This is a genomic window from uncultured Tenacibaculum sp., assembly GCF_947495995.1.
Lineage (GTDB): Bacteria > Bacteroidota > Bacteroidia > Flavobacteriales > Flavobacteriaceae > Polaribacter.
Genome location: NZ_CANMAX010000001.1, coordinates 173,014 through 230,684 on the forward strand (window position 1 = coordinate 173,014; position 57,671 = coordinate 230,684).

40 protein-coding genes (2 of these 40 only partly in view) are annotated in these 57,671 nt (G+C 32.3%); 10 read left to right on the top strand and 30 right to left on the bottom strand.

What is annotated here, in order from left to right; translation table 11 throughout:
* The 5 genes from Q1A15_RS00760 to rlmN all read right to left on the bottom strand — a co-directional run.
* Positions 1-1,326, bottom strand: the 5' portion of a protein-coding gene (locus tag Q1A15_RS00760) for a hypothetical protein (RefSeq protein ID WP_299617370.1). 1,023 nt of this gene lie to the left of the window's left edge; 1,326 of the gene's 2,349 nt are visible here — the first part of the coding sequence; its start codon is at positions 1,324-1,326; its stop codon lies off the left edge, out of view.
* 76 nt (positions 1,327-1,402) lie between these two features.
* Entirely contained in the window at positions 1,403-3,430 is a 2,028-nt protein-coding gene (locus tag Q1A15_RS00765) for a hypothetical protein (protein WP_299617372.1), read from the bottom strand.
* Positions 3,431-3,631: 201 nt separating this feature from the next.
* Positions 3,632-3,799: a hypothetical protein gene (locus Q1A15_RS00770; RefSeq protein WP_299617374.1), complete on the bottom strand. Its 168-nt coding sequence runs from the start codon at positions 3,797-3,799 to the stop codon at positions 3,632-3,634.
* Between the two features lie 57 nt (positions 3,800-3,856).
* Positions 3,857-4,600, bottom strand: coding sequence for a hypothetical protein (locus Q1A15_RS00775; RefSeq protein ID WP_299617376.1), 744 nt, complete (start codon positions 4,598-4,600; stop codon positions 3,857-3,859).
* Positions 4,600-5,640 carry a 23S rRNA (adenine(2503)-C(2))-methyltransferase RlmN gene (gene rlmN, locus Q1A15_RS00780; protein ID WP_299617379.1) on the bottom strand — a complete coding sequence of 347 codons (1,041 nt, stop codon included), beginning with the start codon at positions 5,638-5,640 and terminating at the stop codon, positions 4,600-4,602. The genes Q1A15_RS00775 and rlmN overlap by 1 nt, the downstream gene beginning before the upstream one ends.
* 609 nt (positions 5,641-6,249) lie before the next feature.
* Between rlmN and Q1A15_RS00785 the strand changes: the two genes are divergently transcribed.
* Positions 6,250-6,771 (top strand): glutathione peroxidase, encoded by a 522-nt coding sequence (locus Q1A15_RS00785; protein ID WP_299617381.1) that lies wholly within the window; start codon positions 6,250-6,252, stop codon positions 6,769-6,771.
* Between the two features lie 5 nt (positions 6,772-6,776).
* Here Q1A15_RS00785 and Q1A15_RS00790 read toward each other — a convergent pair whose 3' ends face one another.
* From Q1A15_RS00790 to Q1A15_RS00805, 4 genes are all read right to left on the bottom strand, one after another.
* A complete protein-coding gene (locus tag Q1A15_RS00790) occupies positions 6,777-7,352 on the bottom strand; it encodes an NAD(P)H-dependent oxidoreductase (RefSeq protein ID WP_299617383.1) in 576 nt (191 codons plus the stop codon).
* A 56-nt stretch (positions 7,353-7,408) separates the two neighbouring features.
* Entirely contained in the window at positions 7,409-7,972 is a 564-nt protein-coding gene (locus Q1A15_RS00795; protein WP_299617385.1) for a Crp/Fnr family transcriptional regulator, read from the bottom strand.
* An 82-nt stretch (positions 7,973-8,054) separates the two neighbouring features.
* A complete protein-coding gene (queA, locus tag Q1A15_RS00800; RefSeq protein ID WP_299617387.1) occupies positions 8,055-9,104 on the bottom strand; it encodes a tRNA preQ1(34) S-adenosylmethionine ribosyltransferase-isomerase QueA in 1,050 nt (349 codons plus the stop codon).
* A gap of 67 nt (positions 9,105-9,171) precedes the next feature.
* A complete protein-coding gene (locus Q1A15_RS00805) occupies positions 9,172-10,404 on the bottom strand; it encodes a 3-phosphoshikimate 1-carboxyvinyltransferase (protein ID WP_299617389.1) in 1,233 nt (410 codons plus the stop codon).
* 41 nt (positions 10,405-10,445) lie between these two features.
* Here Q1A15_RS00805 and Q1A15_RS00810 point away from each other — a divergent pair, with 41 nt between their 5' ends.
* Entirely contained in the window at positions 10,446-13,553 is a 3,108-nt protein-coding gene (locus tag Q1A15_RS00810) for a glycosyl hydrolase (protein ID WP_299617391.1), read from the top strand.
* Positions 13,554-13,643: 90 nt separating this feature from the next.
* Here Q1A15_RS00810 and Q1A15_RS00815 read toward each other — a convergent pair whose 3' ends face one another.
* The 5 genes from Q1A15_RS00815 to Q1A15_RS00835 all read right to left on the bottom strand — a co-directional run bounded on the left by Q1A15_RS00815 (position 13,644) and on the right by Q1A15_RS00835 (position 21,621).
* Positions 13,644-17,777 carry a fibronectin type III domain-containing protein gene (locus Q1A15_RS00815; protein WP_299617393.1) on the bottom strand — a complete coding sequence of 1,378 codons (4,134 nt, stop codon included), beginning with the start codon at positions 17,775-17,777 and terminating at the stop codon, positions 13,644-13,646.
* Between the two features lie 434 nt (positions 17,778-18,211).
* On the bottom strand, positions 18,212-18,460 hold the full coding sequence (locus tag Q1A15_RS00820) for a hypothetical protein (protein WP_299617396.1): 249 nt from the start codon (positions 18,458-18,460) through the stop codon (positions 18,212-18,214).
* A complete protein-coding gene (locus Q1A15_RS00825) occupies positions 18,461-18,787 on the bottom strand; it encodes a nucleotide pyrophosphohydrolase (RefSeq protein ID WP_299109156.1) in 327 nt (108 codons plus the stop codon).
* A gap of 146 nt (positions 18,788-18,933) precedes the next feature.
* Positions 18,934-20,313: a glycosyl hydrolase family 8 gene (locus Q1A15_RS00830; protein ID WP_299617398.1), complete on the bottom strand. Its 1,380-nt coding sequence runs from the start codon at positions 20,311-20,313 to the stop codon at positions 18,934-18,936.
* A 90-nt stretch (positions 20,314-20,403) separates the two neighbouring features.
* Positions 20,404-21,621, bottom strand: a complete 1,218-nt coding sequence (locus Q1A15_RS00835; protein ID WP_299617400.1) for an MFS transporter — start codon at positions 21,619-21,621, stop codon at positions 20,404-20,406.
* A gap of 309 nt (positions 21,622-21,930) precedes the next feature.
* Between Q1A15_RS00835 and Q1A15_RS00840 the strand changes: the two genes are divergently transcribed.
* From Q1A15_RS00840 to Q1A15_RS00855, 4 genes are all read left to right on the top strand, one after another.
* The gene (locus tag Q1A15_RS00840) at positions 21,931-22,341 is read left to right on the top strand and encodes a hypothetical protein (protein ID WP_299617403.1); all 411 of its coding nucleotides are present in this window, start codon (positions 21,931-21,933) and stop codon (positions 22,339-22,341) included.
* A 27-nt stretch (positions 22,342-22,368) separates the two neighbouring features.
* Positions 22,369-22,971 carry a DUF1684 domain-containing protein gene (locus tag Q1A15_RS00845; protein ID WP_299617405.1) on the top strand — a complete coding sequence of 201 codons (603 nt, stop codon included), beginning with the start codon at positions 22,369-22,371 and terminating at the stop codon, positions 22,969-22,971.
* Positions 22,972-22,974: 3 nt separating this feature from the next.
* Positions 22,975-23,700 (top strand): hypothetical protein, encoded by a 726-nt coding sequence (locus tag Q1A15_RS00850; protein ID WP_299617407.1) that lies wholly within the window; start codon positions 22,975-22,977, stop codon positions 23,698-23,700.
* A gap of 213 nt (positions 23,701-23,913) precedes the next feature.
* Complete coding sequence (locus Q1A15_RS00855; protein ID WP_299617409.1) at positions 23,914-24,711, top strand: hypothetical protein; 798 nt, start codon at positions 23,914-23,916, stop codon at positions 24,709-24,711.
* 47 nt (positions 24,712-24,758) lie between these two features.
* On the opposite strand, the gene Q1A15_RS00860 is transcribed toward Q1A15_RS00855, so the two are convergent.
* From Q1A15_RS00860 to Q1A15_RS00880, 5 genes are all read right to left on the bottom strand, one after another.
* Positions 24,759-25,460, bottom strand: coding sequence for a crotonase/enoyl-CoA hydratase family protein (locus Q1A15_RS00860; RefSeq protein WP_299617411.1), 702 nt, complete (start codon positions 25,458-25,460; stop codon positions 24,759-24,761).
* Positions 25,457-25,831: a fluoride efflux transporter CrcB gene (gene crcB, locus Q1A15_RS00865; RefSeq protein ID WP_299617413.1), complete on the bottom strand. Its 375-nt coding sequence runs from the start codon at positions 25,829-25,831 to the stop codon at positions 25,457-25,459. The genes Q1A15_RS00860 and crcB overlap by 4 nt, the downstream gene beginning before the upstream one ends.
* A 64-nt stretch (positions 25,832-25,895) precedes the next feature.
* On the bottom strand, positions 25,896-26,912 hold the full coding sequence (locus Q1A15_RS00870) for a GyrI-like domain-containing protein (RefSeq protein WP_299617415.1): 1,017 nt from the start codon (positions 26,910-26,912) through the stop codon (positions 25,896-25,898).
* Between the two features lie 51 nt (positions 26,913-26,963).
* Positions 26,964-27,959, bottom strand: coding sequence for a DoxX family protein (locus Q1A15_RS00875; RefSeq protein WP_299617417.1), 996 nt, complete (start codon positions 27,957-27,959; stop codon positions 26,964-26,966).
* A 13-nt stretch (positions 27,960-27,972) separates the two neighbouring features.
* Positions 27,973-28,518, bottom strand: a complete 546-nt coding sequence (locus tag Q1A15_RS00880) for a DUF1599 domain-containing protein (protein ID WP_299617419.1) — start codon at positions 28,516-28,518, stop codon at positions 27,973-27,975.
* Positions 28,519-28,618: 100 nt separating this feature from the next.
* On the opposite strand from Q1A15_RS00880, the gene folP reads away from it, so the two are divergent.
* Positions 28,619-29,440, top strand: coding sequence for a dihydropteroate synthase (folP, locus tag Q1A15_RS00885; RefSeq protein ID WP_299617421.1), 822 nt, complete (start codon positions 28,619-28,621; stop codon positions 29,438-29,440).
* Between the two features lie 125 nt (positions 29,441-29,565).
* Entirely contained in the window at positions 29,566-30,174 is a 609-nt protein-coding gene (locus tag Q1A15_RS00890) for a biopolymer transporter ExbD (protein WP_299617423.1), read from the top strand.
* 77 nt (positions 30,175-30,251) lie between these two features.
* Here Q1A15_RS00890 and Q1A15_RS00895 read toward each other — a convergent pair whose 3' ends face one another.
* Positions 30,252-30,434: a hypothetical protein gene (locus tag Q1A15_RS00895; protein ID WP_299617425.1), complete on the bottom strand. Its 183-nt coding sequence runs from the start codon at positions 30,432-30,434 to the stop codon at positions 30,252-30,254.
* Positions 30,435-30,635: 201 nt separating this feature from the next.
* Here Q1A15_RS00895 and cdaA point away from each other — a divergent pair, with 201 nt between their 5' ends.
* On the top strand, positions 30,636-31,415 hold the full coding sequence (cdaA, locus tag Q1A15_RS00900) for a diadenylate cyclase CdaA (protein ID WP_299617427.1): 780 nt from the start codon (positions 30,636-30,638) through the stop codon (positions 31,413-31,415).
* Here cdaA and Q1A15_RS00905 read toward each other — a convergent pair.
* The 10 genes from Q1A15_RS00905 to truA all read right to left on the bottom strand — a co-directional run bounded on the left by Q1A15_RS00905 (position 31,408) and on the right by truA (position 57,107).
* Complete coding sequence (locus Q1A15_RS00905; RefSeq protein ID WP_299617429.1) at positions 31,408-31,893, bottom strand: hypothetical protein; 486 nt, start codon at positions 31,891-31,893, stop codon at positions 31,408-31,410. The genes cdaA and Q1A15_RS00905 overlap by 8 nt on opposite strands.
* 11 nt (positions 31,894-31,904) lie before the next feature.
* Entirely contained in the window at positions 31,905-32,378 is a 474-nt protein-coding gene (locus Q1A15_RS00910; RefSeq protein WP_299617431.1) for a hypothetical protein, read from the bottom strand.
* Positions 32,379-32,557: 179 nt separating this feature from the next.
* Entirely contained in the window at positions 32,558-39,262 is a 6,705-nt protein-coding gene (locus Q1A15_RS00915; protein ID WP_299617433.1) for a PKD domain-containing protein, read from the bottom strand.
* A gap of 143 nt (positions 39,263-39,405) precedes the next feature.
* The gene (locus Q1A15_RS00920; protein ID WP_299617435.1) at positions 39,406-42,102 is read right to left on the bottom strand and encodes a cellulase family glycosylhydrolase; all 2,697 of its coding nucleotides are present in this window, start codon (positions 42,100-42,102) and stop codon (positions 39,406-39,408) included.
* Between the two features lie 9 nt (positions 42,103-42,111).
* Positions 42,112-44,205 carry a cellulase family glycosylhydrolase gene (locus Q1A15_RS00925; RefSeq protein WP_299617437.1) on the bottom strand — a complete coding sequence of 698 codons (2,094 nt, stop codon included), beginning with the start codon at positions 44,203-44,205 and terminating at the stop codon, positions 42,112-42,114.
* A gap of 79 nt (positions 44,206-44,284) precedes the next feature.
* Positions 44,285-47,425, bottom strand: a complete 3,141-nt coding sequence (locus Q1A15_RS00930) for a cellulose binding domain-containing protein (RefSeq protein ID WP_299617439.1) — start codon at positions 47,423-47,425, stop codon at positions 44,285-44,287.
* Between the two features lie 78 nt (positions 47,426-47,503).
* Positions 47,504-53,422 (bottom strand): glycoside hydrolase family 48 protein, encoded by a 5,919-nt coding sequence (locus Q1A15_RS00935; protein ID WP_299617441.1) that lies wholly within the window; start codon positions 53,420-53,422, stop codon positions 47,504-47,506.
* 638 nt (positions 53,423-54,060) lie between these two features.
* Positions 54,061-54,528 carry a hypothetical protein gene (locus Q1A15_RS00940; protein WP_299617443.1) on the bottom strand — a complete coding sequence of 156 codons (468 nt, stop codon included), beginning with the start codon at positions 54,526-54,528 and terminating at the stop codon, positions 54,061-54,063.
* 77 nt (positions 54,529-54,605) lie between these two features.
* Positions 54,606-56,315: an ABC transporter ATP-binding protein gene (locus Q1A15_RS00945; protein WP_299619757.1), complete on the bottom strand. Its 1,710-nt coding sequence runs from the start codon at positions 56,313-56,315 to the stop codon at positions 54,606-54,608.
* A 57-nt stretch (positions 56,316-56,372) separates the two neighbouring features.
* Positions 56,373-57,107 (bottom strand): tRNA pseudouridine(38-40) synthase TruA, encoded by a 735-nt coding sequence (gene truA / locus Q1A15_RS00950; protein WP_299617446.1) that lies wholly within the window; start codon positions 57,105-57,107, stop codon positions 56,373-56,375.
* Positions 57,108-57,309: 202 nt separating this feature from the next.
* Between truA and Q1A15_RS00955 the strand changes: the two genes are divergently transcribed.
* Positions 57,310-57,671 carry the 5' portion of a metallophosphoesterase family protein gene (locus tag Q1A15_RS00955; protein ID WP_299617448.1) on the top strand. It continues 133 nt past the right edge of the window, so only the first 362 of its 495 coding nucleotides appear in the window; it begins with the start codon at positions 57,310-57,312; the stop codon falls past the right edge of the window.

Genomic DNA, 57,671 nt, shown 5'->3' on the forward strand with positions numbered 1-57,671 from the left:
AAAAATATTGAACCATTTGTATTTAGACCAACCTTGAGTTAACAAAACTAAATCTAGTTCCTGTAATTTTTTTCGATTAACATTTTTGAAAAAATAATCACTGTTTTTTACTGGTCCCTTTATATAAGGTTGAAGTAAAAATTTTGAATAAATAGTTTGATCTGGCTTATAAGCTTTAGTTCTATATGGTAAAATAGAAGCACTTAAAAAATAATACTGTGTACTGTCTACTTTTTTATGAAAACTCACTGTAAGAGAATCTTCATCAACATCTTTTAGATCAACATTTATATCTTCTATTAAAGACGGTTTGAAATTAAAGAAAACTCTTTCTGCCAATGGTTTATTTTCTTCATTAAATAGCGTTGCAATATTTGCTCCTGGTTTAAATAGTTTCTTACTTAAAAAGAGCGAGTATGATAATGAGTTTGCTTTAAACTTTATCTTGCGTTTTAAGTAAGAGTTTGTATTGTGAATTAATAAATGATATGATTTACCTTGAAGACTTTCGATTGTTTCTTGATTCGTGTTTACTATAAACTTCATCATATTATCACTAATATCTTCCACTGCTAATGTTACACCTCTCAGTGCTTTTCCAGGTAAAACTTTAGTAACGATTTCATCGTTTGGCAATGTTACTCTAGCTGTGTATTCTTCACCTTTTTCAACATAGAACAACACTTTTGCTTGTCCGAAACGATTCAATGTAAAACGTTCTATAACATTTCCATTTTGGTTTATAAGTTCTCCTACAGTATTCTTTGGAGCATCTCCTTTTTTATCTCTTAAAATAATTCCGACAGCGTTTAATGAATTCGATAGCAAATGACCACCTTCAGGTAAAACCTGTAAATCGTAATTATTTTCTTCTACTATTGCATTAGTAGTATTCTCTCTATTGTTAACTATTGTAATTTTTTGAAGAAAAGATTCATCTTCTTTGAAGTTTTTCATATAGTTCGTCTCAACCTTTAAATAATAATCACGATTAGTAAAAGTTGAATCTAACTTGAAATTACCACTTGCTATTCCGTTTTTAATGAAAAGTAACTTACGGTCTTTATACACTCCTTTATCGTCGTAAATAGTACAATACAAATTGGTTGTACTCTTGTGAAGTTTCTGCGTATTTAAATTAAGTACATAAGCTTTAAACCAAACTTCTTCCCCTTTTAAATAACTGGTTTTATTAAGATGTAAATAAGGAATTTCTCTTTCGTTATTAAAATAGTTTGCATAGACGGTATCTAAAGACTTTGTTTGAGAAATTACTGTAATTGTAGTGAGTAGTGTAAGTATACACCATAGGTTTTTAATCTTCATAGTAACTTAATTAAGTGACACATAAAGATAAGAAAAAAACGCAACATCATCTCTTATCTTTATGTATCACAAATAGTTACTCTAAATTACTGTTTAAATTTGTGTAGGTTTTAGTTTTATAAATTAAACTTCCATCAGTTCCAATACCTTCAATAAATATCTTTATACTGTTTTGATTTAACCTCGGAATTTTAAACTGAATTTTACTAGAAGCAGGAGATAATTCTATATTTGGATTCCAGAACATTGCTCCATATTTCTCAAAAATTTCATGGCTCGTAGTTACATACTTTGGCTGGTAATATTCTTTACTTACTGCATAAGCTGTTTCTATTTTAACTCTATTGAAAGGATCATCTGCTTTCCCAATAGATATCGCAGGAAATAAATAAATTTCTCCATTTCTTCTTTTTGAGATATAAATCTCATCAAAATCAATAATTCTACCTGTAGTTACTAAAGCATTTAGTTGATTAACATCATTCGTTATATCTACATTGTTTAAATAAACTCTAGTTCTATCCAACGCAAAAGGAGATCTGAAATTACCTCTACAACCATTAGATCCTTGACATCTAAAGAAAGCCATATCTCTTGCAATATCACCTGTTCCAGGATATAATCTCGTTGGTCTAGAAATTCTAAAACCTTGTGCTCTTATAAAACCTTCAAATGTTTGTAACCCTTCTAAATTAAGTCCTTTCTTATATTTTAACAATCTTGCTCCGCCGATATTAAATGGTTTGTTTTTAAAGATTAATCTTCCTTTTACTTCAACTTCATTTAATTCTTCAAATTCTTCTAACACAAAAGTATCTACAATATCTACGTTCTCTTCTTTGGTAAACAATCTACTTTCAGAAACTTTTAGCGGACTTGTATCTAACATGGATTTCGCTCTAAAGTATCCTTTCGGACTTCTTAACTTTCCTTTTTTGGTATTGTATGATAAATTAACAGTAGTTGTATCTGTTATATATAGATTTTTAAACTCTACTTGGTTATTCTTTACTTTTTTTGAAACGAATAGTTTGTTTGCATTCGATAACAAATAGATATCTGTATCATTGTTAACATTATTCATGTTCAACGATCCTTTTATTGTGATTCCTTTTTCAAACTCATAATGTTTCCTTGGAGATAAATTAAATATGTTATACCATTTGTATTTTGACCAACCTTGCGTTAACAATACTAAATCTAACTCTTGTAGTTTCTTTCGATTCACATCTTTGAAAAAATAATCACTTTTCTTTACTTCTCCATTTATGTAAGGCTGTAATAAAAACTTTGAATATATGTTTTGTGTCGTATTTTCTGAAGCAGTGCTACTTGGTAAAACTGAAGCACTTAAATAATATTGATTATAATCGTTTTTCGAATTATTAAGCGTTACTGTAATTGAATCTGTACTTACATCATCTATATTAACATCTACTGAACCTAATAACGATTTTTTGTGATTGAAGAAAACTCGCTCTGCAATTGGTTTATCTTCTTCATTGAATAATGTCGCGATGTTTGTACCAGGTTTAAACATATCTTGACTTAAATATAATGAGTAAGAAACCTTGTTTGGTTTAAAAACAAACTCTCTTTTTAAGTATGAATTTGTATTATGAATTAACAGATAATATTTCTTTCCTGTAAGATCATTAATTGTTTCTGCATTAGTATTCACCATAAACTTCGTCATGTTCGTACTAATGTTATCTACATTTAACGTTACACCTTTCAGTTCTTTAGACGGTAATTTACTTGTTATAGTTTCTCCATCTTCTAAAGTAACTTTAGCAACATATTCTTTTCCTTTTTCAACTTCAACAATAGTTTTAGCTAAACCAAACTCATTTAATTTAAATTCTTCTATTAAAATTCCTGAACTATCTAATATTTCTCCTTTAATTGTTTTAGGTATATCTCCATTTTTATCCTTAAAAATTATTCCCACAGCGTTTAAAGAATTCGCTAATAAATGTCCGCCTTCTGGTAACACTTGTAAATCGTAGGCCATTTTACTTGATACTTTTTCTGAAGTGATTTCAGCATTATCAACCAAAGTAATTTTTTGAAGAAAAGATTGATCCTCTTCAAAGTTCCTCATGTAGTTTGTTGAAGCTTTTACGTAGTAATTCTTACCAGTAAAAGTAGAATCTAATTTAAAGTTTCCGCTAGCAATTCCGTTTTTAACATATAGTAACTTTTGCTCTTTAAACTCACCTTTATCATCATAAATTGCACAATACAGATTACTAGTTTTATCGTGTAATTTTTGTGTATTTAAATTTAAAACATAGGCTTTAAACTATACTGATTCTCCTTTTAAAAAACGTGTTTTGTTTAAATGTAAATACGGAACTTCCCGTTCGTTATCGAAATAATCTGTATAATTTTTCTCAACATTACCTATTTGGGAAAAGAGCATAGCAAATTGAAAAACTGCTAATAGCAGTAGTAGTTTTTGGTATTTCATAGTAATTAATTTTTAAGAATAATTAACGAAATTTTACCAAAAATTATGCCAAATTATTTAGGATCTCTTATTGATTCTCTTGAATCTTTGCCAAACTTCTTTATTCTTTCTTTTATAAATTGAAAGCGTTCCTCTATCTAATCCATAATAGAAAAAACATATTCCTGAAGGAGGATTTGCACTTGGTAGAAATTCAAATTTCCCATAAGCTATACTTGGCCAGATCCAACAGTCTAGTGATGTTCCTACGATCTCTACTACAGCAACGATAAAATACATACTCAAATAAAACAATCGTTCTTTTGGATATTTACGTAAAGAATAAAAAACTAAAATTGTAAGTATAAATCCAAAAATATCTTTTCGAAAAATTAAAAATAGCACAGCATAAATCACGATACAAATTGAGATAAATATCTCTATTTGTTTTCGATATGATTTTACTTTCGGTTTTCTTGAAAAGAAATAAATACCTAGAAAAATTACTGCGTGACCAAAAGGTACATAATGAGGAATATTATGTAATCTATAAGCATACATTCCTAAAACTAGGGAAAAAAGATATTCCCCTATTATTCCTATAATTAGAGCGTAAATTAATTGTTCTCTAACTCTTGATGTTCCTTTAATGAAAAAATAAACGTAGACAAAAATGACTAATATATTATTCAACCATTGCCCGTGTTCGAAATAGTTTTCAGCAAAAAACTTACTATCTAAAAATAATCCTAGAAAAATGATAAAAATTAACCAACCAATAGATTGAAGAGTTTGCCCGAATAATGTTTTAGAAAGATTCATTAAGATTTGTTAGCTAATTGTCCACATGCAGCATCAATATCTTTACCTCTAGACCTTCGAACATTTACTACAATATCGTGCATTTCTAAGTTAGAAATATAATTGTTTAATGCATTTTGAGAAGCCTGTTGAAATTCACCATCATCAATTGGGTTATATTCAATCAGATTCACTTTTGCAGGTACGTATTTACAAAACTTCACTAAAGCGTCAATATCTTCTTTTCTATCATTAATTCCTTGCCAAACCACATATTCATATGTTATTTTTCTATTGGTTTTCTCATACCAATATTCTAACGCTTCTCTCAAATCTTTTAATGGAAACGTAGAATTAAATGGCATTATTGACGTTCGAACTTCATCAATAGCCGAATGTAAAGAAACTGCTAGATTAAATTTCACTTCATCATCAGCCATTTTCTTAATCATTTTTGGCACTCCAGAAGTAGATAACGTAATACGTTTTGCAGACATTCCTAAACCTTCAGGAGAAGTGATTTTATCTATCGCTTTAATCACATTATTGTAATTCATAAGCGGCTCTCCCATTCCCATAAAAACAATATTTGTTAATTTATGATTGTGGTATAATCTACTTTGTTGATCGATGGCCACTACCTGATCGTAAATTTCATCTGCATTTAAATTACGCATACGTTTTAAACGTGCAGTGGCGCAGAATTTACAATCTAAACTACAACCAACTTGACTCGAGACACAAGCTGTAGTTCTTTTTTCAGTTGGAATTAAAACCGATTCTACAATTAAGCCATCGTGAAGTTTAATTGCATTTTTAATGGTACCATCGTTACTACGTTGCATGGTATCAACTTCGATATGATTAATCACGAAATTTGCATCTAACATTTCTCGTGTTGCTTTAGAAATATTCGTCATATCATCGAAAGTATGTGCTGCTTTGCTCCACAACCATTCATATACTTGATTACCTCTAAAAGCTTTATCTCCATTTTCAACAAAGAAATCTCTAAGTTGTTCTTTCGTAAGCGCCCTAATGTCTTTTTTCTGTGATTTCATCACTGCAAAAATACAGTATTGATTCTAAAGCGAAAATCTTTAGAAAAACAAAGATTAAAAATACTTTATTTTTGTAGCCTTCTGAGAAAACATCTAAATAAGCACTATGAAAAATGAAATGAAATCTTTTAAAACTAAAGCAGAAATTCTATTTATTCTTTATGGAATTTATATTCTTTTGTTAGTAGGTTTATTATATGCTACAGGTCATAAAGTAGATTTTTTTAGCTATGCCAACATTGAGATTTTAAGCACAACAATACTATTTTTATCTACATCTGTGTTTTTAATTGTTTACACAGTAACTCCAGTTAAATCAATTCGTTTTCTTCTGATATTATTATTAATAGCTTGCGCTTCGATAATTATCTATAATCTTTATTTGATAGTTTCTATTAATCCTGATTATTTTGAAATACTCTTTCCGCTGTCCTTTTGTTTGTTTATTTTGATTCAAACTATAAACACGATATATTTTTTATTCAAAAAAAACTAATACTTAGAATATTTCAAAATAGTTGAAATAACTACTCAAAATATATTCATAACATAAAAAACAATTAATTTTACGTTTCGAAAGCATTAGCTATAACTTTAAAACATCTGAATATGAAAATCTTAAATAAGGCTAAATTATTTTCATCTGCTTCCGAAGTAGAAAAACAATCTATTTATGACATTAAGATTAATGATATTCGAAATCAGCCAATTTCACTTTCAGATTTTAAAGGCAAAAAAATACTATTCGTTAATGTGGCTTCTAAATGCGGATTCACAAAACAATACAAAGAGCTACAAGAGTTAAGTGAAACTTACAAAGACCAACTAACTGTTGTTGGTTTACCTTGTAACCAATTTGGAAGTCAGGAACCAGGAAACGAAACACAAATTCAAGAATTTTGTGATATCAATTTTGGTGTTACTTTTCCTTTAACAGAGAAAATAAAAGTAAAAGGTAGTAAACAACATCCTTTATACAATTGGTTAACATCAAAAAGTTTAAACGGAGAAAAGAATTCTAAAGTTCGATGGAATTTTCAAAAGTATTTAGTTGATGAGCAAGGAAATCTAATTGATTATTTTTATTCGACAACAAAACCTACAAATACTAAAATAACATCTAAATTGTAACATAATTACTTTAAGCTTTTACCAAGATTAAAAACTTTCTCTAACCATTTTTTACGAAAATTTTGAGTTGAATTTTTAATTGGAGCAATGTATGTGAGTTTTGTTGGTTTTACTCCACAAAACGCTAGAATTCCTTTTTTTAGTTGATTAATTACTGAGTTTTTTAAATACAAAGAATAATACCATTTTGGAGAATCTGATGTTATAATTAATCGAGCAGTTTTACCTTTTAATAACTTTTTAGGTAATAACTTTCCTTCTTCTATATCAAACATAATTCCTGGTAAAAAAATTCTATCGATAAAACCTTTTAATATTGCTGGCATTCCTGCCCACCAAATAGGAAAAATCCAAACTAAATGATCTGCTGCTTTTATCTTTTCAATCGCAAATTGTAAATCTGGTTCAAGTTCAGTTCGTTTTCGATATCCGAATTGTAAATTAGGATTAAAATCAAGTTCTCTTACATTTATAATTTCTACTGAATCCTGTATACATTTTGCTCCTTGATAATACGCATCAGCCAAAGCGTTATTGAAACTTTCTTTATCAGGATGCCCATTTATAATTAAAATATTCATTGTTTAATTTTTTAGCTAAATAACAATGAACCTAAACTTTAAAAAAGGACAAATGTCTAATAAACGGTTTTTCGAATCCTACTTAAATGTCGTTGTGTAATTCCTAAATAAGAGGCTAAATAATTTAGTGGGATTTCTTTGATTAGTTGGGGCTGATTTTGCATTAAGTCTAAATATTTATGTTCAGCAGTTTCTTTCTGAAGCATAAATATTCTTCGCTCCAATTCTATGTATTCATATTCGGTTAAAATTTTCAGCAACATCGTCCAATTTGCACTTTCTTTTTCTAGTTCAATTAATTGACTTTTAGTCCACATCAAAATTTCTACATCGGTAATTGCTTGTAGATTTTCTACTGATGGTTTCCCTGTTAAATAAGAAGAGTAAGCCGATGCAAAAGAACCAGCAAATCTGAAACAATACGTAATATCTTCTTCATTTGAAGACGAATAAAACGATCTTAAAATTCCTTCTTTTATAAATCCAATTTTGGTATTTACTTTACCACTTTCCGCTAAAAAATCTCCTTTCTTAATCCTCTTTATTTCTGCTTGATTCATAAAATTTTGAATCTCTTCTTCTGATAAAACCTGAAAACTTCTTAAATATTCTTTTAGCATAATTGACTGATAAATCTTCTCTTAAATGAAAAAACCGGATAACGTAAAGTTACCCGGTTTTCTTTATAATTTTTTGAAAATATTAAATAATTAACATCGCATCTCCGTACGAGTAAAATTTATATTTTTCTTTAATTGCTTCTTGATAAGCTTCCATTACAAAATCGTGACCAGCAAATGCTGAAATCATCATTAATAATGTAGACTTAGGTGTATGGAAATTTGTTACCATACAGTTTGCGATACTAAAATCATAAGGAGGGAAAATAAATTTGTTTGTCCATCCTTCATAATTATTTAATCTTTTGCTTGCTGAAACTGAAGACTCTACAGTTCTCATTACCGTTGTTCCTACTGCACAAATTCTTCTTTTCTTTTCAATAGCATTGTTAACTACATCACAAGCTTCTTGAGGAATGATAATTTTCTCAGAATCCATTTTATGCTTAGATAAATCTTCAACTTCAACTGGATTAAAAGTACCTAATCCAACGTGAAGTGTCATTTCAGCAAAATCAACTCCTTTAATTTCTAAACGCTTCATTAAGTGCTTAGAAAAGTGTAACCCTGCAGTTGGTGCAGCTACTGCTCCTTCGTGCTTAGCAAAAATTGTTTGGTAACGCTCTTCATCTTCTGGCTCAACATCTCTCTTGATATATTTAGGTAATGGTGTTTGCCCTAATTCAATAAGTTTTCTTCTAAACTCATCGTAAGAACCATCAAATAAGAAACGTAAAGTTCTTCCTCTAGATGTAGTGTTATCAATTACCTCAGCTACTAAACTCTCATCTTCACCAAAGAATAATTTGTTTCCGATACGAATTTTACGTGCTGGATCTACTAAAACATCCCATAATCTGTGCTCTGCATTTAACTCTCTTAATAAGAAAACTTCAATTCTTGCTCCAGTTTTTTCTTTATTACCAAACATACGAGCAGGAAAAACCTTCGTATTATTCAACATCATTACATCACCTTCATCAAAATAATTGATTAAATCTTTAAACAACTTATGTTCAATAGTTTGTTCTTTACGATTTAATACCATTAAACGAGCTTCATCTCTGTGCTCAGAAGGATATTCAGCTAATAATTCACTAGGTAATTCAAAATTAAATTGAGATAATTTCATTGTAGTTCTATATTATATGGCGGCAAATATACGATTTCAACATAGGGCTTGTCAAGCGTTTCATCTTTTATTTTAAGACTTCTTGCTCTATTCCAATCTTTTCAAAATCAGACCAAAAGTTCTGATACGATTTTGTTACAACTTTAGCATCCGCTATTTTTATCGGAACTTTAAGTGCTAAAGGCGCAAAAGCCATAGCCATTCTATGATCGTGATATGTTTCTATCGTTACGTTTTCTTTTATCGCATCAGATTTTTTCAAGAACAACTCTTCGTTGGTTACACTAATATCTCCACCTAACTTTGTTATTTCTTCTTTTAAAGCCTCTAAACGATCCGTTTCCTTAATTTTCAAGGTATGTAAGCCTTCTAAATCACAAGGAACTTCTAGAGCAAAACAAGTAACAGCAATAGTTTGTGCTATATCTGGAGCCTTAACTAAATCTAAATTTAGTTTTTCTTTATTAGCTTCTCTTACTTTTTTCAATGTAATGGTATGCTCATTAAAATCGGTAGTTACACCAAAATGCTCATAGATTATTGATAAACAACTATCACCTTGTAAACTTTCTTTTTTGTACGACGATAATGTTATTTCTGTTCCAACTTCGCTTAAAGCTACTAATGAATAATAATATGATGCAGAACTCCAATCTGCTTCAACAATAATATTTTTTGCTGTAATATTTTCTTTTTTGAAAACTTCGATAGTATTTCCTTCAAATTTTGTTTCAATTCCTAATTGATTCAACAAACTCAAAGTCATGTTGATATATGGAATAGAAGTAATCTCTCCTGTAAGCTCTAATTTTAATCCGTTAGGCAGACTCGGAGCAATTAACAATAAAGCCGATATATACTGACTACTAACATTTCCTGCTATTGAAACATTGTCTTTCGTTAACTTCTTACCAACTATTTTTAATGGTGGATATCCATCTTTCTCCAAATAGGTAATATCTGCACCAAGATCTCTTAATGCATCTACCAAAATTTTAATTGGTCTGTTATGCATACGCTCAGATCCTTGTAAAACTTTTGTAGTTCCTTCTTGTGATGAAAAAAGTGCTGTTAAAAATCGCATTGTAGTACCTGCGTGCCCAATATCCGCAATTTCTGAATCTCCACTTAATGCATTTTGCATGTGTACAGAATCATCAGAACTAGAAAGGTTTTCTATAACTAATTCTGGAAATAATTGTTGTAGAATTAATAATCTATTCGATTCACTTTTGGAACCTGATATTACAACACTATTTTTAAATAATTGATTTTTAGGAATCTTTAACAATAAGTCCATTAACAAAATTTTATATTTAGCTTTTTAATCAACTAAATCAAATGAAAAAACTACTTTTTATAGGGGCAATCCTGCTCCTATTCTTCGAAATCAAAGTTAATGCTCAAAATGACAATAGCCAATTTTCTGAAGAATATTTTAACGCAATCGATTGGAGAAACATCGGCCCGCATCGAGGAGGACGAAGTTGTGCTGTTACTGGTGTAGCAAAAAAGCCCAATCTTTTCTATATGGGAACTACAGGTGGTGGTATTTGGAAAACTATAGATGCTGGTAATACTTGGCAAAATATTTCTGATGGTTTCTTTGGAGGATCAGTTGGATCTATCGCAGTAAGTGAATGGGACAACAACGTTATCTACGTTGGAATGGGAGAAAAAACTGTTCGTGGAAATGTATCTTCTGGAGACGGTGTTTGGAAATCTGAAGATGCTGGTAAAACCTGGAAACATGTTGGTTTACCTAACTCTAGACACATCCCAAGAATACGAATTCATCCTAAAAATCCTGATATTGTTTTCGCTGCTGTTTTGGGTGATTTATACAAGTCTACTGAAGAAAGAGGTGTATACAAATCTATAAATGGAGGTAAAACTTGGAAAAAAGTTTTATTTAGCAATACAGATGCAGGAGCTATCGATTTAATTATCGATCCTAGTAACCCAAGAACTTTATATGCTTCTACTTGGAACGTTAGAAGAACTCCTTACAGTTTATCTAGTGGTGGTGAAGGTTCTGGAATTTGGAAAAGTACTGACGAAGGTGAAACATGGACTAACATTTCTAAAAACTCTGGATTACCTAAAGGTGTTTGGGGAATTTCTGGTTTAGCTGTATCTCCTTTAAATTCTGACATTGTTTGGGCGATTATTGAAAATAAAAAAGGTGGTGTTTATAAATCTTTAGACGGAGGTAAAACTTGGAGATTAATAAACAAGGAACGTAAACTTCGCCAAAGAGCTTGGTACTACACTAGAATTTATGCCGACACTGAAGATGAAAACACAGTATATGTTTTAAATGTTCGTTATCATAAATCTACAGACGGTGGTAGAACTTACAAAACATACAATGCTCCGCATGGAGATCATCATGATTTATGGATTGCTCCTGAAGACAATCAACGTATGATTATTGCTGATGATGGTGGTGGACAAATTTCTTTTGATGCTGGTGAGAACTGGTCTACATATTTAAATCAGCCAACTTCTCAATTTTATCGTGTAACTACAGACAATCATTTTCCGTATAGAATTTATGTTGCTCAACAAGATAATTCTACGATTAGAATAGCTCATAGAACAGATGGAAGGTTTATTACTGAACAAGATTGGGAATCAACAGCAGGTGGAGAAAGTGCTCATATCGCTGTAGATCCTTTAAATAATGACATTGCTTATGGTGGAAGTTACGGTGGATTATTAACTCGTGTGAACCATAAAACTGGAGAATTTAGAGCGGTTAATGTTTGGCCAGATGATCCTATGGGACATGGTGCTGAAGATTTTAAATATCGTTTTCAATGGAATTTCCCTGTATTATTTTCTCCAAATAACAAGAAAAAATTATACGCGGCATCTAATCATTTACACGCAACAACTAATGAAGGTCAATCTTGGGAAGTTATTAGTCCAGATTTAACTAGAAATGATCCTAAAACATTAGGCCCATCAGGTGGTCCAATTACAAAAGATAACACTGGAGTTGAGTACTACGGAACTATTTTCGCTGTCGCTGAAGTTCCTGGTGAAAATGGAGTAATTTATACAGGTTCTGACGATGGTTTAGTTCATATCACAAAAGATGGTGGAAAAAACTGGACGAACATAACTCCGAAAAAAATGCCGGAATGGATGATGATTAATTGTATTGAAATTGATCCTCACACTAAAGGTGGAGCTTACATCGTTGGAACAAAATATAAAACTGGAGACTACCAACCTTATATCTACAAAACAGAAGATTATGGAAAGTCTTGGAAAAAAATTACCTCAGGAATAGGAAACGAAGATTTCACTAGAGCTTTACGTGCAGATCCTAAAAGAAAAGGATTACTATATGCTGGTACAGAAAGAGGAATGTATATTTCTTTCAACGATGGTAAAAACTGGCAGAAATTCCAATTGAATTTACCTTTAGTTCCGATTACTGATTTAGCTGTTAAGGAAAATAATTTAATTGCAGCTACACAAGGTCGTTCATTATGGATTATTGATGATTTAACTCCATTACACCAATTAAACAATACACTTCAAAAAGAAGATTTCTTTGTTTATAAACCTAAAGAAAGTTATAGAATGGGTGGAGGAAATGGAGCTAAATCTAGAAGAAATGGAACAAACTATTATGGTGGAGTTCCTGTAAATTATTATTTAAAAAAGTATACTAAAAAAGATACTGTAGCTCTTAAATTTTACGATAGTTCTAAAAATTTAATCCGTGCTTTTAGTACTCATCCTGATACAAAACAAAAAGAAGGAAAATTAAAAGTAAAAGAAGGCGACAATGTTTTTTATTGGAATATGATGTATACTGGAGCTGAACGTGTAAAAGGTATGATTTTATGGTGGGCTTCTTTAAGCGGACCAATGGCTTTACCTGGAGAATATAAAGTAGATTTAGTTGTAAACGGAAAATCTAAATCTCAAAACTTCACAATTAAAAACAAGCCAAATTCAGAATCTACACCCCAAGATTTAAAAGCTCAATTTGACTTTATCAATAGCATTAATGCAAAAATGACTGAGATTCATAAAGCATTAAAAAATGTAAAGAAAGTTAGAAATCAAGTTACTACTTTAAAGAAGTCTATTAAAGATAAAAAGAAACATAAAGAGCTATTAGACTTTGCTGATAAATTAGTTAAGGAAATGACTGTTGTTGAAAACAACTTATATCAAACTAAGAGTAAGAGTAATCAAGATCCTTTAAATTTCCCTATTAAATTAAATAACAAATTAGGACATTTAAACTCATTGACTAGAATTGGTGATTATAAACCTACTGATCAAGCGATTGCTTTTAAAAATGAAATCACAAAAGATATCGACATTGAATTGAATAAATTATACAATATCTTTAACTCTAAAGTAAAAGAGTTAAATCAGAAAGTAAAAGCTAGTCAAATTGATTTTATTCAACTAGATTAACGGAAAGAAAGTTATTCAATAAAATTATAGCATAAAAAAAGACTGTTTAAATAAATTTAAACAGTCTTTTTATTTAAGGAATTATATAAATTACTTCACGATTACACGCATTGTAGTTTCTGTATATTTATTACTTAAGTTTAATAAGTAAATTCCTGTAGCTAAATTATCAGTAGCTATAGTTCCATTCTCTAATCTTCCAGTTTTTAATGCCTGTCCGAATGTATTAAAGATTGTATAAGAAGTGTTTGTTAATTCTTTAGAAGAAATTATTCTTAAAACATTTCCTTTTACAACAGGATTTGGTCCTATTTTAACTGAAGCTAATATATCTTCATCTTCATCTCCTAAAAGGTCATTTCTTACATCAAAATCTTGAGCTGATACAACAGCTGTAGAAGAAGAACAAGATCCTTCGTAGATTCTTACGTTAGTAAACGTAGATGTATTTCCTGAACCTCCATCATTATCGTTAATGAAAACTAATCTATTCATAGTTCCTGTATAAGAAGCTCCAACAGTAATTGCATACGTACGAGTTCCACCAGCATAATTATCAAAATTAGTGATACCATAATTTTGAGTTCCATGAAGTTTGAAATAGTTATTAGCCGATAAGTTATTATCAGTTTCAAAACCAATACCATGAATTTCACCTTCAGAAGCACTACTAAATTCGAATTCTATTACTGTATTCGGTGTTACCGTGTAATCTAAAGGAATAGATTTCCATGTATTGTTTGTTAATGTTATAGATGATCCATCTGTACTTACAGAGAAATTTCCAGCATTATCTTGGTTTGAGAAACTAGATACTGTAAAGTTGTTGAAATCTAAAGCTTCACAAGCAGGGCTTGTTGGGTTTCCTGAATTTCCTCCAGCAGTTAAAGCAAGGTTATCAATTGCAATATCACTAGACCAACTTGTTCCTGTAACTCCTACGAAACGTAAGCTAACTGTTCCTCCTAAATAAGCAGCTAAATCTACAGATACATCATTCCATTGGTTTCCTTGGTTACTAGAATCTGTCCATAAATTTACCCAAGTAGTTCCATCTGTAGACGCTTGTAAAGTTAAAGAACCTACACTTGTTCCAAACATATGGTTACTGAAAGAAAAACTTGCAGAAGACTCTCCAGAAAGATCAAAACAAGGACTTTGTAAAATTGCCGTAGCATTATTCCCTATTTGTCCAGCACTATTATTTGTTGATGCTTCTAAGAATAAATAAAAACTTCCATCAGCACCATTACTTGGTCCAGTTCCACTTGAAGGTGTTCCTCCACTATCTCTTAACCAGTTTCCATCATCACCAGTAACTTGAGTCCATCCATCATTCGTTTCAAAACTTTCACTATATGGGAAAGAAGCTACTGTTGAGGTACATGATGAACTTGCACCACCAGTTGTAGTTACATTTACCGCTGCACTTGCATTAGATTCGTTGTTAGCAGCATCTTTCGCTCTTACTGTAAATGAGTAAGCTGTATTTGCAGTTAAACCTGTAATATTTGTAGAAGTTGATGCTGTAGTTCCTACTAAGGCTGATCCTTGATACACATCGTATCCAGTTACTCCTACATTATCAGTTGAAGCACTCCAACTTAATGTTAATGAGGTAGCTGTAACATTAGAAGCTGTAACATTATTTGGTCTACTTGGCGCTTGTGTATCTGCAGCTGTATTCGCTGTAAACTCTCCTGTAAACACTCCTCTACCATAAGTAGAAGCTATAATTCTATTTTCTGTATTATTTCCGTTAACGTTCCAGTAATCGAAAGCAGTTACACTTACATCACTCATTCCGTTATAAGCTTGTGTCCAATTTGGAGCAGCATCGTTAAAGTTTGAAGTTGACCAAACTCCTAATTGAGTTGCCAAAATTGCTTCATTTCTATCTAATGGATTTTGTAAGATATCTCTAACAGGGATATTCGGTAAATTACCTTCTCTGTTTACCCAGTTAGCTCCACCATCTGTAGTAGCCCAAACACTTACAACTCCATAGTTGTGCATTGTTACAAAAATATCGTTCTCAGTAGCACCAAATCTTACAGAAGAAATAGAACCTACGAATGGTGTATTTATTTGAGTAAAAGTTGCATTACTATTATTCACTCCAGACAATCTTAGTAATCTACCATTTGCTAAACCAACAAACCATCTGTTGTTTGTGAAAGGAGAAGCTCTGAAAGCCGTAGGAGATGCGTTTAATAAAGTGTTAGTTAATGTACCTCTTGAGTTTGCAGCAACATTAATACTTAAGATAGAAAAAGCAGCTGGTGTAGTACTTGTAGCTCTTGTTGAGTTATTTGATAATAAACGATTCGCGTCACTATCATAATCCATTGGATTTACGAAGTCACCAGTAGTTTGACTACTCGATAAAGTTGTAGCACCACCTTGAATTCTACTTCTTCCATTCCATGGTAAATTAAAACGATAAATTACATTGTTTGTGAATGTAGAAATCATAAACTGACCATCTTTATCAACAAACGTATAGAATCCATCACCATCACTTAATTCAGTAGAACTATTGATTCCTGCAGTAGCATTTCTAAAGGCTTGTGTACCGTTATCTTGTGCTCCAGCAGTAAAAATTCCATCTCTATCACCTGGACCATCTGGTCCTATTCCAGCTTTTACAAACTGAGTTACATTATATCCTCTATTTCTTGAAGCTATTGTTCCTCCACCATTATTTGAATAGTATACACCACCATCGTTACCAAATAACATTCTAGTTGAAGAATTACCTGCAAAAGCTATTGCATGGTGATCTGCATGAACTAAACTAGCATTTCTAAGACCTAAGTTTCTCCATTGAGATATTTGAGTCCAAGATCCACCACCATTAGTACTTCTAAATAAATCGATACCTCCAACAAAAACTACGTCATCATCATTTGGATCAGTTTCTATTACTAAATCATAAAATGCTTGTCCTCTTGTAAAGTCATTCGCTGGAATTCCGTTATCTGCATCATTAGGTAAACTTAAAGTTCTTACTGTACCAAATGCGTTTGTAGTTTCGAAAATACGAACTGGAGAAGCACTTGTTGTTCCTTGTGCTAATGCATATAATCTATTTGGATTTGTAATTGAAGGCTCTAATTCTACTCTGTTAGATTCTACTAAAGGAGAAGCAGCTGCTTCCGTCCAAGTAGCTCCGTTTGTAGAACTAAATACTCTTCCTCCTCCTTGACCCAAACCAGGAGTTGTAATTGTACCCATCCATAATCTATTATCCGATCCAACTTCTAAATCATTTGGAATGAAATAATAGTTTGCTCCACTAAATTCGAATCCCATACCTGCAGCTTCAACTCTGTTCCAAGTATTTCCGTTATCAGTAGAACGATATAATCCTGCAGATTGTAATCCTAACCAGTTTGTTGGCGAACTTGCATCTGAATAAACGTTAGCTCCAACTCCAACAAATAATTCTGTAGAAGTTCCATTATCCCAAGCTAAAATATCGTTTACATAATTGATTCCTGATAAGAAAAGGTTTCCTGCATTAAAATCAAATGTAGCAGCACCAGCAGCAGGAATATTTACGGCTGTCCAAGTTGTACCACCATCTGTACTTCTATACACACCGTTACCTACAACATCTCCAGCAGTATATTGCTCACCAGTTCCTAAATACCAGTTGTTTGAATTTCTTGGATCAACAGTAATTGATGTTACAGATAAGTTACCTGGAACATTTTGTACTCTTTGCCATTGAGAATTTGCATTAGTAATATCGTTATTCACCCATAAACCACCACTAACTCCACCAGCGTAAACTCGTCTATTATTAGCATCGTTTGGATCGAATAATATTGCTCTAGTTCTACCTCCAACATTATTTGGTCCTCTTTCTACCCATGGAGAATTATTATCACCAGGAACTCTTCGAGCAATTCTTTCTGACCTTAGTTGTTCACGAAGTTTTGTTACATTTTCATCTTCTAATCTTCCCGTGTTTGGGTTGATTGTTAACTCCCACATTTGTTCGAAATACTTGTTCGGAGGAAGTCCGTTTAACTTTCTAGTTTTTTTATCCCATTGAAGTCTTTCCTTAAAGGGACTATTTTTTAAGAAGTTTGCGTGAGTTTCTCTTTGTGTTTCGATTTCTTTTTTAAGCTTATAAGATTGATATTCTTTATAACCTAAAGAAGTAACTAAAACCATCGACAAACCACCAAGTAAAAGTTTGAGATTACTTTTCATTTTAAGAAGGGTTTTTAAGTTGGTTAATTTTAAAAGAAAAATTAATATTTTCTTAATTTATTTAAAATCCGGAAACCAAAAATACAAAAACATTAAAGTATTCTCAGTAAAAATGCTTTTTTAATAAATATTTAATAAATAAACATAAAAACAACTTAAAACAAAAACATAATAAAAGTTTTTAACTCTCAATTTAGATTATTGATAAAAAATTAAGTTAAAACAAATAAATAACAAAATAATAACCTTAATTTAATTGTATGAAATTTCACAAAACTCAATAATTTGTGTAAAAAATATAAGATCTTAAAACTTATTTTAAAAATGTTGAAATAATTATAGGGCTTATAATGTCATTTTAATATTTCTTAAGCATACAATAAAAAAACCACCTTATTTAAAAGATGGCTTTTAATATTTTATTGATGATTTTTCTATTTCATTTTTTTCATGACTGTATACATCCCATAACCAAAACTTATAATTAATCTAGGCACAAGAAAGTTAATCCATTTACCATTTTTGAACTCTTTATCAAATACTGCCTGAAAATCACCAGAAAAAATTAGTCTTCCGTTATAAAAAAGCAGAGAAAAAATAATTACAAAAATGAAGAAAGGTATGCTTACTTTGAGTACATTTTTCCAAAACAATGGACTCTTTAATTTTTCAATTACAGTCATTTATTTTAACTTTTCGTTGTTATGATGACGATCGTGATCACGTTTTGTTTTGATATCTAACTTTTTATCAAAAGCCTCTTGTAGATTAACTCCTGTTTGATTTGCTAAACACAACACTACAAAAACCACATCTGCTAATTCTTCACCTAAATCTTTTTGTTTATCGCTTTCTTTTTCACTTTGCTCTCCATATCTACGAGCAATAATTCGAGCAACTTCTCCTACTTCTTCAGTAAGTTGAGCCATATTTGTTAATTCGTTAAAATAACGAACTCCATGATTCTTAATCCAATCGTCTACTTGTTTTTGTGCGTCTTGTATATTCATATTTGTATTGAAATTTCACATTCAAAAATACTACACTTATCATAAAAAACATAGCGAGAAAGAATCAAATCCTTTCTCGCTAAATATCCTTAACTATAATAAATTAGGTTTTTGCGTACAAAAAAACCACTATAGAAGTTGGACTTCTATTTCTTTATAAATTTAATTTTCACTTTACCACTATTGATAAAGTAAATCCCAGTCGGAAGCTCTGAAACATCAACTAATTCCATATTAGAATTTTTCACATCGGTAGTCATAATTTCTTTACCTAATGTATTGTATATTTTCACCTTTTTACCTAATTCAAAATTTACCAAACGTAATTCGTTCGTTGTTGGATTAGGATAAATAATAATATCTTTTTGTTGTTGTACCACTTCTTCGTTACTCAATACTTCTGAAACAGGGTTGTAAAAATTCCCTGATAAAGTAAACATGTAAATAACACGTAATGTTGTTGCAAAATAAGCTGTAGATGTTAAATTTTTAGTAGTGCTATATGCATTATCTACTACAGTTTGGTTTGAATTCATTAAAGAAGCTGCAAAAGAACCTGTATACGTAGGATCTTTAAATGTGTGAATTTGTGTTCCGTCTTGATTATAACCTGCCGTAATATTATCTAAACCTCCTACTCTGCTAACAAAGTTTTCGCACTTTGCTAAATATGACGACGCATCAGTTTTTCCAAACCAGATGTAATCAGTAGCAATTCTCCAAGGTGTTCTTGCTGCATCATAATAAAACGATTTCCCTGAATTAAATGCCCAAGGAACAATATCTGAATATGAACCATCTGCCTTACACCAATCTGAGACTAAACAATCAACTGCATTATTAACAGATAAATTCGCATTTAAAATTTCATATGTTTTAGCAGTTACATTATCCCAAAACTGCACATCGTTTGTAAACTTTCCATAAACTCTAAAGTAAGCTGGTGCAAAATAAGAAGGATTTGTATTGTTTGATCCTCCCCAAGCATCTCCTGGTTTTAACACATAACTTGTTGCTTCGATTTCATGTTGCTTCATTATCGCAATTAAATCTTTAGCTTCTTGGTGATAATTTAAAATACCAGTATTACCAAAACGATTTCCTGCTATAATTAAAGCTATAGCAGCATCTAATTCAGCATCTGTTGCTCCATTTTGACCATTTACTGTATCACAACCTTCAATTTTCCAGTTCATTACTCCGTTTGCATTTGTATGGCTTTTATAGTATTTCCATAAACCATCAAAAAGCTCTTTATCATTTGCATAAGCAGACAATAACATTCCGTAAGCAATTCCTTCAGAAACCGTAAAATTTGGATCATCGAATTTAATTCTAGCACGACCACCTGTACAAGTGGTTGCAAAATTTGCTTTCCATTGTACATAAGCATCTTTTAAATCTGCTTCTTGAACATTACTTGGCATTGAACCAAAAGGATAAGTCGTGTTTGAAAATTGAATATTTGAGTTTTGTGCGACAATACTTACTACACAAAACAGCAAAAGAAGTGTAATTTTTCTCATTACTATTTGGGGATTTGGTTAATTATATACAATAACTCAAGTTTTGTATAAAAATTATAATCCCCAAATAATATTATTTAAAAGATTTTATCATTTTCCTATACTATTTTCTAGTCGTTTAGTTTTGAATAATAGTAGCAACAGAAAAAGTCCGCTTAACAAAGAAAGACCAAATACAATATACCAAGTATTATCAAAACCAATTTTATCAACTAAATGCATTCCAGAGAAATGACCAAAAACATGAGCTATTGAAAATGAGATACTATACCAAGACATATATTCCCCCTGACTTCCTCTTTTTGCTCTTTCTAATGCATATGCATTTGAAAACGGAAACATCACCATTTCACCAATAGTCATTAAAAACATTCCAACGAGTAAAATTCCAACCCAGCCAGTCATATTCAACACAATAAAACTTAAGGTTACTAAAATTCCTCCTCCGAACATTAAAGCTATTTTTGTGTGTTTCGAATCTTCTAAAGCTTTTACTAATGGCATTTCTAACAAGAAAATAATAAGTCCGTTTGCTCCTAATAATAATCCTATTTCAAATTCTGACAAATGATGAACATCTCTGTAGTACAATGGAATTGTTGAGAAATATTGTAAGAAAACCACTCCGAATAACGCCATTGCTACAAAGAAAATCCAGAATAATTTATCAGAATATATAGATAACGGATTCTCGTTTTTCACTTCATCAATTACTCTAGCTTTCTTAGGATTTAATACATTTATCAATAAGATGGTTGCCAATACACAAGTAACTCCATCTACCCAAAATAAACCTTGATAACCTAAAGTTGTAATAATTAAACCTCCCATAGCCGGACCAGCCGAAAAACCAAGATTAATTGCCAAACGGATTAATGTTACAGACCTTGTTTTATTTTCTGGTTTACTATATAAACTTAACGCAACGAACATTGCTGGACGAAACGTATCTGCAACTGTCATCAACACAAAAATTGAAGCACAAAATCCAATTAAAGTTGTCACGTACTGTAATAACACAAATAGAATACCTGTAAGAAACAAACTTACTTGCATCACTTTGTAATATCCGATTTTATCGGTTAAATATCCTCCTAATTTTGATCCAACTACAGATCCTAAACCAAAGAAGACCATAATAAGCCCAACATCTGAAAATGAGAAGTTGAGTCCTTCTTTTAAATACAATGATAAAAATGGAATTACCATTGTTCCTGCTCTGTTGATGAGCGTAATTAAAGACAACCACCATACCTCTTTTGAGAGGCCTTTAAAAGTTGCTAAGTAATTCGTAAATAACTTTTTCATAATTGTTTGTTTTAAGTTGACGTAATAAAAAATAAAAAGTCCGGCTAAAAGCCGGACTTAATGCAATTGTATATTTTTATATAGATATAACATTTATACATAACAAGCCCGACTGAGCGATAGTTTAACTACCGATCTCCACTGCTTATATGTACATGTGTTTTTCATGATTATTTTCTAATTACTATACAAACATATACAAAATATGAATAGGTTGTATATGAAATACTTATTTTGTTTTTAATCGCATTTCAACTAACTTCGTAATCACTTATTAATCGTTTAACTATTCTTTAGAGAAATCTGGCTATGGACAATAATATACTGTATGAAATTTTAGCAAAAAATGCTGATCAAATTGAAGGTTCTGAAGGATATTGGAAATTTGAAATTAATGAGATTGCTTTTATGTGTTTAACAGATCAACTTCATAATAGAATGCGAATTATTGCACCAATCACTGAAGCAAATGATCTTACCGACACGCAGCTTAAAAAATGTATGGAGGCCAATTTTCATTCTACTTTGGATGTACGTTATGCTGTTTCTGATGGAATTTTATGGACTGCTTTTATACATCCATTACAAGAGTTATCAGAAAATCAAGTAATCGATGCTTTATCTCAGATATATTCTAGTGTAAGAACATTTGGATCAACATATAGCAGCGGATCTTTAAGTTTTTTAACTGAAGAAGAACGAAAGTTTCGATTAAACTAAATCACTTATTTATTTTAGAACTTATTTATGAAGAAAGTTATAGTATTTCTTTTCTTATCTCTATTATTATCATGTAATTCAGGAAAGAGAAAACCTCAAGGAGAATCTGAATTTCAACGTAAAATGAATGCTAAATTTAAAGATGCTTCAACTTCTCCGTTAACCAAAAGTGGTTTACGAAAATTTAAAGGATTAGCTTTTTTCCCGGTTAATGAGAAATTTAAAGTTTCAGCAAGATTAACAAAAACTCCAAACGGAAAAGTCTTTAACTTTCCTACAACAACTTCTGAAACTGTTAAGTATAAAAAATACGGTGTTATTCAATTTTCAATAGATGGAAAAGATTTTGAATTAGATATTTACAAAGATCCAAACCCAAGAATTGATTATAAGAATCACTTATTTCTTCCTTTTTTAGACGAAACTAATGGTAAAGGTTCTTATGGTGGAGGACGTTTTATTGACGTTTTAACTACAGATATTAAAGAAGACGGAACAGTCACTATAGATTTCAATACTGCTTACAATCCTTATTGCGCATATAACAAATTGTATTCTTGCCCAATTACTCCAAGAAATAATTCTTTAGCTATTGCTATCGAAGCTGGTGTAATGGATTATAAAAAATAGTGTATGAAAATCTATCAACTTACACTTTTAATTATTTGTCTGTATTTCTTAACATCTTGTAAAAAAGATGGATATATACAACTAAAACTTCCAAAAGAGAATTTAGAATTCTATTCTTTCAGTTTAGAACAGAGAGGTATAAAAAATAATATGATAATTCTGAAAAAATCTAAATCCTATAAAGAGTTAGAAAAATATATCTCACAATTAGATAGTTTGAAAATTACTGACAACATTAACTTTCAACCAGAATATACGATTATAAGTGATAGTTTTAAACTTAGTCTTAATTATGAAAAATTAGGAATTGAATATTTAACTAAGGAAAAGAAACACATAAAACTTATTAAAGACATTCATTACAAAGAAGTTTTTTCTTTAAATTTTCCTGGTAGTGAAGCTTATGAATATAAAAAGTATGGAGATTTTTATGGTATTGGACAATTTAAAAAAGACACTTATCTTTTTTGTGGACTTGAAGCTGATTCTGTAAAATACTGGTATAAAAAAGGCTTTTGGAAATTCCTAAACAAAGAAAAGCAATTGATTGCTGAAGGAACATTTGATGTTTTCACAGATACAATTAAAGGTCATGGAGGTTGTTTTTATCCTTATAAATATTCTAAAATTGACACAAAAAAGTGGAAGTTTTATAATAGTGAACAAGAGCTAACTACCCCTTCTTTATCATTAATCTACCAACTTGAAAAGCTTAAAATAACAGATTAAATAAATCGTTATTTTTCTTTAAACAATATCTCATCTTATTGTTAAGTATTCTTCTCTTCAATATACCTCCCAAACTATTGATTCACATAAAAATATATTAAAAAAACTAACAAACACAACTGTTTTTATCTTAATACATATTTAATAATCAGCATGTTTTTTCATCACATTGTGAAAGTAGTTTTGATCCTATTAACCTCAAAATTTAAACTCATGAAAAAACATTTCAAACTTTTAGCTTTTACAATCTTATCAACACTTTTTATGATAAGCTGTAATAATGAAAACAACACTCCAGAAGCAGAAGCAATTGGACTAGAGCAACAAGAAGAACAAATTTTCTCTGGTGAAAAAACAATCAATGAGCATTTAGTAAACTATAAAGTTGTTGCTACAAATGAATTTGTTTTTACTGGAACTGTATTAATCGATCATCTTTCTTTAGAAGCAGCCGTAAATTATCAAAATCAATCTATAGATTTTGATGGAAAAGATGCCGTATTAACTTTAGATCAAAAAGAAACATTATTAGATTTAGGAAAAGAAATTTCTAAATACTTATTTAAAGGAGAAACCACTGATCAGTTTTCTATGGCTGAATTTACATTATTACGATTATTAGAATATTGGGCAAAATCTCCAACAGGATACCCACACAAAAAGACTCGCATTGCTTCTGACATTAATGAAAATGAATCATTACAAAATAGAAACGAAGGAATTACGTGTATCAGAAAAAATACTTTTGTAACTGCTGAATACGATGATGATCGTGGAAATATTCGTGAATCTATTTTAGTAAATGGAGAACGTTGTATTGGCCGTTGTGGATCTGGTTGTGGTTCTTTTTTCACTGTTGCTAGTGCGTGGACAAAAGACTGTTTAGATCATGATAGATGCGGTCGCGTTAACGGAAGTAGTACTGACCCTTTTGATAGTGAATGTGGTGATGAATACAGAGAAGCTGCTGACGATTACTTATTTGGAGTAATTCGAGGATGTAGAGGATAAACTAACAAATAAAAACCCCACTTATTAAAAAGTGGGGTTTGTTTTTTTTAAGCATCAAAAGATAATTCTTGAGCAATATCTTCTTCAATTGCTTTTTCTAATCTCTCTAAAGTTTCTTTACGTACTTTTAGTTTCGTATCTCTGTGTGCCTTTTTATTTAATTTCCCGAACATCTGTGCAACTTTAGTTGCAGTTGGCAATAAATGTTCTTGTGGTACAATTTTATCTAAAAATCCAGCCGATACAGCATCTTCCGGATTATACATTTCTGCATTAGCTACACTTCTTTGGAAATACACTGGAGTTAATTTCCCTCTAGCAATTTCAACACCAGCATTATGCATAGTCATTCCAATCATTACTTCATTTAACCCGATTTTAAAATCCCCAGCAACTCCTAATCTATAATCAGCAGATAATAATAAGAATGCTCCTTTTGCAACTGCATGACCTCCACAAGCTACAATAACAGGATAAGGAAAAGATAATAAACGAAGTGAAAGTTTAGATCCCTTAGTTACCAATTCTTTTGCAGCATCAGGAGACTTAGTCATTACTTTTAAATCAAAACCACCAGATAAAATACCATCTTGTCCCGCAATAATAACTACTCTTTCTTCTTGTTCTGCTTTATCTAAATAAGTATTTAACTCATCGATAACTTCATGAGAAATCGCATTTACTTTTCCATTTGCAATCTTTAAAATTGCATAATTCTCCTCTGTACTATAGTGTACTACATTACTCATATGATATATTTTATTAAATAAATTCCTAAAAAGACAGCTAAAAAGCCTAACACAAAACTAGTTATTGTATACAGTGCAAAAGACATAAAATCTCCTGATTTTAAAAACACGTGATTTTCATAAGCAAAAGTTGAAAATGTTGTGAATCCTCCGCAAAAACCAGTCGCCAATAACAATGAGTGATTTTGAGTTAACACTTCATTTTTTGCAGCTAAACCTAAAATAAAACCTATTAATAAGCTTCCTAAAATATTGGCTAAAAAAGTACCTAAAGGAATACCTGTTTCAGAATTATTTAAAGCTTTACCTAACAAAAAACGCAAAACGCTTCCAAAACCTCCACCAATAAATACTAAAAATAACTGTTTCATGAATTACGAAAATAAGAAAACCTCACAGTTTTGTGAGGTTCTTCTTCTATTAATTTTATGTTGTTTACTCTACCAAATAATAAATATCTGTTTGTATATCATGTTCTTTTACTTTGGAAGGATCGTTAACATACAATTCGTATAATGGATATTTAGGTGTTAACTTGTTTTCTTTAATATATGCTCCTATTTTACTGTGCGCTTCTACATCTCCAATTCCGTAAGCTCCACATTTAGTTAAAGTAATATATTTTCCTCCTGAAACAGTTAACTTATCCATACCTTCAGCAGCAGGAACATCTTTATTTAATAATAAACCAATATGAAAATCTGCTTCTCCTGTTTTTTCATCCCATTTATGGTACAAACCTCCAGGAACATAGTCACCTTCTTTTAAACCTAAACCAGCAGCATACATTCCTGCTTTTGGTAACGCTTCCATAAACGCTTTCTCCATAGCATCTTCATCGATCTTAAGTTTGTAATGATAACCAATAAATGACTTATCTTCATGTTCTATAGTTCTAATTTCCCCTAATCGGAAAGCATCAGGAATTAAAGCAACTACTTCATCTAAATTATTCAATCCGTTATCTAACATCGGACCTAACATATTATCCCAACCTCCACTAATGGCAGAAATCATCTTGAAAAAGAAAGGAGCTTTATCATCTTTCATAGTCCAAGTTACTTTTGTTCCTCCTTTTACCTCTTCGAAATCCCAAAGAATCTCTCCAGGATCGTTATCTCCAAATTTGATTTCTTGTGTAATTGACTTATTCGTTTCTAAAGCAATAGTTTTCATACTACCTGGACCATCTTTACTTGTCCAGCTATCACTAGCTCCAATTCCGACGGTTTTATCACCATAAGTAACAACTATAGTAGAATCTTCATCGTGCCACGGTCCCCACTTTTCCCAAGTTTTAAGATCGTTAACTGTATTGAAAATTTTATTAACAGGTTGATTGATAACTTTAGAACGATTTACATCGTAATCTGAAGGTTGTAAAGTAACATACAATAAACCTATTAGTACTAAGACTAGTACTAATAGTAAGATGTATTTTAAGACTTTCATAGTATTAAAGTTTTGATTAACAGTATTTAAATATATAAAATATACTGATAATTAGAACTTTATTTCATCTACGTCTCTCCACTTCTTTTTATTCGTGATTACACCTTTCTCTACAATAATTACTCCTGGATTTGCTCTAACTGCAGTTTTTATAGCTTTTTCGTCACAGCTTCCGAAAGTATATGGTAAGTTATATTCTTTAATAAAAGCATCTAGCTTTTCTGTATTATCTTCATAAATAACATCTGCCATCATAATATCAGATGTTAATACGTAAATTTCGTATCCGTTTTGCTTTGCTTTAGCTGCAACTTCAGAAATAGACTTTAATCCATCTTTATTAACTTTCTCTAAAGTTGTTAATAAAATAAGCATTGCTTTATCTTTCCCTAGCATTTCTTCTAACACATCGCCATCAACTGTACTGATTTCAAAATCATGTATTTTAGGATCTTCTCCATTCGGACCAAAAGCCATTCCTTCAGCAATATTAGTTCCAATAGCGTAGGCTCTAAAATCTATTATTGGTAAATGTTGTAACACATAGTATGCAATAAATGAAGAAATTACTACTGCTCCTATTGTAGCGTAAGAAGCTATTTTATTCGAGATTAATGGTTTTATAAATCGTACTCCTAAAATTAGAATTACGATAAATACCATGAACACGATATTTTTATAAAATGTTTCTTTTGGTGTTAATTTAATTGCATCACCAAAACAACCACAATCTGTAACTTTGTTATACGCGTATGAATACCATGTTAAAAATAGGAATATTAGGTTTATTCCAAACAAACTCCACACTGTAAACTTAGGTTTATAACCAACCAAAAGCATTACACCCAATACTAATTCTGTGATAATTAATAATATTGAGAACGCTAAAGCGACAGGTATTAAAAACTCAAGGTTTAATACATCTGCACTAAAGTATTCTTCGAATTTGTATTTTGAACCTACAGGGTCAACCAATTTTACAAATCCAGAATAAATAAATAATAATCCAACAAGAACTCTTGAAATGTGTGTAAGTATTTTTAACATAGTTATAGGGATTTTATGATGTTTCTTCGTTGAAGTGAATCATTGCAAAAACAGCATAATTAATCATATCCTGATAATTTGCATCAATTCCTTCAGAAACTAATGTTTTACCTTTATTATCTTCTATTTGTTTTACTCGTAATAACTTTTGTAAAATTAAATCTGTTAAAGAAGAAACTCTCATATCTCGCCATGCTTCACCATAATCGTGGTTTTTCTTCTCCATTAATTCCTTCGTTATTTTAACATACTTATCGTATAACACAGTGGCTTCTTCTGTAGATAAATCAGGCTGTTCTACAACACCTAAATCTAACTGAACTAAAGCCATAACAGAATAATTTATTATCCCAATAAACTCAGATCTTTCACCTTCATCTACTTTTCTAACTTCATTCTCTTGCAACTGACGAATGCGTTGCGCTTTAATAAAAATTTGATCTGTTAACGATGGTAAGCGTAAAATTCTCCATGCGCTACCATAATCTTTCATCTTATTTACAAATAAGTTTCGGCATTCATTTACAACCGAATCGTACTGCTCTGAGGTATTATGCATTTTATATATTCAGAAAAAACTATGTAAAAATAGCAAATCAATTAGGTTTTGAGTTATTTTTACATAGAAATTTGTACCAATAACCCACAAAAAGGTATCAATGACAATTAATTGCAAAGGCACACTAGTTGATTTATCTTCCCCAAAAGTAATGGGAATACTTAATATTACACCAGATTCTTTTTATGATGGCGGTAAGTATAAAAATGATGTAACTATTCTAAATCAAATTGATAAAATGATAGCTGAAGGTGCTACATTTATTGATGTTGGAGCATATTCTTCTAGACCTGGTGCTAAAGATGTTTCTGAAGATGAAGAACTTCGTCGTATCGTACCTATTATTGAATTACTGATTAGAAATTATCCTGATTTAATTATTTCTGTTGATACTTTTAGGAGTAAAGTCGCTCAAGAAACTATTGAAGCTGGTGCGAGTTTGATAAATGATATTTCTGGTGGAAACATGGATAAAAACATGTACAATACTGTGGCACAGTTACAGGTTCCTTATATCTTAATGCACATGCAAGGAACGCCACAAAACATGCAAAAAAATCCTACTTACAATAATATTATAACTGATTTGATTTCTTTTTTTGCTGAGAAAATATTTGAACTTCGTCAGCTCAAACTCAATGATATTATTATTGACGTTGGTTTGGGTTTCGGAAAAACTATAGATCATAATTATCTGTTATTAAAAGATCTTTCATTATTTAAAAATCTAGATGTTCCTATTTTAACTGGGGTTTCTAGAAAATCTATGTTGTATAAACTTTTAGAAACAACTCCTCAAGAAGCATTAAACGCTACAACTGTTGCTAATACAATTGCTTTATTAAACGGAACTCATATTTTAAGAGTACATGATGTTAAAGAAGCTTCTGAGGCTATTAAAATAACTGCACAAGTTTTATAACATCTATTTCGGCTTAGTTTATCAATCTCAAAAGCGGCATCGTTTTTGTTGCTGATTCTTCATACCAAAAATTGCCTAGTAGCCAAACTTTTAAACTATTTATTAATTTTTAAAAACTACTAATTATGAAGAGAAGAACTATTCCTGAAATTAATGCCGGATCTATGGCAGACATTGCTTTTTTACTACTCATTTTCTTTCTGGTGACCACAACTATGGATACAGATAAAGGTATCTTTAGAAAAATGGCTGAGAAAAATGAAAATCCACCTCAGATTGATATGTATGAAAGAAATCTTTTTGACATTAATATCAACTTAAACAATGAAGTATTGATTGGAAATGATATTGTTGATGTAAAAAATATCACCAAACTTGCTGTTGATTTTATTGATAATGGAGGAGGAAAAGATCTTAGTGGAAAAGCTTGTGATTGGTGTAAAGGTGAAAAAAGAGCAGACTTATCTGATCATCCTTCAAAAGCATTTATTTCTATAACTGCAGATAGAAATTCTACTTATGAAACCTACATTAATGTTTTAGATAACGTGAATCGTGCTTATGCTTCGTTACGAAATAAGCTTGCTTTAAATTTATACAACAAAAGTCATACAGCTTTAGAAGAAGAATATAGCCGCACAAAAAATCAAGAAGTTCTTGAAAAAATTAAATTTATACGTAGTAAATATCCTTTGCTTATAGGAGATATTGAAACTACAATGGCGAGTAAATAACATCGTATACAATTAAAAAACAAACCCAGTTACAAAAAATGTAACTGGGTTTTCTATTATTCTCTTTACTAGATAGCTTAAAATGCGCAAACACCTGAGATGAAAAATGGTTCTCCATTAAGATCTATAGTAATTCCACATCCGCTACTACAAGGAGGACAATCACGATTTGAATCACACTGAAGTAATTGTGGCTGACATCCAAATCCTCCTTGGATATTTTTTTGCTCTTTTTTAGAAATCACTGTTCCTAGATTCAAAATTTGATTTTTCATAATAGTAAGGTTTTAGATTAAATAATTTATTTTTTTCAATCGATTGATTGATTTCGTTGATGAAAATACAAAATTATCCCCCAGAGTATGAATTAATAAAATTTTAAAATTTTGTTAATACTCATAAAACTATACGAATCACCACAACTAAATAATTAGTACATTTACGCAAATGCAAATTACCAAATGCTAGATTTTTTAGATTTTTCTTTTTTAGATGTATTAGATATTATTCTAGTTGCTGTACTATTATTTTACACATATAAACTACTTAAAGGAACTGTTGCTATTAATATTGTAATTGGTATTGCTCTTATTTTCTTAATATGGAAAGCCACACAAGCACTACATATGGAAATGTTAAGTGGTATTCTTGGTTACTTATTATCTGGTGGTGTTATTGCTTTAATTATCGTTTTTCAACAAGAAATTAGGAAGTTCTTATTAATGATTGGTACAAATAATTTTACCAATAAACGTGGATTCCTTAATCAGTTAAAATTTTTACAATCTGAAATTAATACAGACACAGACATTGATACTTTGCTTTCCTCTTGTAACAGTTTGTCGAAAACAAAAACAGGAGCTTTAATTGTTATTGAAAGAACGAATAAGTTAGATTTTCTAGTGAATACTGGTGACCAAATGAATGCTCTAATTAACGACGCAATTATTCAAAGTATTTTTTATAAAAACAGTCCATTACACGATGGTGCTACAATTGTACGTGATAATTATATTATTGCTACAAGAGTAATTTTACCTGTATCTGAAAGCACCAGAATTCCTTCAAGATTCGGACTTAGACATAGAGCTGCTATTGGAGTTACCGAAAAAACAGATGCTGTGTGTATTATTGTTTCTGAAGAAACAGGAGAAATCTCTTATGTAAAAGATGGCAATTTTGTTTTTTACAAGACTAAAGAAGAGTTATCAGAAATTATTCAGAAAGATTTATCTAATTAAAACTAAAAATATCTCTCCACAGGAAGTTTTGTGTTGGAATAGTAACAAAACTCTTTTCTTTACTATCATAAATTTTTGCTTCAATCGTTATTTCTTGATCAAAAGCTTTATTTAATTCTGAAGCTAATTGTAATGTTTTATCCTTTAAAAATGCTTGTATTATTTGTGATGCTATTGCTTGCTTATCTGTTACTTTATATAGATAATCTTTTGAAATCGTATCATAAAAATTACGCAAACCAGTTAAGCTATGATATGCTTGTTGATAAATAGCATCTGAAATTATGGTATTCTTATCAGAAAGGACAAAGCTTATTTTTGTGATGTTTTCTTTTTCTATAAATTGAAATATATAATCTAATGTATCTGTATTAAATACTACGGAATTCCGTAAAGAGGTATAATAATAATTCACATCTAATAAGGAATGATTATCAATTACAGATTCAAGGAAATCCGTAGGACATACAAAATACATACTCTTGTTCATTAAGCTACTACTTCAATAGTATATGGAAAAGAAGAATGATGTAAATCGATCTTTAAATCTCCGTCTACAAGCTTGTATCCAAAAGTATATTCAACTTTTGCCTCATTTCCTTCTAAATCTGTAAAGAAATAGTTTCCCATAGCAATAGCTCTTTTCTCTTCAAGAATTATCCCAGCGTTTTCAAATCTTACCTTAGTCCAAGGTTGTAAGGCAAATCCTTTATCTTCTTCACATTTACGATCTTCACCTGCAATAAAATACGATACTGCTTCTTCTTTAGTTGGTCTAAATTGTTCAATAGCACACTTTGTTGGTTTGAATACTACTGTTCCATTTTGATACGCATAACGCTCATCAATAAAACCATTTGTGAACGATTCACATTCAGCTCTATCTGTCTGTAAACTTCCTATTTTAACTACTCCGTCTCCCCATTTTTCTTGTACCTCAAGTACTTGTTCTTTTGTAACCATTAAATTATAAGTTTTAAATTATTTTTTGATCAAAACCACTAACGTGGCTCTATTGCAATATAAATATTTTATCGCAACTTTGTTGCGTTTAAAATTTATTATAACATAGTCTTAAGATTTAAAACAAAAAAACCGACATCAATTACTTGATATCGGTTTTAAAATTATCCCATATGAATCTATTTTATAGCGATCTTTTTGGTTACTAAATTTCCTTTTTCACTGTCTTTTATTTGTAAAACATATATACCTTTTGGTAAATCATTTATTTCTAACTGAATACTATTTTCAATAAACTGTTTTGAAATTACTCGTTGACCAGCTACATTGAACAATGCTACGCTTTTCTGTGTAACTTGATTTTGAGTTGAAGGAATAGAAATTGAAATAAAATTTGAAGCTGGATTTGGTCCAATTGCAAATATTTCAGTTTCTAAACTTTGTTCATTTTGAATTCTAGATGCAACAGTACTTCCACAGTTAGGCGCTGTATTAGTTGTACTGAAATACAGGGTAAATCCTTCTGTTTTTGAGACCATCACAAAGTTGTCAGCATCTAAGGTTACCCAATATTCACCATCTAAACCTGTAAAACCAGAACCTGTTATTGTTATTTCTGGTTGTGCTTGATTGAAATTATGCGTAATACTTGGTATTAAGTTATTCCACCAAGACGGAGCACCATTTGTTGTATTGATTGAAAACTGCCATAAACCGTTCGCATTAGCATCCCAATTTATAGTGAATTTTGCAATGTTACTTAAGTCAGGGCCATTTCCTAAAACAAATACATAATCATAAGCTTTATTTACAGATGTTAAACTTGTGGCTATTGGCGTACCAAAACTACAACCTGAAGGATTCGGATTTGAATCATCGATTACATTAATTGCAATACTTTTAGAATCCTGTAAAACACCATCACTTACCGTTAATACTACATCATAAGTATTAGGTTGTAAGAATTCATATGAAATTATTTCTCCTGTCGCAGTATTTCCGTCACCAAAATCCCAAGTATATGTTAATATATCTCCATCTGGATCTGTTGAACTAGAAGCATCAAACTGAACTAATAAAGGCGCATTTCCCGAAACTACATCAGCAGTAAAATTAGCTATTGGAGCATTATTTATCGGTTGATCTGTTACTGTAATTACCGAAGATTTTGTACGTTGTTTTTCTCCATCACTAACTGTAAGTTCAACCGTATAGTTATTGGGTTGTGTAAATTCATGTGAAACTATTTCTCCCACGGCTGTATTTCCATCGCCAAAATCCCAAGTATAGGTTAATACATCTCCGTCTGGATCGTAAGAACCTGATGCATCAAACTGAACACTTAACGGACTTTGTCCTGAACTTACATTAGAGGTAAAATCTGCAATCGGAGCTCTATTTTCAGCAACCGAGCCATCGGGTTCTAACCCCCAAACTAACTGTCCTTTGTAATATAACGTTACTAAAACATGTGGACTTAAATTATTCTTAGCAGCATCATAAGAAAAATCATTCAGCTGATTGTGTGATTGAAATCCTGAATGATGTAATCTTGTTACGATTTGTCCTGATTTTGAGTTCGCATTGATATTTCCTGAAGTATTTGTAAATCCTAATTCTAAGTAATTTTCTGCACCTAATGCCTCATATTTTCCTGTTACTCCTTTTGGTTGAGAATAATCTATATTAAACACCATAGGAACATTATGATCTGGTGTAAACCAGTAACGAATTGTAAAATCTTTCAACGTTAAATTCTCATTAGAACCATTTACAATTTGAAACACAGGTTTTAATTCTGATGAATTTGCTCCCGAACTATTTTCTCTATACTCGACACTAAAATCAGTATCTGGTAAATTTGCTAGTCTTTCATCTACTGTAAATGTCACTTCTTTAAATTCTCCAGTAAGTGTACCATTGGCTTCTACTAATTCTAACTTAATAGTGTGAGTGCCTTCTGTTAAATTTGATACAGGAATAGGAGTAACTGAATACACATCTTGCTGTTCAATTCCATCTAAAGAATACTTCACATGCCTTCCATTAGGTGTAAAATCCCATAAAATTGTAGAAAATTCAATAGAAAAATTAGGTCCGACTAAACTTCCATTTGTTGGCGATTCAATTAATACTGTTGGATCTTTTGGAATTGGATCTTTGGTTACCATAACAGTTATTGTTTCTCCAAGTTCCGTTAACGAATTGTCACTTCTTTCCATTTGAAGTGTTAATTCATGTGGCCCTTCAGATAAATTTGTTAGATCTTCATGCACACCTTCCGAAGTTATTAAACCTCTATCTTGTCCGTCTATTCTATATCTTAACTGAAATTGTTGTGAAGGCAAATCCCAACCTTCAGTTTCAAATTCAATACTAATTGGAGCATTTACTAATTGTTCGTTAGTTGGTGAAGTAAAATACACATCAGGTAACGGTCCGATTGGCGTATCTGCATCACCACCATGAAGTGTCCATAAAATAGCTGCATCAAACATTTTTAAACCTTGTGGTGTTAATAAATGCATGAATTGATCTCGCAACGGAAACGCAGTTCTTCTCGATGGAATTGTTGCACTTGCTTCATAACCAAATAAAATAGGTTGTGTACCTGCTTTAGCAATTATAATAGCTTCTGTTGATGGACTTCCAAAAGGTAAACTTTGTGTAATATCATATAAAGCAGTTGTTATTCCTGCATTTGCTGCCATTGGATGATTTGGAGCTGAAATTGTTACTTGATCGAAACCTTCGTTTGTAATTCCGAAACCTGTATTTAAAGATCCTGAAGTCATTCTTAAACGATTATACATAAAAGGATTCCAAGTTAATAACGGCACTCTGGCTCCTTCTAAATCATTTCCTAGTTCTCTTGGATCTACAGTAGAAGAAATTAAAACTAAATCATACGGATTTGCAGATTGCGGGCTCGTAGCTTCTTCATCTGAAAACAAAGTAATAGAAAAGCCAAATTGTTGTGCTAATCTTGATTTTATACGCTGATCTTCGTTGGAAAGATTTGTCTTATCTCCAACAACAAACATTACGTTGATTGTATTCTTAAATGTAACTTTTGATTCTGGAGTTATAGAAGCCGTTTTTCCGTTGTTATAAAATACTTTAGCGGCTACTGTATATGTTTTCCATAAAATAGGTTGCCAAGAACTTTCAAAAGGCGCTGTAGTAACTTCTTCAACCAAATCGTTATCTACATAATATTCAACTTTAGTTACGCCTTCAATATTAGTATTTACAGCTAATTTTACTTTTTCTGATGTATTTAATTTCGATCCATCTGCAGGTGATGCCATTTCTAGAACTTGAATTTCATCAGTATTGATCTCGTCTCCATCAATTTGATTAATATATGCTACTAATTGATCAATCTGATTTTGACTTAAAGTAGAAACTGCTCCGTGTGCATCTCCAATATTCTTTGTTGTTAAAACTTCTTTAATTGTTTTTGCTGAACCATCATGTAAATATGGAGCCGTTGCCCAAACATCTTTTAATGTAGGAACATCTAAACCTAACAATGTTTTTTGAAGACGTTGACCACTTTGAGTTCCTAAAGTGCCCACATCGTGTAATTTTCCTGAAGGGCTATCTGTAAATGCCGCTCCACTATGACAAGAAGCACATTTTAAGTCTGAGAAAATAGCTTTTCCTGCAATTCCATCTGCAGTTAACGATCCATTTGCATTTTTATACGGACTTGGTTCAAAAGTATCTAACGATTCTATATACGCTGTTAAAGCATCTAAATCTGCCGATTTTCCTGTTTTTGCATCACCAAGTGTTAAGGCTGTTGTTCCATCGTTAAAATCATCTGTAGTCATAAAACCTTGACCTTTAAAATGCGCACGAATATCATTCTCAAAATCTTGAATCTCATCAAAATTTGCACTCCAATGTACTCTTCCGTGAGCAGTTCCGGCACGACCAACGAGTGAAATTGTATTTCTTAATCCTTCTCCACGATCTGTAAAATCCCAAGTTCTTCCATCTTGAGTTCCATCAACATGACAACTCGCACAACTGATGTAACCATCGGTTCCCATTTTTAAATTAGAAGCATCGTAAAAAATTTGTTTCCCTTTTAATACTTCCGCACTCAATAATTCTGTTCTTACAGTATTTACAGTTGCCAAATTTTCGAGCACTGGATCTCCGTTCCTCACCATAGCATCAGCATTTAAAACAGTAACCGAACGATCCATAAAGTTTTTTACAAAAAGTCTATTAGTACTTTTATCAAAAGCTAAACCTTGTGGAGATTTTCCCACATCAGTTTTTAAAATTTCGATACCTGTTTTCGGATCAATTACAATAATTCTATTGTTTCCTTGCATGGTAACGAACAAATAATTTCCTGTTGGAGAATACAAAGCTGATGAAGGCTGACCATGATTATCAAAATCTAATCTATTTCCTAAATCTTCTTTTCCTATTGTTAAATTGATCGGAGAAATAGCTGTTCGAACAGCATTATCGAAAGTTAACGTTTTTCCATCTCTCGCAAATCCTCTTAAAATATTATCCTTTTTTGCTACAGACCAAGCTGATTTATTATTGGGATGAATACTAACTCCTGAAATGTAATTTGGTAACCCGCGAGCTGCATTTCCGTTATCTACAGTGAAATCATCTAATGCTAAGTCAATCGTTTTTTTAGTTAACGTATTTAGATTTACTTCCCAAATTTGACCTTCTTCATCTGGTGAAATAAAACGTGTGACTAACATTTTGTTTCCATCTCCAGTAATTGCTAAAGCTCTTGGTGTATTTCCTATTGAAATTGTATTTACAATTACTTTTGTTGACGGATTAATTTCGATAATCTTTCCTGAACCAAAAGTAGAAACAAAAGCACGTGTTTGATCTGGAGTAAATACCAATCCGTAAGGTCGATCACCTCGATTTAATTGAATTTGATCCTGAACGATTCCTTGAGTATTTAAAACATAAACCTCATCTGAATCTCTACAAGTAACCCAAGCATTTTGTCGTGCATCTAACGCTACACTAATAGGATCTTTTCCTACAGAAACTTCTTTTATTACAGCAAAATTATCGGCATCGATTAATGTAACTGAATTATTATCTGGATTTACAGACCATACAATTCTATTTGTTTCATCAACTGTAATTGGTCCAGATTGTGTTGGAGAAGTGTTTGGTAAGTTTTCTGAAACAACTATAGCTTTTGAAGCGACAACAAAACCTCCGTTATTATCAGAAATTTGAACTTGTACATTATAATTTCCTGCTTCAGCGAAAGTATGATTTACGGTTTTTGTCGTCCATTCTGTTTTTGGAGTTCCATCGCCAAAATCCCAACGATAACTTAATGTATTTCCATCAGCATCTGTCGCATTTGTCGTAAATTCGATCTGAGTATTCTCTATTACTGGAGAAGGTTTGTTAGCTGTAATTCCTGTTACTTCTGGAGATTGATTTGAAGAATCACCACCTGTGGTAAAAAAGAAACTATACTCTTCCATTCCATTACCAACTGCATCTTTAATTCCGTCTTCAACAAACTTTACTTCGTAAGTTGTATTCGGCAATAATGGATTTTTAGGCGCGTAATTAATTACTTGATATGAAGTTGTAGTGACATCTCCTTCAATTGGATTTCCTCCAAGTGGACTTACTTGAATTGTTTGATCATTTAAGGTTAAATCATTCAAGGTTTCATTTATTACAAAACCAATTGTAGTTGTTACTGGCTGATTAATTGCTCCTGAAACTGGAAAATGATGTCCAACAGAAGGTCCTTTTGTATCTAACCCATCTTGATGTGCAAAAATTGAAGTTTTATCATCTCCACTGGCCACTAAAATATGTCCGATTGGCATCCATTGATTATCGATAAATTGAAGCGTTTCATCACTTGAAGGAGGAAAAAATTCATGATCGATTTCCATAGTTTCAAAATTGAATTTCACACCTCTGTCAAACCTTCCAGAGAAACCAAATTCATCTTGAAAAATCATATATCTACCTAATGTAATTTGATCGGAGTGCAAACTAAATCCTCTTGTTACATTTGTTGGGTCACTAATATCAAAACCAACTAAAGCATCTGGACCTTGATTTCCACTCATAAAAATCAGGTAATTTCTCCACAATTGAATTCCTGTACTATATTGTTCGTGAGGGATATCTCCTCCAAAAGATCCTAAAAATTTAATACTACTTGGGTCTCCAAAATCAAATACACTAATTGCTCCTGTTTGCGGTGCATAAAACACATAGTTTCCTACTCTTACGACAACATCTGGAACTGAAACACTTACTGGAATATTATCGACTTGTTGACCAGAACGCATGTCGAAAACTCGATTTCCGACAATGGTGTGCGGAAACGTTTCTAAGTTATCATAATTCGCTTGTCCATCTTGTACGGTATATAAAATATCTGAAGATGTTACTGGTTTCCTGTCCAGCATATTAGATAAATCGAGATATTTATACCCTGTTCCTTCAACTTCTGGCACAGAATATTCTCGATAAAATAAATCTCCTTCTAATTTCCACCAACGATGACCATTATTTGCAGCATCACTAAACTGAACTCGCTTTGGAGCAGTTGGATTTGACACATCCCAAACACCTGTTCCTGCTTGTCCGTTAATCATTAAGTAATTACGGTGATATGTATTAATTCTGTCTCCTTCTGGAAAGTTTGAAAGAAAGGTTCCTTTAGGCCAAGTTTGCTTTGTCATTTCCGGACCTTTGGTTCCGTCATAAATTGGTAAAATTGATTTTACGGCAACACCTAAAGAGATAAAAACAATGGCAAAATACCAGATAGGTCGTTTTATTTTCTCCTGGATATTCGAATATATCCAACGTTTAAATTTTTGTTTAAGTTTCATGATTTTTATTGATTGATTTGTTATTTAATTTCTAATCAAATGAATTTTGTCCCCACTTAAACCTTTATATGTAAGGCCAACCGAGACGATGCTCGGTTCACCTTCACATAAATTCAATCCCTAATAATTGAAAATTTCGTATGCTATTTTTTAATAATTTTCTTTACTGTTATACTACCTGTATCATTATTTCTTATTTCCATTAAATACACTCCTTTAACTAAATCTGAAGTTTGAATCTTGATACTCTGTTGCTTATTAAACTTCTTCTTTTTAATGATTTGTCCGTTTAAATTAAACAAGAACATTTCTCTATTCGATTTCACATTTTGAGGTATTGGAATTGCTATTGAAATAATATCTTCTACAGGATTAGGCCAAACAATAAACTCTTCTGTTTTGATAGTATCATTCTGTTGAAATCTACTAGCTGTAGTAATTTCACAACTTGGCTTCACATTAGTAGTACTGAAATAAATTGTAAACTGACCTGTTTTAGATACTAACACAAAATTTCCGCTATCTAAAGTCACCCAATATTCACCATCTAAACCTGTAAAACCAGATCCTGTAATTGTTATTTCTGGCTGAGGCTGATTAAAGTTTTGCATGACTTTTGGTAAAAAATTCACCCACCAAGACGGACTTCCGTTATTTGTGCTCATTGAAAGTTGCCATAATCCATTATTTGCAAGCCCCCAATTAATTCCGAAATTGGTTACGTTACTTAAATCAGGACCGTTTCCTAAAACAAAAATGTAGTCGTATGTCTTACTAATCGACGGTAATGCAGTATTCATTGGTGTATTGAATGTGCAATTTACAGGTGTATTATCATCTCTAACACTAATGATTTTTGTTTGTGAACTCTGTAAAGTTCCATCACTCACTGTTAGAGTTACATTATAATCTCTAGCTTGTAAAAACGTATGCGACGCTGTTACACCAGTTGCTAATGTTCCGTCATCAAAATTCCAAGTATATATTATTGCATCTCCATCAGGATCAGAAGAACTAGACGCATCAAAATTCACAGTCAATGGAGCCAAACCAGATACTATAGAAGATGTGAATGATGCTATTGGTGGATTATTTGTTGAACCACCTTCTTTTGTAAACGTTATTGTAGAAAAATTAAAAGAACCTTTATCTATAAACATTCTCATAACTTGTTCTCCTGCAACTAACATTACGTTTGAGATTTTTTGAGAACTATAATTCGTCCACCCACCAGTTGTAGAAACGTTTTGTAACCCTGTAACATCTTTACCATCAAATTCGATATGGTAAGCTCCATTAGAAACTGCTGAAGCCACTAAAACATCTATTGTATATATTCCAGATTCAAGAACATTAACTGTGTATTCAACCCACTCGCCATCTGCAGTATATCCAATATTTTCTCCATCTCCTCCAAACTCGGTATCTACATCTTCTTCTTGTCTTATTCCGTCACCATCATTACCAGAAGTTGTATCGTGATATGCAACTGTTTCTCCACCTAAATCAAAAGATGTTGCTTTTATTTTTCCTGGAATAGCTTGAGGTTTTCCATCTACATACGGAAGTTGCGGAGGAAGTGGAACATCCTCATAAATCACCTTTATCGTATGATTTGCAGAAACATTTGAAAAAGTATACGTTGTAACAGCTCCTACTGAAGTTCCATCAACTAATACATCTCCTATTTTAAATCCAATATTAGACGTAATATCAAATATTTGATTGTCTCCTTCAGAAACAATTACATTTCCCGAAGGAGAAATTGTTCCGCCTGCAACATTAGTTGATGCATTAATCGTATAGGTAGTTCCGCAAGAAGCAACACTCGGATCTAATATTGATGGTGGAATTATCGATGTGTTTTGAATTGAATTAACATCTGTTACACACATTTCTTCAGCAAACTGAGTTGCCCAATTACCGTATTTTCCATCTGTTGTAATATCTAATTCACTATTTGGAGAACCGCAATCGTTGTTATCAACCGCTCCCCAAGACCAGCTTAGCCACCCGATACTTTCTTCTTGTAACCTCTTCATCATTTCCACATATGGGAAACTTTGTCCGCATGCCACTGGAGAAGCTACTTTTTGTGGACCTTCACCTATGATGTATGGTAACTTTTTTGATTTTGCTTCAGTAATCATCGCATTCAAACGATCAACTTTAGCTTGATCATCACCATTAGTCCAATAAGTATGAACAGCAAAAATGATATTCTTTAGTGGATCAAATTCTAACAACTCGTTTCCTCCTTCAAGAAAATAACTTTCTCTATTTCCATAACCTCCACAATCTATCATTAAAGGAGTGTCAATACCTGCGTCACGCAATTGCGTAATTGCATCTTTATAGTAATTTACCCACTGTGCTGTTGATTCTGAACCATTACCAACTTCGTTTCCAATATTTACAATTAACCACTTTTTATACTTCTGAATTGTAGCTAATACTGCTGGTTTTTTCCAATAATCTAATAACTGTTGTAGTTTGCTAAAATCTCCAGTTGCATCATGCAATTCTGCAACTGGGATCATTTTATTTTTAATACTATTATTAATAAGTGCATCAAACTCGTTTTCTGCACCTTCTGTAGTCCAAACTAATCGAACAGCATTCGATTTTGTTTTAGCTATTTCTGGTAAAATACGTTCGCCTGTTCTGTCTTGAGACCATATAAACATTTCGTTTACACCTCTCATAACAATTTCCTCATTACAAGAAGTAAATATTTTTCCGTCTTGTACACGAATGGTATTCTGAGAAAAAATTTTTGTAACCGAAGTAAAACAACATATGATTACAAGAAGTGTAATATAGTTTTTTACAGTTTTCATAACTTACTTTTAAAACCCTTTAATTACTTTCTTAACTGTAATAGACTTACCCTTTTCTAATTGAATAAAGTAAACACCTTGTTTTAACTGACTAGATTCAAATATTTTACTTTTTGTATTTGTCTCTATCTTTTCTTCTGAAATAACAACTCCTGAATAATCTAATATTCTAACTGTTGTATTTTTTAGATTTTCTGTAGAAGTAATTATAAACTCATTAAATACTGGGTTTGGTGCAACTTGTACATTTATTGTAGCCGTACTACTACAATTTGGCGCACTATTCGTTGTACTACAATAAATTGTAAAACCGCCTAACTTAGACACTAATACTAAATTTCCGTTATCTAAGGTTACCCAATAGCTTCCATCTAAACCTGAGATTCCAGAATTAGTTATTGTTATTTCTGGTTGTGATTGATTGAAGTTTTGAGTGATTTTCGGTAAGAAATCTACCCACCAAGATGGTGATCCGTTATTTGTATTCATTGAAAATTGCCATAAACCATTATTGGTTAAATCCCAATTAATTGTAACATCATTTACATTCGTTAAATCTGGACCATTTCCTAATACAAACAAGTAATTATATGTTGTATTTACAGAAGGTAATGCTGTGTTTAATGGTGTATTAAACTCACATCCTGTTGGTGGTGTATCTACAGAAACTGTAATTGTTACCGTAGCTGTATCTTGTAAACTTCCATCGCTTACAGTAAGTACTACGTTATATTCTCCTGACTGAGTAAATTCGTGACTAGTAATTGCACCTGTTGCTGAATTCCCGTCATCAAAATTCCAAGAATATGTTAATGTATCTCCATCGAGATCAGAAGAATTTGAACCATCAAACTGAACTGTAATAGGAGCAATTCCAGTATTTATATTTGCTGTTGCATTTGCTACAGGAGCTCTATTTCCTGTTCCGCCTCCATTTCCTCCAATTTCATTTGGAATAAATGGTGCTAAATGTGGCGTTAATACATCTAACTTCCACTGGTTCACAGAAGACCAATCATCTTGTAAAATCCCTCCCGTATCTCCTGAATTCGGATTCATACTCCAAAATGTCCAAGAGTAACGAGACCCCATAAATTTCACAAATTCTGTAAACCAAGTGAAAGCTATGCCCCCAAAAGCATCTTGTTCCTTTATTCCAAATTCACCAATGAATAGGGGTGAAGTTTCATTGTCATACAGATACCCATAATTTTCTTCCCAAATTCCAGGCATATTTTGCGGAAAACTTGCAGCTTCAAACCAATCTTGTTGTGAAACTTCTGGTCCATATTCATGAGCAGAATACATTAATTTAGTCTGATCTGATAATTGAATAGGATATTGTCTTGCACCCATTAATTGTCCGCCCCACCAATATGAGTTTCCTTCAAATTCACCAACTCCTTCTACAATAATTAACACATTCGGATTTACATCTAGAATTGCATTTCCACATCGTTCTGCAGCTTTATTCCAATCTGTTAATGGATTACTATTTCCCCAACTTGAACCATGAGGTTCGTTATTTAAATCCATTCCTACTACAGCAGAAAAATTCTTGTAACGTTCTGCCATAAAAACCCAATCGTTAATCCATCTTTCTTCTGAATATTCTGTTGTGTACCAAAAAGCTTCATTTAAGAAACCATCTGCTGCTCGAGAGTGATTATCTAACACTATTTTCATGTCATTATCTTGACACCACTGAACAAATACATCTAATAATTCTATTGGACTTGTAATTGTAGTTTCTAATTCATTCATTGGTGAAATACCAGTATATGCATCTGATCCATATGAAGGAATATCGATTGTAGCACCTGGATCTAACATTTCGTTACACCAAGGCACACGAATTGTATTAAAACCTAAATCTTTTATTTGTTGTAGAACACTTTTCATATCACGTGTCCAGATTCCATGAGGGAAATAGTTTTGAGTTTCAAAACCAAACCAGTTTACTCCAGTTAAGCGTACTTCTTGTCCTCTTGAATCGAATAATTTATTTCCTGAAACAGACAACCAATTTTGTTGTTGCCCTGTTACTATTACACCTAAACACAGGCACAATAGCACTATTAGTTTTTGTATAATTTTTTTCATTTTTGAAAGTTTTTATGATTTTATTGGTGATAAAAAAATCACTTTTGCTTACTATAGAACAAAAGTGATTTAAACAACATTATCGTTTGATAACTAACCTTTTTCTAACTGTTTTTTGAGTTTTTGGATTTGTAATTTCTACGATATATAATCCTATTGAAAGTGCTTCAATATTTAATTCTTTAGCAGAATTTTTAATAACTACTGTTCCGTTAAGATTTAATATTTTAACATCTAAATTTTCCAATTCTCCATCCATTTCTACAGAAACCTGATAATTCGCTGGATTTGGAAATAATTTCGCTGTAGATAAAATAAGATCTTCATTAGATTGAGTTGTACTTGCCGAAGTTGGTTCTGTTCCCCAAACTAAAGTTCCATTATTGTATAATGTGATTTTATCATTAGCACTGTAGCTTGTCGCAGTAGCATCATATGAATAGTCATTAAGCTCATTAAAAGGAGACCAATTCGTTTTAGAAAATCTTGCTTGAATTGGACCTGTATTTTCCGAAGAAGCAATACTTCCTGAAGATGTATCAAATGATAACTCTAGATAATCTAAACCGTTTGCCACTCCAAAAGTTCCATTCACAAATGAACTTCCTAATTGTGCCCAATCACACCAGAAATTTAAATCGTTATTATCTTCAGAAGTAAACCAATAACGAACAGTAAGTGTACTTAAAGCGACAGCCTGATCTCCATTATTCACAATTCGTACATGTGGATTTACCATATTATCTGAAGCATTCGCTCTACCTCCATCTGTATATTCTACTACTAACGAAGCATTTGTAACTTCTTCGGTAACTTTAATAGTTTTACTTGTAGTTACAGGTGCAACTATACCATTATCTACTGTTAATGTTACCACATAATCACCTGGTGTATCATAAGTTTTAACAGCTGTAATTCCTGTTGCTGTTGTAGCATCTCCAAAATCCCAAGTATATGTGAGAGTATTTCCTGTTGGATCTGATGAAGCCGAAGCATCAAAATTCACAGTTAAAGGAGCTACTCCTTGTAATTGATCTGCTGTGAAACTTGCTACCACTTCTGTAGAATTAACAGTAATTGTTTCTTTAGCTACACTTGTTGAAGTTCCATCACTAACTCTTAGCGTAACTTCGTATTCTCCACTTTGAGTAAACTCGTACGTGAAAATTGCATCTGTAGCTGTGATTCCATTTCCTAAATCCCACTCGTAGGTTAAAACATCTCCTTCTGGATCTGAAGAACCTGTGGCATCCAAAGTAACCGTTAATGGTTCGTTTCCTGATATAGGTGTTGCTGAAATTACTGCAATTGGCGCTTGATTTATATCTCCTGAAGGCTCAATTCCGCTTATTAATTGTCCGTTTAAATATAATGTCACTCTATTCCAAGTCGCAAAATCATTTTGTGTAGCATTGTAAGAATAATCATTAGCTTGATTCATATCTGACCAAGTTTGATTTGCAAATTTTGCTTCAATTCTTCCAGAGTTTTCATCGCTTCCTAAACTTCCTGCAGCAGCATCGAATGTAATTTCTAAATACTTTGAATCTCCGGAAACCGTAACAAACTTTCCATTTACATTACTTGAACCAATTTTAGCATAATCGGTAAAGAAACTTAAAGCTTGATCATCATCTGAATTAAACCAATAACGAATACTTAAATCTTCGTAATTTACTGGAGTTGATGCATTATTTTTAATTCTAAAATGTGGTTTAACAATATTTGTTACTGTAGCAATCGAAGCGTTTTTATATTCTAATTCTACAACACCTTCTCCTCCTACTTGAATAGTTCTTCCTGATGAAGTTTTTGTATTACCATTTACACCTGTAGCTATAGAAGTAATAACATGACTTCCGTCTGGTAAATTAGCCTCAAACTCGAAAGGTGCAGTTGTATCTTCTCCTAACAAAACACCGTCTGCATAAAAAGTTACTTTAGCTACAGAGTTTGATGCATTGATAAGATTTGTTGCTATTTTCACTGAACTTCCAGACACATAAACATCTCCTGATTTAGGTGACATTAGCGATAAATAAATCACTTCTCCACCAGACATTTCTTCCATCTTTTGTGCGTGACGTTTGTAAATATCTAACTCAACATCACCTTCAAAAACAGCAAATTTATCTCTTGGAGTACGATCATCTGGAAACCACCAAAATGCACTTCCTCCTATTTTCTTTTTTTCTATAAATCCATAGATTTCTTCCCACCATTCGCTTCTTTCTATTCGTTCTACATTAAACTCTCCAACATACAACGGTTTTTTAATAATATCATGAGATTCGTCTGCCCATTGACAAACTAAAGCCATGGTTTCATCTAAAGTAAAGTTTGACCAACTTTCTCTAATGTATGGATGCGCTGAAGTAAAATCGATATATGGAGATTCATGAATTTTAATAAAATCGTTTCCTTCATCACCTCCAAAACCATATTTTAATCCGTGAGCTTCTAAACCTGTTCCTAATAAATGATTTGAATCTATATTTTTTATAAAAGCTCCCATATCATCTACCCAAGCTCTTAAAACATCCGAAGTTAAATCATCACCAAAACCTTGATATCTTGGTTCATTCATTAATTCCCAAGCTAAAATTGTTGGGTCGTCTTTGTAAGCAACTCCATCGTAATGATTTACTCTTGTGATAAAATATTCTACGTAGTCTTTATAACCTTGAATTGCTGAAGTATTGGTAAAAAATTGTCCTTGATCGTGAGTTCCTGCTCCTTCCACTTCAATACCTTCCCACTTCAGTCTATCTTTAATTCCTCCGTAATCGTTCCAATAATTTTCTAACGCAATAATGAGTTTAATTCCGTTAGCTTCTGCAGATTTTACAATGTAATCGAATAACGAAAATTGCGCTTCGCTGTATACTCCTTTTTCTGGTTCAAATCCGTGCCATTCTTCATGACTAAATCCCCAGATTCGTATTACTCGAATTCCGTTTACATATAATCTTCTCATATGAGCATCGATACGCTCCTTATCCATAAACTGAGTTTCAATATCTCCACTTGAAGATCCGTAGGTAAAGAAATCGTAAACGTTGGCACCAGAAATATAAAATGGTTGCCCATCTAACATAAATTTGTCTCCTTCTGCATACACAAAACCTGAAGTATTTTTATTAGTTTGTGCGTTACTATATAATGAACTTATAAGTAGCACCATAGCAGATGCTAAAGCTTTTAAGAATAAGCTTTTCATAATCAGGGGTATTATTTTTTTGGTTGATTTTTGTAAGAAAAAGAGGAGTGCAAAAAACACTCCTCTCATGACCATAAATTACTTAACAATAATTTTCTTTCTAGAAACTGTGTTTGTAGACACATCATTAGTTTCTAAAATATAAACTCCTGTTGGTAATCCACTAACTGACATTCTTGTCGTTTGTTGTTGGTTTTCTAATACTTTGGTAGTGATTACTCTTCCAGATAAATCTATTAATCGTAACTGTACATTATCTTTATTATTGAATACAGAAATATTAATAAAATCTGAAGCTGGATTAGGTCCAATACCTACAGAAATTTGTTTAGGCTTAGCTTTAGAACTTGTAGTTGCTCCTCCGAAGAAATATCCATACTCTGCGTTCGCTAAAGCAACTTCGATTTGCGCCCAACTTCTGTGGTAACGTTGCGTATATTCTTGCCCGCTATTATAAGCTTGCTCTAATCTTGCAAAATCAGGATCATTTCTATAGTTTGATCTAATATCTAAGAACGTAACTCCTGGTTCAATCACATCTCCGTTAGGCATAGTTCCTGAGAAACCATTTGGCACATAAACTTCTTGCTCGAAAATACGTGTAAAATCACCTCTACTTTCTGGTGCAGAAACTCCTTTATCATCTCTGTATGTTCTCCACATTCTGTCTAGTACTTCTTTTGCTAAATCACGAGAAGCAGTATCTAATGTTGCATACTTTTCTGTTGCAGCAGCGTAGTAAATAAGTGCTTTTGCCATAGAAGCAGCTACACCTAAATCTTTACCGTAATCTGTAACTGTTACACTTAAACCTTCGTTAGTTCCAGGATTTTCTGGATTCCAGTTATCAGGCTCACCTGTCCATTCTAATGTTGCAGGAATATCGAAATCATCTTCTCCGATAAGAACCACTACATTTTTCACCCAATTCGCCCATTTATCCATTAGATTTTTAGCCATTGGATCGTTTGTGATATAATAGTATTCTGCAATTCTTTCCATAGACCAAGCTTGCCATCCAAACCAAGTACCACTTCCTGGATCTTCATATACAGGATTATCATCATAAGCCATATCATAGAATGTAGATTTACCAGCTGGATATGTACTATAATCTCCATTCCAACTATTCGTTGCTCCACCAGCAATACCACCTTCTTTAGATTGTAACCAAGTATAAAATTCTAACTGACGTTGTAAACTTACACCCCAGTCTCTAGCTCCGTTTGGAGTTCCAGGCTTCATTTCATTTACTTGAGACATTGCATAAGCCGCTACTGGATTTTGGTATCCGAAATGACAGTGACTAGAACTAATTCTGAATGCCCATGGCGCAGAAGTATCTACTGCTCCACCCCAAGAAATATACCAAGACATTAGGTAATGTGCGCTATCATATCCTGTTCCTGCTCCAGAAGTATCACTTTGTACTCCTAAAGGTTTAAAGTACTTATCGAACATTCCTAACCTTAAGTAATCTCCCATTTTAGTTGCTTTATCTAAATCTAAAAGATTTAAACTTACATTTTGCTCTTTCGCATAAACTTGTGCCCAATACATTGCTTGTACTGCTCTTGCATCTGCATCTGTAGCACTTGTATATCTCCATTGTCTAGAATAGTTTTGATCGATAGTGAATAACGGTAAATATCCGCTAGTTCCTCCCCAATCAAATCCTTCCCAAGATGGATGTGGAATTGTTTCATAAACAGATTCTTGCTCTCCTCTTTGGAATGTATTAATATATGAAGGTGTACTTACTCCATCTCCTCTATTTCCATAACCATAGAAATTATCGTTATCTAATAACCAGTGCATTTGATATACTTCTGGTCCGTAAGCAGATGATAATTCTGCTGAAACTGGATCTACTCCAACTGGTGCAGAAAACTCTAACGGTGCTGGATAACCACTAGGTAAAGCAAATTCTGGTGCATAAGCAGCAGGACTTGAAGGATTATAAGCTGCATTTGTTGGTTGATCTGCTTGAGTAGGAATAATAAATTGTTCTATTTTTTCCCAAACATTACTAATAGAAGCCCAATCTCCATTCACTCTTGCATTCATAACTTCTAACCATAACCAGTATGAATATAATTCACTAGTAGATTCGTGTCCGTGATCTGGAGCTTCAACTATAAGTGATTCTATAGAGTGATGCGGTGAACCATCTGCACTGAAATATCCATTTTCTGGCGCATAAAATTCTGCTCTTAACTCATTAAAACGATCTAAATATTCGTTTCCTGTTGGATCTGGATCAACAATTACAATTGGATCAGAAACTCTGATCATTACTGTTTTTGTTGCAGTTCCACCATTTCCATCATCTACAGTTAATACAACACTATAATTTCCTTTTGTTGTAAATGTATTCTGAATAGTTACACCAGTTCCGTTGTTTCCATCATTGAAATCCCAGCTGTAAGCTAATACGTCTCCATCTGCGTCTGAAGAAGCTGAAGCGTCAAAAGTTACAGTTAAAGGAGCTTCTCCTGAAATCGGACTAGCTGAAAAATCTGCGATTGGATCTGTATTTCCTGGACCTCCACCACAATTAGGTTCAGTTGCTGTAGTACTAAAATAAATTGTAAAACTTCCTGCTTTAGATACTAAAACAAAATTATCGCTATCCATAGTTGTCCAATATGAACCATCTAATCCTGCGAAACCTGAATTTGTAATTGTAACTTCTGGTTGTGCTGAATTAAAATTCTGTGTCACTTTTGGTTTTAAGTCATTCCACCAAGAAGGGATTCCGTTATTCGTTAACATTGAAAATTGATATAATCCATTGTTAGCTAAATCCCAATTGATTGTAAAATTAGAAACGTTGTCTAAATTTGGTCCTCCTGAACCTAATACAAAAATATTATTGTATTGTCTTTGTACAGATGGTAATGCATTTGCAACTGGAGTATTAAATGTACAAGTATTTGCCACACTCACATTTCTACTTGCTACAGCTGCTGTATTACAATTTGGTTCTTGAGCTGTTTCACTAAAGTAAATTGTAAAACCTCCTGTTTTAGATGCTAAAACAAAGTTTCCATTATCAACAGTTGCCCAATACGCACCATCTAAACCTGCAAATCCTGTATTACTAATCGTTACTTCTGGATTTGCTTGACTAAAGTTTTGAGTCACTTTAGGTTTAAAATCATTCCACCATGAAGGAACTCCATTGTTTGTTAACATTGAGAATTGATATAACCCATTATTAGCTAAATCCCAATTGATTGTAAAATTAGAAACGTTATCTAAATTTGGTCCTCCAGAACCTAAAACAAAAATGTTATTGAATTGCTTATGAATTGTTGGTAAAGCAGTAGCTGTTGGCGTACCAAAACCACAAGAAGTATTTCCGTCTGTAGCTACTATAGTTTTTGTTACACTATCAGTTTCTCCGTCTGCATTCGCAACAGTTAAAGTAACTGTATATTGACTTGGAGTATCGTATGTTGTAGCTGTTGTTACTCCAGAACCAGATAATCCATTTCCAAAAGTCCAACTATATGTTAATGCACCACCTTTAGGATTTATTGATGAAGATGCATCAAAAGTAACATCAAAAGGTACTACTCCTGTATCTACATTAGACGTAAAAGCAGCAACTGGACTTCCATCAGTTACATTAATTGTAGATGATTTTGTTCCTGTTTTACTTCCGTCACTTACTGTTAATTTTACAGTATATTCACCTACTGTTGCATATTCATGACTAGCAATTACACCTGTACCAGTTGTACCGTCTCCAAAATCCCAACTATAACTTAATGTATCTCCATTTTCATCTGAAGAAGCTGAAGCATCGAAACTTACTGTAACTGGAGCTATTCCTGTTTCTGGCGTTGCTGTAAAATCAGCAACTGGTGCAATATTTCCATCAGATACAACTATAGTTTTTGTTGTAGGTGAAGATGTATTAGTTCCATCACTAACTGTAAGAGAAACTACATAACTATCTACTCCTGTAAATGTAACTTTTGGATTTACTAATGTTGAAGTTGTTCCATTACCAAAATCCCAACTATATGTAATTGCATCTCCATTTGGATCTGAAGAAGCCGCTGCATTAAATTGAACTTCTAACGGAGCCACACCTGTTTCTGGTGTTGCTGTAAAAGAAGCTGTAGGTGTATCTCCTCCATTTGGTTCTTGACCACCAACTAATTGTCCGTCTACATAAATAGGTACATTTTGAACTATCTTAAGTGTATTATTTAATCCAGCATATGAAAAATCGTTTGTTGGATCCCAAGCTGCTGCACTTGCGCTATTAGGTAAAGCAACACGAACTTGAATTTCACTTCTGTATTCTCCTTGTCCACCTGGAAAAGGCATACGATCTTGGCTAACTTCTACTTCTGCATAATAAATATTATTTGCAGCATCCCAAGCTTGTAAACCTGGCACAATTGTACCAGCACCTCTACCACTAACAACATAGTCACTAGCGGATAAACCGGCTGCTACACCTTCAGAAATATCTACAAAATAACGTGCTTTTAAAGAGTTTGGAACTCTAGCAGGCCAAGCTGAACGGTTATTTAACCAAATAGCCACTTCTGTAGATTTATTTTGATCGTTATTAATTCTAACTTCATTAATAAACTCTAAACCTGGTGTTTCTGGCTGTGGAAAATTTGCTAGAGGAGTTCCTCCAAAATCCATGATCATTTTTGCTAAAACTCCCTGGTAACAAGCATTATAATCTGTTGCAACTTCGTTTGCTTGAAAATCATCTCTATCTTCCACAAAAACATCGTTAGCAGCCATTGGTCCACCCATTAAAGCTCCCCAAAGTGTGTGTCTAGATTCTACAGGTACAGCAGAACTTCTAGTCCAACTTGCATGTTGACCTCTATGGTGTGGTTTTGTTGGAGGATTTACTCCAAAACCTGTTACTAAACTTCTATTATTAGGATTGTCTCCTAAAGCATAATTTACTTGATCTACAGCGAATTGATAATATTGATTCTTTTTAGTTGTAGCAACATTATCACTATAAATTAATGCTGTTAATGACGCATTCATAGCATGACGTAAAGAACCCCATTGTGTTAAATGCGCTTGCCCTCCTGGAGAATAATCTATTCCTCCTCCTCTTTGCCAGAAATCTAAATGTCTTTCAGCATCTGCTATATAATTACTTTTTCCAGTAATTATAGATAATAAAACCATATTCCCATATGATTTATCATCCCAAACTAAACTCCAAAGAAAATCTGGCTGTGTATATTCAGCTTCTGCTTTTTGAAGATAAGCTACATCTCCTGTTGCTTTATATAACCATAAAGCTCCCCAAGTAAGTTCATCTTGATAACCACCAGAAGAATATGTTCCTGTTGCAGGAATTCCTCCATCTTCGTTATATAAACCTCTATAAGTATCTCCAAATTCATATAACTCTTTAGCGTGTTGTAATAACGTTGCACTATAAGCAGGATCGCTATCTTTAAAGATAATACTTGCTGAAGCTAAAGCTGCTGCTGTTTCACAGGCAACTTCTGTACCTGGTGCAGTTGGTGATAATTTATATGATTTACGTTGTCCATATTGTGGATGTACATCAACCATTTCTGGCGCCATCCAAAAGTTATGATCTTGAGATTTACTATCTGCTACTTGCGCGTAAAACTCATTTGGACTAGGATGACATTTAATAAAATAGTCGGTTACCCACTTTATGTTTCGTTTAAAAATTTCTGTTTGATTCACAGCATCGTAACCTGCTTTGTACTCTAAAAAACCCCAATTTAAAGCGGTTACTGAAAATGCCATAGGAAATCCAAATTTCACATGATCTCCGGCATCATGCCATCCACCTGTTAAATCTAGTCCTACATCTTGACCGTCGTTGACTCCTGCATTAGATCTCCAACTAATTCTATTCCAATCTGGTAAAACACCAGACTGTTGTGTTTCGTAAAATAATAATGACTTCTGTAAAGCCTCTCCATAATTGTATTGCGCTATGGCTGCAAAGGGTAACATACACAATACCAGTATCACATAAAACAATCGTAGTTTCATATTAGATAATTTAGTTTGATTATTTAAAATACTTTCCCATTCCAGTAGATGTAACACATCTGCCAGTTAAGATTTCATACTACTCTCTACTATGAATATGTACTTTAGATTACTAGAAGTTAGGATAATGCAATAGTCACCTAGGCTCACCTATTTTATGATATAGATCAGTTATTTTTTTTGACTAGTATCCCATTCTAGGTAATGCTAATGCACCATCCAGTTTGAGGTTTTAATAAATAAACTAGAATTACAAACGTTTGAAGAATTCATTCGGGGATTCTTTATTTGTAGTGTTAATTCTAGAAGGTTAATTTTAATAACTTATCCTAAAGTTCATGACCTTCGAATCGAGTTATTTGGTTGTCTGGGGATATCGATATCCACTATTAAATTTAATTAAAAAAACGCGATATTCAATAGTTTATTGGAACATTGAAGTTTTTTTTTCACAAAATGAAGTAATCGTATAACAGCTCTAAAAACAGGTGATAAAAAAATACAAAAAACTAAACATAAAGTACTGAACGTTAGTTTTTAAAACAAAAAAAGCCTTAACATAAGTTAAGGCTTTTACAGTATTTTGTACTGAATTATTCTTATTTAGCAGGTGCCATTTTAGAAGCGATAGCAGTTAAAGTTTCAGAAAACTTCTTAGCTGCTTCTGGATCTTTGATCGCTCCAGCTAATTCTTGACCTTTTTTAGCTAATTCTTGACCTTTAGCAGCTAACTTAGTGATTTTTGTTACATCACCATTAGCATCGATGTATTCTTTAGCATACTCTGTGTATGTTTTTAAATACTCACCTACTTTAGGATCTTTGAATTCAGGAATAGTTACTCCTTCTAAAGCAGATTCTACTGCTTTAACAGCATCAGTTGCAGCTTCTTTAGCTTCGTTTGCAACCTCTTTTGCTTCTTCTTTTACTTCCTTTGCTGTCTCTTTAGCGTCATTTACAACTGCTTCAGTAGTGTCTTTTACTTCTTCTTTAGCTTCTTTTGCTTGCTTACAAGAAGTAGCTAATAAAGATCCTACTACAAAGACTGATAAAATTACTTTTTTCATCGTTTTAAGATTTTTAGTTTAAGATTGAGTAGCAAATGTAAGATTTTGATCTAACTGTGCAAATTTAATGCAGATAATTACACGACTTCTTCACCAAACTGTTTCTCGTATAAATTTCTATAATAACCTTCTTTCTCTAAAAGTTCTTGATGATTTCCTAATTCGACAATTTTTCCTTTATCCATTACGATAATTTTGTCTGCTTTTTTAATTGTTGCCAATCGATGCGCAATAACTATCGAAGTTCTGTTTTTAGTGATTTTATCGGTAGCATACTGAATCATTTGTTCAGATTCTGTATCGACAGATGATGTTGCTTCGTCTAAGATTAAAATACTCGGATTACTTACGTAAGCTCTTAAAAATGCAATTAATTGACGCTGACCAGAAGATAACATCGCTCCGCGTTCTTTTACATTATAATGATACCCGTTTGGTAGGCTTTCAATAAAATCGTGAATTCCTATTTGTTTTGCGGCTTCTTTTACTTCATCTAAAGAAATTGCATCATTTTTTAAAGTAATGTTATTTACAATAGAATCTGAAAATAAAAATACATCTTGTAATACCACAGCTACTTGTTCTCGTAAACTATCTAAATTATATTGCTGTACAGGTGTATTATCTACTAAAATAGTACCGCTATCAATTTCATAAAAACGACTTATTAAATTAATAATTGTAGATTTCCCTGCTCCTGTAGAACCCACAATAGCTATTGTTTCACCTTTTGTAGCGTTAAAAGAAATTCCTTTTAATACTTCTTCTCCTTCAACATAACTAAATCTAACATCAGAAAACTGAATATTTCCTTCTAAATTAGTTGCTGGAGTAGTTCCTGATTTATCAATATAACTTTCTGTGTCAATTACCTTAAAAACACGTTCACCAGAAACAATTCCCATTTGTAATTGGTTGAATTTATCTGCGATCTGTCGTAATGGTCTAAATAACATCTGTGCCATTTGCACAAAACTAATTACAGCACCTACAGTAATGGTATCTTTTGCAATTACTTGTAATCCTCCATACCATACGATTAGTCCGATGGCTACCGATGATAAAATTTCAGCAATTGGAAAGAAAATAGAATAATACCAAACCGTTTTAACGTGTGCTTTTTTATGCTTGTCGTTAATCGCTTTAAAATTTTCGTATTCTATTTTTTCTCTATTAAATAATTGTACGATTTTCATTCCAGTAACGCGCTCTTGAACAAATCCGTTTAAATTTGCTACTTGATTACGTACTTCTTGAAACGTTTTTTTAATCGCTATTTGAAATAGTTTTGTTGCGTAAATTAAGATCGGTAATACCGCTAAAGCAATTAAAGCTAATTGCCAGTTGATTACAAACATTACGATTACAACAACCAACATTTTAAGCACATCACTTACAATCATAAATACTCCTTGAGAGAAAAAGTTTGCAATAGTTTCGATATCAGAAACTACTCTCGTTACTAACTTTCCTACTGAAGTATTATCGAAATACGCCATTTTAAATCGTAAGATATTTTTAAAAATAATGGTACGTAAATCTTTTATAATATGTTGTCCAACCCAGTTGGCATAATAGATAAATGAAAATTGTAATAATACTTGTATTAATAATACGCCTAACATTACCATGGTAAAGAATAGCAATCGAGCTAAGTCTTTATTTACGGTAAAATCGTCTATGGCCCTATACAAAATCACTGGACTTGCAGCGGCGAATATTGCTAACGATATTGTTGATATCGTAGCGACCCAAAATTGAAAACGATATTGTTTTGCAAAACTCATTAGTCGTGCAAAAATCTTAATATCAAATGCTTTTCCTGTACTACTTTTACTCACAGTTTAAATATAATCGTATGTTACTTCTGTTAAAAATAATCCTTTTGCAGGTACCGAAACACCTGCTTTACTTCTGTTTTTACTTTCTATTACAGCTTTAAAATCGTCGATACTAATTTTTCCTAAACCTACGTCTAGTAATGTACCTACAATTGCTCTTACCATATTTCTTAAAAAACGATTTGCCGAAATAAAAAATGTCAACTCATTTCCTTTTAGTACCCACTTTGCATGTGTTACATCGCAGTCGAATGTTCTTACATCTGTTTTTACTTTCGAAAAACACTCAAAATCCTCGTACTCATATAATAATGCAGCCGCAGTATTCATGGCTTCTATATCAATATTTTTGTAATTAAGTTGCCAAGTGGTATCTAATACAAACGGATTTCTACCTAACCATATTTTGTATTCGTAACTTCTACTCGAAGCATCAAAACGCGCATGTGCATTTTCTGCCACTGCTATAGTTCGGTATATTACAATGTCGTTGGGTAAAATTGCATTGAGTTTGTATGTAAAATTATCGTCTAGCGTTAAGTCTACATCAAAATGTGCATACATTTGCGAGGCATGCACACCTGTGTCGGTTCTACCTGCTCCAACAATAGTTACCTCTTGTCGTAAAATTGTACTTATACTTTTGGTTAACTTCTCTTGAACCGAAATTACATCGGGTTGCACTTGCCAACCATAATAGTTTTTTCCGTGGTATGCTAACTCTAAAAAATATCGCAAAGAAATCCTTTTTTTAAAGAGCTAAACTACGCATTTTATTTGGTTGAATTATTTAGGATTTTCTTAAAAAAATAACTTTTAGTATATCTTTTTTCTGCTAATACACTGAAATAAACTAATGTTAATACTAATTTAAAGTATATGTCTTTTGTTCTTCGACTTCGATAATTCATAAACTAAAGATTCTTTGTAATTTCGTATTGTGAAAAAAATCTTACTATTATCGGACACGCATAGTTATATCGACGATCAAATTTTAAAGTTTGTTAAGCAAGCTGATGAAGTTTGGCACGCCGGTGATATTGGTAATTTACATGTTACCGATACCATTAAAGAACACAAACCTTTACGTGCTGTGTATGGTAATATTGATGATGCCGAAGCTCGTGCTGAATTCCCTTTAAATAATGCTTTTGAAGTTGAAGGTGTTACAGTTTGGATGACGCATATTGGTGGCTATCCTGGACGATACAAACCTCGTGTGTATAAAGAATTACAAGAAAACAGACCTAAACTTTATATCTGTGGACATTCACATATTTTGAAAGTACAGTTTGACAAGCA

Bases quoted from the DNA above. Each gene is read 5' to 3' on its own strand.
- Q1A15_RS00845 (WP_299617405.1), top strand. From the start codon at position 22,369: ATGAAGAAAGTTATAGTATTTCTTTTCTTATCTCTATTATTATCATGT.
- crcB (WP_299617413.1), bottom strand. From the start codon at position 25,831: ATGAAACAGTTATTTTTAGTATTTATTGGTGGAGGTTTTGGAAGCGTT.
- Q1A15_RS00850 (WP_299617407.1), top strand. From the start codon at position 22,975: ATGAAAATCTATCAACTTACACTTTTAATTATTTGTCTGTATTTCTTA.
- Q1A15_RS00945 (WP_299619757.1), bottom strand. From the start codon at position 56,315: ATGAGTTTTGCAAAACAATATCGTTTTCAATTTTGGGTCGCTACGATA.
- Q1A15_RS00855 (WP_299617409.1), top strand. From the start codon at position 23,914: ATGAAAAAACATTTCAAACTTTTAGCTTTTACAATCTTATCAACACTT.
- rlmN (WP_299617379.1), bottom strand. From the start codon at position 5,640: ATGAAATCACAGAAAAAAGACATTAGGGCGCTTACGAAAGAACAACTT.
- Q1A15_RS00835 (WP_299617400.1), bottom strand. From the start codon at position 21,621: ATGAAAAAGTTATTTACGAATTACTTAGCAACTTTTAAAGGCCTCTCA.
- queA (WP_299617387.1), bottom strand. From the start codon at position 9,104: ATGAAATTATCTCAATTTAATTTTGAATTACCTAGTGAATTATTAGCT.
- folP (WP_299617421.1), top strand. From the start codon at position 28,619: ATGACAATTAATTGCAAAGGCACACTAGTTGATTTATCTTCCCCAAAA.
- Q1A15_RS00925 (WP_299617437.1), bottom strand. From the start codon at position 44,205: ATGAAAAAAATTATACAAAAACTAATAGTGCTATTGTGCCTGTGTTTA.
- Q1A15_RS00840 (WP_299617403.1), top strand. From the start codon at position 21,931: ATGGACAATAATATACTGTATGAAATTTTAGCAAAAAATGCTGATCAA.
- Q1A15_RS00905 (WP_299617429.1), bottom strand. From the start codon at position 31,893: ATGTATTTTGTATGTCCTACGGATTTCCTTGAATCTGTAATTGATAAT.
- Q1A15_RS00920 (WP_299617435.1), bottom strand. From the start codon at position 42,102: ATGAAAACTGTAAAAAACTATATTACACTTCTTGTAATCATATGTTGT.
- Q1A15_RS00785 (WP_299617381.1), top strand. From the start codon at position 6,250: ATGAAAATCTTAAATAAGGCTAAATTATTTTCATCTGCTTCCGAAGTA.
- Q1A15_RS00790 (WP_299617383.1), bottom strand. From the start codon at position 7,352: ATGAATATTTTAATTATAAATGGGCATCCTGATAAAGAAAGTTTCAAT.
- Q1A15_RS00890 (WP_299617423.1), top strand. From the start codon at position 29,566: ATGAAGAGAAGAACTATTCCTGAAATTAATGCCGGATCTATGGCAGAC.
- Q1A15_RS00765 (WP_299617372.1), bottom strand. From the start codon at position 3,430: ATGAGGAACTTTGAAGAGGATCAATCTTTTCTTCAAAAAATTACTTTG.
- Q1A15_RS00910 (WP_299617431.1), bottom strand. From the start codon at position 32,378: ATGGTTACAAAAGAACAAGTACTTGAGGTACAAGAAAAATGGGGAGAC.
- Q1A15_RS00870 (WP_299617415.1), bottom strand. From the start codon at position 26,912: ATGAAAGTCTTAAAATACATCTTACTATTAGTACTAGTCTTAGTACTA.
- Q1A15_RS00860 (WP_299617411.1), bottom strand. From the start codon at position 25,460: ATGAGTAATGTAGTACACTATAGTACAGAGGAGAATTATGCAATTTTA.
- cdaA (WP_299617427.1), top strand. From the start codon at position 30,636: ATGCTAGATTTTTTAGATTTTTCTTTTTTAGATGTATTAGATATTATT.
- Q1A15_RS00795 (WP_299617385.1), bottom strand. From the start codon at position 7,972: ATGCTAAAAGAATATTTAAGAAGTTTTCAGGTTTTATCAGAAGAAGAG.
- Q1A15_RS00770 (WP_299617374.1), bottom strand. From the start codon at position 3,799: ATGAAATACCAAAAACTACTACTGCTATTAGCAGTTTTTCAATTTGCT.
- Q1A15_RS00830 (WP_299617398.1), bottom strand. From the start codon at position 20,313: ATGAGAAAAATTACACTTCTTTTGCTGTTTTGTGTAGTAAGTATTGTC.
- Q1A15_RS00825 (WP_299109156.1), bottom strand. From the start codon at position 18,787: ATGAATATACAAGACGCACAAAAACAAGTAGACGATTGGATTAAGAAT.
- Q1A15_RS00880 (WP_299617419.1), bottom strand. From the start codon at position 28,518: ATGCATAATACCTCAGAGCAGTACGATTCGGTTGTAAATGAATGCCGA.
- Q1A15_RS00810 (WP_299617391.1), top strand. From the start codon at position 10,446: ATGAAAAAACTACTTTTTATAGGGGCAATCCTGCTCCTATTCTTCGAA.
- Q1A15_RS00875 (WP_299617417.1), bottom strand. From the start codon at position 27,959: ATGTTAAAAATACTTACACACATTTCAAGAGTTCTTGTTGGATTATTA.
- Q1A15_RS00915 (WP_299617433.1), bottom strand. From the start codon at position 39,262: ATGAAACTTAAACAAAAATTTAAACGTTGGATATATTCGAATATCCAG.
- Q1A15_RS00775 (WP_299617376.1), bottom strand. From the start codon at position 4,600: ATGAATCTTTCTAAAACATTATTCGGGCAAACTCTTCAATCTATTGGT.
- Q1A15_RS00940 (WP_299617443.1), bottom strand. From the start codon at position 54,528: ATGAAAAAAGTAATTTTATCAGTCTTTGTAGTAGGATCTTTATTAGCT.
- Q1A15_RS00815 (WP_299617393.1), bottom strand. From the start codon at position 17,777: ATGAAAAGTAATCTCAAACTTTTACTTGGTGGTTTGTCGATGGTTTTA.
- Q1A15_RS00935 (WP_299617441.1), bottom strand. From the start codon at position 53,422: ATGTTACCCTTTGCAGCCATAGCGCAATACAATTATGGAGAGGCTTTA.
- Q1A15_RS00930 (WP_299617439.1), bottom strand. From the start codon at position 47,425: ATGAAAAGCTTATTCTTAAAAGCTTTAGCATCTGCTATGGTGCTACTT.
- Q1A15_RS00805 (WP_299617389.1), bottom strand. From the start codon at position 10,404: ATGGACTTATTGTTAAAGATTCCTAAAAATCAATTATTTAAAAATAGT.
- Q1A15_RS00820 (WP_299617396.1), bottom strand. From the start codon at position 18,460: ATGACTGTAATTGAAAAATTAAAGAGTCCATTGTTTTGGAAAAATGTA.